The following is a 55,166-nucleotide window of genomic DNA, read 5'->3' as shown; positions in this document are numbered from 1 at the left end:
GTAATGCAGCGCGGCACCGTAGGACAGCGCCGGCACCAGCCGCAGATCGACCTGCAAGCCCGCGCGCAGCAGCACCGTGGCGCGGGTCTCGCCACGGGAGACCACCTCGCGCACCTCCTCATACGCGGTGAAGCGCTCCATTACCGGCGAGCCCGCCGCCGCCGTCACCAAGATGTCCAGATCGCCGACCGTCTCTTTGCGCCGCCGGAAGCTGCCCGCGATGGTGACCTGGTCCACCCCGTCGATCCGCTGGAGGTAATCCACCAGCGGGTGGGCGATCTCCTCCGCCGCGATGAGCGTCAAGCGTTGCTCGGCGCCCTGCCACTGTTCGAGCTTCTCGGCGATCGCCTGCTCGCGCTTGGCGCCGAAGCCCGGCACCTCGCGCACGCGGTGCTCCGCCACCGCCCGCTTCAGATCCGCCAGGTTGTCCACGTGCAGGTCCTGGTGCAGCGCCTTGACCCGCTTCGGTCCGAGACCGGAGAGCTTGAGCAGCTCGCTCAGCTCCGCCGGCAGCCGCTCTTCCACTGCTTCGAGCTGCGGCAGATAGCCCGTCTCGGAGATGGCGCGGATCTTCTCGGCGATGCGCTTGCCGATGTGCGGCAGCGCGCTCAGGTCCTCACCCTCGGCCGCGCGCTCGGCGAGACTCTCCGACAGCCCGCCAATCGTTTGCGCCGCCTGCCGGTAGGCGCGCACGCGGAAGGCGTCGGCGCCCTCGATCTCCAACAAGTCGGCGAGGCGGGAAAACTGCTCGGCGATTTCGCGGTTGTGGATCGTCATGGCTTGCGGCGCGGCCGGATGGCGTGACCCTGGGTTCGTGACAGCAGGCAGCATGCCAGGTGCCGGCCGACGTGGCGGCCCGAATGTCGATCATTGGTCGAGTCGACCAAACGCCGAGTTAGCCCACGACGCGCAGGGAAAAGCGGCATCGCCCTTGCTAAGCCAACACCGAGCAGGGGCAGTCCGCGCCAAACGCATGGGACCGCCCTACCCGACCACGAACCCCTCGGACGGAAGACGGCATGCGCAACTTCTCCCAGCAGACCCCCGATGGCCGTACCATCGCGGCCGACCCCGATCTGCGACGACATATCGCCCAGCCCCCGCCTCGCGCGCCGGAGGCAGCCGTGGCCGAGCGTGCCAACGGCTCGGCGCTGGTTGCGTTCGTCGCAGGCTCCATCGCCGCCTTGCCGGAACTGCCCGCGGCGAGCGGCTCGCGGCTCTGCCTGCAACTGTTTCTGATCGGCGCGGCGGATGCCTTCTGGCGCCTGCAAGGACTCCCGGTCACGAGCGCCACCCAGGTGCTCAGCCGACTCTTCGAGCGTTACGGCTTACCCGGCAATGAGACGGCGGGGCTCATCGAGGCCCTGCCCCAGCTTCGGTGCGACCCGAGCGCGCGGCAGATCCTGCAACAGGGCGAACAGGCGATGAACGATTTCCTCGGCAGCCACGACCCGAATCTGCTCTTGCTGATACTGGATCTGGTGGCCGATTGGCGCCGCCAGCGACTCTGTCGGGACGCGCAGCCGAGCGAAAGCGCGTTGGCACAGGCGGGCTGAAGCGCGTTGCCGGCGCACTGCTGGTGCCTTGACGTGTAGAGCGGGCCTGCCCGAGCCAGCACGCCCGCGACGATGCGGGCGAGCGCGTCTCGCCAGCGGTGGCTAACGAGCGCCCGCGGGTCAGCACGCGACCGCAACAACCCGCTTGGCGCAGGGGCATTTGCCCCACCAAGCACACGGCTGGCGGTGTATTGCAACCAAACGCTCGCACCACGCACACGGCGAGCAGCGTTTCTCCCAATTTTGCTTTCGTTGTCGTTGTCGAGTATCCGATCACGACCACGACCACGACCTGAGACGGTCTCGAACCTTGCTCACCTTGGCACTAGTCGTCGCCACCCCTCAGCGGGAGCCGAAAGAGGGCACTGCCCGCGCCCAGCGTCAGGCTGCCCCCGTGATCCTGCGCAACGCGCTCCGCGGCCTTGGCCATCAGGCGCAGGTCGGCCCGCTCCCGCGGCGTGTCCGCCGGCTCGGCGCCGACGACGGCGATAGCCAGCAAGAGCTCGCCGTTGCGCCGCTCGGCGTGCAGCGTGGGTCGCTGGGCGCAAACCCCATTGCAGTCGGTGCCGACGCCCACCAGCCGCAGCGCGTGTACGAGTGCCGCCTCCATGCTGGCCGGCTCCACCAGGGCGAGCGACGCTCCCTTTTCGGCGGGCGCCGGCGTCATGGTCACCTGACCGCCGAAGACGCGCACCACGTGGGCGGCGAGCGCGACGGGGTCGAGGCGCCGGCGCGGGCCTTCGCCGAAGCGGGTGGACCTGACCGCGTCGGCGAGCTCGGCGGCGAGCGTGCCGGCGGCGCTCTGGATACGCTCGAGGCGCTCGGCGCGGGCGGCGTCGTCCTCACCGTCCAGCAGCAGCGTCTCCGCAACGAGGTCGATGACGCTCAGCGGCGTACGCAGCCGATGCGCCTGCTGGCGCGCCTGTTCCGCCAGCAGTGACCGCCGCTCCAGGTCGATGAGGCGCTCCAATGCCGGATCGAGGTCCGATCCGGCCGGGCGCGCTTCTTCGCCCGCGGCGCGATCGATCTCGCGGTGGCGCTTCCTGTCGGTAACCATCTCGCTTCTTGTCGATGCTCTTTGCCGTTGTGCGTCTCGGAGATGCAATCCATGTTCCCATGGAGCGATGCATCTGCTGGGCAGCCCCTGTCATCGGGTGTCTCCGTTTCAGTCCCGGGCCGGCACCCGAGTGGGGCCGCATGAACGCCGGGCAATCACCTGCTTATTGCGTTTGCAGTCTCCTTGGTCTGAGCAATCGGCTGCTGGCAATGTAGGGGTATCCTGCTCCGCGGGAAAGGCCCCATGTCGGAGCATTTCGCTAGGTTTTCCCCGTCGGTTGCTTCGCCGCCTCGCCAAGGAGTGCCATCAGCGTCTTGCTGCTCACCGGTTTGGTCAGGTGTCGGTCGATGCCGGCCTGCCGTCCGCGCTCGCGCGTGCGGGCGTCACCATAACCAGAGACGGCCACCAGCAGCATGGGGGACAGCGCGGTCTCGGCGCCAGCCGCCGGCCGTTGCTCGCGCTCGAGCGCGCGCAGCCGCCGCGCGGTCTCGAAGCCGTCCATGTCCGCCATGCCCAGGTCCAGCAACACCACGCGCGGGCGTTCCCGGACGACGGCCGCCAGTGCCTCCGCGCCCGCGTTGCAGATCCTGACCTGGTGACCCAACGCGCGGAGCAGCATGGCGAGGCTCTCCGCCGCGTCGTCGTTGTCATCTACCACGAGGATGGGCAGGCCCGCTGGCGCCCTGTCCTGACAGGAGCGCGCCAACGCCGGGTTCGGCACCGACTTCGGCACGGGCTTCGGCTCCGACTTCGGCGCCACCACGCGCGGCAGGTGGACGCTGAAGGTGGCGCCCTGGCCGGGGCCAGGGCTCGCCACCGCGATGCGCCCGCCGTGCAGCTCGGTGATCTTGGCGGCGATGGCGAGCCCGAGACCAAGCCCGGACTTGCTGCCGCCCCCCGTGCGTTCCACGCGACGACGCCCCTGGGTGAAGGTGCGGAAGAGCTGGCGGCGCAGGTCGGCATCGATGCCGTCGCCGTCGTCGGCGACCTGCAGCTCCAGGGTGTCGGGGTGCGCCTCGACGCGCAGCGTCACGTGCCCGCCTTCGGGGGTGTACTTGGCGGCGTTGTTGAGCAGGTTGGTGAGCACTTGTGCGAGCCGCGCCGGGTCCGCGCGCAGGTGCAGCGGCTCATCCGGCAGTTCCAGCCGGAAGTGATGGCCGCGGGCTTCCAGTTGCTGGCGGCTCGCGTCCACGGCCTGATCGATGACCTCGGTGACCGCCACCGCGCGCGGGCTCAGGCGCAATTGGCCGCGGATGATCCGCGAGACGTCGAGCATGTCGTCGAGCAGCCGGGCCATCTGCCGTGTCTGACGATCCACCACGCCCACCGCCCAGGTCAGCTTGGGATCGGACAGTTGCATGGAGCGCATCAGGTCAACCGCGTTGCGCACCGGCGCCATCGGGTTGCGCAACTCGTGGCCGAGGATGGCGAGGAACTCGTCCTTCTGGCGGTCGGCCTGCTCCAGCGCCTGCTGCGTGCGCACCAGCTCATCCACGTCGGATGCCGCACCGAACCACAGCGCCGCGGCGCCCGGGGCAGCCGGGTCCGCGATGGGCCGCGCGCGTGTCTCCCACCAGCGGTAGGCGCCATCGGCGCAGCGCAGGCGGCAGCGGATGCGCATGTGCGTGCCCCGCGCGGCGGCCTTGCGCCAGGCATGGCGAGCGGCGCGGCGGTCCCGGGGGTGCAGTGCCTGCATCCAGCCATAGCCCAGCCCGCTGCCGGCCGTCATGCCGGTGATACGGTAGAAGAGCTCGTTCAGGTAGCTCACGCGGCCGGCACCGTCCGCGGTGTACAGAATATCCGGCACCGTCTCCGCCATGGTGCGGAAGCGTCGATCGAGGTCGGCGAGGCGGCGCTCAGTGCGGCGCTGCTCACGCACGTCAATGCCCACCGCCACCCGCAGCATGCCCGGCAGCGGGGCGCTGGCCCAGGCCACGTCCACCAGCTCGCCGTCGTGGCTCATCATCGGCAGGTCGATCCAGCCGGCGGCTTCGCCGGCCAGCACGTCGCGCGCCAAGGCACGGCGGCCGGGCTGCGGCCACCAGAGCGTAAGCGGATCTTGCTCCTCTAGGTCGAAGCGGCTCCAGCCGAGGATGCGGCTCATGCTGCGGTTCACCCGCAGGTCCACAAAGGCATCGTCGTAGACCATGACCATGGCCGGGAGCCGGTCCATGACGTCTACCAACAGGTCCAGGCGGCGGTTGTCGTCGACGCGGTTACGGAAGTCCGCGGTGACGTCGGCGCTGATGACGGTGACGGACGAGATCTGGCCCTGCTCATCGAAGCTGGCACGGCCGTGGTCCACGAGCACCCGCTCGGCGCCGGTCGTGGTGACGACGCGGTAGCGCGCACGGTAAGTGGGCGTGAGTGGGCTGGCACTGCCGATGGCGGCGCGCAACCGCGCCCGGTCCGCCCGGCGCACCCGGCGCAGGAAGGCGGCGCCCGTGTCGAGGCAGCCCGCCTCGCCGAGTTCCAGCATCGCCGCGCCCACCGGGTCGCGGCGAATGGTATCGGTGCGGAAATCCCATTCGAAGCCGAAGGTGCACGCCGCATCGTTGCCGGGGAAGCTGACGCTGCCGACCGCGATGGGAGGTGCCTGCGACGCCCCACTGGCGGGCGAGCCGGCCGTGTCGATCATGCAGTGCTCCGGTGCGCTGCCCGGTTGGACGAGAGTGCGGGGAAATGTTGGGGAGGATTGCCCGGAAGACGGCGGAGATACATCATGCTGCCGTGCCAGGACAAGCCCGTCGATGGTTGTCGCGCGCGTCACCGGCCCGGCCCCGCGTGTTGGACGATGTCCGGCGCTCGCACTCACCGTAGGAGAGGATTTGACGGGGGTCAAGCGCTGCGCGGCGACCGATGACCGCGCGTGGGTGCGCCAGACACCGGCTCGGCCGCCACGGAGCGTGGCCAAGCGAGTCCCCGGAGCGATCGCTTCGCTTTGCAAGCAATCAATTAGCGCGTTTTTCACTACACGACCGGACGCGAGGGCGTCCACGCGACGCAATACAAAACCTCATTCGGCACAATGCTTGTGGGCAAATCGCCGATGGGAATTTCAGCATCGCGCCGCGCGGACGCCCAAACGCTATCCGGCTGCCACCCGGTCAGCCGGTCCAGTCCTGCTTATCCACTTGCTTCTCTGCCTCCTCCTTGGAGATGCCGTAGAGCTCTTGCAGGCGACCGACGAGCTTGTCGCGCTCACCGTCGATACGCGCCACGTCGTCGTCGGTGAGCTTGCTCCATTGGATCTTGAGCTCGCCCTTCATTTGCTCCCAGTTACCGCGAATCTGTTCCCAGTTCATATGGCCTCCCGACCGGAATGCCGGTCATTTGGTGATGGTTGGTGCTGGGGATCTTGCATCAGCCATACCAGGTTCCCGCCGGAGCGCGTACCGATACCGTCGCGGACCGGACCGCTGCGGCGTCTGCCGACCATTCCCACCTGGTCCACCCCGGCAAGACCTGAACCAAATGACACCCTGCGCAATGTTGGTCGCGGGCGTTTTGGACCGTGGCGCGGGGCAGATCCCCCACCCCTGCCCGTGACGACCCGGGCAGGGCGCACGCGTTCCAGCACGCAGCGTCCACACCGCGATACCCCGCCGGGGGCGCAGCGGCAAGCCTTCAGCGTCCTCCGCTGGGCTGCTGGCCTGGCAATTGCTTAATCATTCTCCAACGAGCTTTCAAGGCGTTGCCATCCGCGTACCGTGTCCGGGCATTCAGCCGGGGCAGCCAGTCCGGGCAACCGGGGGACGTCCACGCAGCAGCGCAAACCCGCAGCGGCATTTCGGCTGGCCGCATCGAGCTCGCACTCTTTATTTGACTATCCGAAGGAGCAGAACGCCATGAAGACCAAGAACAAATTCACTATCGGCATCGCCATTGTCGCCGTCATCGTCGTCGGCTTCGTCTGGCTGCGCTGGGGCCCGGATACGTGGAATGTGCAAATCACCGGCGTCACCGGCGACGGCCGCAACGTGCAATATCGCATCGAAACGGTCCATGCCGGCAGCGCTGACACACTGATCTTCAGGAATGAGGACACGGGCTTCATGCCACCGTATCTCAAGTTCGACTCGGCCCGGGTGCAGTCCATTGCCAACCGCATCACCAGAGAGTGCCCGAAGACAGAGGTGGCCATCCACGGCTACGGTTTCCGCATCCCCTGGCTGAACATGTTCCCGAACGCCGTCAGCATCCACGCGCCGAAACACTGCCTCACGGCGCCCTCGGGCGAATCGACGGCCCAGGCCGCCAGGAAATGACGGCGCCCCAGAGCCAATCCATCATCGGTAAGTCAAGGCGCCCCAGCACTGATGCGCCGAGGACGGACGCCTCCGAATCCAACGCAGTCGGGATCGGGATCGCCGCCTATTCCGGTCCCGATTTCGATGCCCTCCCGGACGCACCCGACGACGCTGCGTCCACCACCTGATCGCCCGGCGCACCGGGGGACTGGATGACCACCGCCTTGCCGCCGCTGTTGTTGCCGTTGCTGCCGCTCCTGGGTGCCGTGCTGGCACCGGTGGCGGAGCGCTGGCACCCTCGCGGGCCGGGCATCGTCGCGGCCGTCGCCACCGGCAGCGCGCTGCTGGTGGCGCTGCTGGCGGCACCCGGCATCGCCGCCGGCAACGCACAGACCTTTGCCATACCCTGGGTGCCGGCGCTAGGGTTGGAACTGGCCCTGCGACTGGACGGGCTGTCGCTCACCTTCGCGCTGTTGGTCGTCGGCATCGGGCTGCTGGTGGGGCTCTACGCGCGCTACTACCTGCCGGAAGAGACACCGCGCGGTGGCTTCCACGGCCTGATGCTGGCGTTCGAGGCGTCCATGCTGGGCCTGGTGCTGTCGGACAACCTGCTGCTGCTGGTGCTCTGCTGGGAGCTCACCAGCCTGCTGTCGTTCCTGTTGGTCGCCTTCGAGCCCGAGGACCGCCGCGCCCGCCGCGGCGCCGGCGTCGCGCTAGTCGTCACCGCCGCCGGCGGCCTGGCGCTGCTGGCGGCGGCGCTGCTGCTCGGCCACGTCGCCAGCAGCTACCGCATCAGCGACGTGCTGGCGGCGGGCGCGGCGCTGCACCAGGACCCGCTGCGCACGCCGATCGTGCTGCTGATCCTGCTCGCCGTCTTCACCAAGTCCGCGCAGGTGCCCTTCCACGCCTGGCTGCCGGCGGCCATGGCGGCGCCGACGCCGGTGTCCGCCTACCTGCACTCGGCGACGCTGGTGAAGGCCGGCGTCTTCCTGCTGGCGCGGCTATGGCCGCTGTTGGGGTCCACCGACGCCTGGCTCATCCTAGTGAGCCTGGTGGGGCTCGCGAGCTTCGTCTTCGGCGCCTACGTGGCCCTGTTCAAGAACGACCTCAAAGGGCTGCTCGCCTACTCCACCATCAGTCATCTCGGACTCATCGTCTTCATGTTCGGCCTGGGCTCGCCGCTGGCCGCCATCGCCGGACTTTTCCACGTGCTGAACCACGCGGTGTTCAAGGCCTCGCTGTTCATGTCCGTGGGCATCGTCGACCACGAGACCGGCACCCGCGACATCCGCCGGCTGGGCGGACTCATGGCGTGCCTGCCCATCACCGGCACGCTGGCGCTGGTGGCCGCCGCCGCCATGGCCGGCGTGCCGCTGCTGAATGGCTTCCTGAGCAAGGAGATGTTCTTCGCCGAGGCGGCCGACCCGCCTATCGCCGCCGCCTGGCCGGCGGCGCTCAAGACCCTGATGCACATCCTGCTGCCGGCGGCGGCGCTGCTGGGCGGGGCCTTCTCGGCTGCGTATTCGCTGCGCTTCGGGCACGACGTCTTCTTCAACGGTCCGCCCAGGACGGGACGCTGCCCACCGCACGAGCCGAGCTGGTGGATGCGCCTGCCCGTAGCGGCGCTGGTGGCGCTCTGCGTGCTGGTGGGCCTGTTTCCGAATCAGACCGTCCAGCCGCTGCTGCTAATGGCCAGCCGTGCCATGCTGGGTCCGCTGCCGGAATTCCACCTGGCGGTCTGGCACGGGGTGTCGCCGGCGCTGCTGATGAGCGCCGGGGCGCTGTGCGTGGGCGTGCTCATCTACGTCCTGCGCGGGCCGATCTTCACGTGGCACGAGCGCCATTTGACACGGCCGCGTGCTGAGCGGGTGTACCTGCGCATCGCCGGATGGCTCGTCAGCGCTGCCCGCGAGCTGCCGGCACGGCTCGGTCCGGCCACCCTGCCCCGCTCCACCGCCTGGCTCTTCGCCACCGCGCTGGCGGCGGGCGTGCTGGGCTGGTGGGCGGCCGGCACCGGCGCCGGCCTGTTCGGCTCGCGCGCGCCGCTGCCCGTGAACGTGCCGGCCCTGGTGGCGGCGCTGATCCTCGCCGCCTCCGTACTGGCCATGGTCAGACACCCGGAGCGCCGTTTCGCCGCCGTGCTCTACGCCGGTGCGATCGGACTGACGGTGAGCCTGGCCTTCGCCCGCTTCTCGGCGCCGGATCTGGCGCTGACGCAAATCGCCGTGGAGGTGGTCACGGCCCTGCTACTGCTGGCAGTGCTGGCGCTCCTGCCAAGCGATGCTGCACGGACGGTCGCCCCGGGGACGGCCGGCAGCGTACCGCCGCGCGCGCTGCGGCTGGCCGTTGCGGTGGGCGTCGGGCTCGGCAGCGCGGTGCTGGCGGCGGTGCTGCTGCTGCACCCCGACAACGGCAGCATCGCGACCTGGTACCTGGCCCAGGCGCAGCCGGCGGCCCACGCGGGCAATGTCGTGAACGCCATTCTGGTGGACTTCCGCGCCCTCGACACCCTGGGAGAGATCACGGTGCTGGCCATGGCCGGCCTCGCCGTGCACCTGCTGCTGGACGACACCGGCGCGGCGCCGTCGCGCATCTCCCGAGCCAACGCGCCGCCGTCGGACCCCGACGGCGCGGGCCGGCTGCTGTTGCGGGTGCTGGCACTGCTGCTGCCGCCGGCGGCGCTGCTGGTGGCGGTGTTCCTGCTGCTGCGCGGACACGAAGCGGCCGGCGGCGGCTTCGTCGCCGGGCTGGTGCTCGCCACCGCGCTGGTGCTCGACTGGCTCGCCTGGGGAGTGCCGACGCCGCCGCGCGGACCGCGCCCGGTGGTCCTGATCGGCATCGGCCTGGCCCTGGCCTGGCTCACGGCCCTGGCGCCGCTGGTGCTCCGTCATGCACTGCTCACCAGCTTCCACTGGCAGGGCCGGCTCCCACTGGTGGGCGAGGTGAGCGTCGGCAGCACCCTCGTGTTCGACACCGGCGTACTGCTCGTGGTTGCCGGCACCATCCTCGCCGTGTTCCAACGCCTGGCCGGGCCGCCGGCCGCGGCGACGGGAGACGGCTGATGGAATGGCTCGTCGCCGGCGCAACCGGGCTGCTGATGGGCGCGGGGGTCTACCTGCTGCTCGCGCCCCGGGCCTTCACCGTCGTACTCGGCCTGCTGCTGTTGTCCTACGGGGCCAATCTGCTGGTGTTCGCCGCCGGCGGGCTGACGGTGGACCGCCCGCCGCTGGCCCCCACCCGCCCCGGCACGACCGACCCGCTGCCGCAGGCGCTGGTGCTCACCGCCATCGTCATCGGGCTCGCCATGACCGCCTTTGCGTTGGCGCTGGTGCTCTGGTCCGCGCGGCGCACCGGCGTCACCCCGAACGCGGACGCCGGCGCAGCGCAACCACCCGCCGACGGCCGAGCACCGGCGGCGGACACCGGGCAGCCCCGCCCATGACCCTGGCTCAGGCAGCGCTCCCGGTCCCGGCGCTGGCCCCGGCGCTGGCCACGGCGCTGGCGCTGCTGTTGCCGCTGGGACTGGGCGCCCTGCTCACCGCATGGCCGAGGCCGAGCCTGCGGCTGCGTCGCGGGCTCGGCATCGGGGGCACGCTGGGGCTGGCGGGGCTTGCGCTGTGGCTGCTGTGGCGGGCGCTCGCGGGCAGGCCCGCCGCGGTCGCCGCCGGCGGCTGGCCGATGCCCTACGGCATCGTGCTGGTGGCGGACGCGCTGGCCGCGCTCATGCTGCTGCTCGCGGCGCTCCTGGCGCTGGCGGCGCTGGCGCACGCGGCGGCGACCGACGGCGACCGGCCGGCCCGCGGCTTCCACGCCCTGTTCCAATTCCAGCTCTTCGGTGTCGCGGGTGCGCTGCTCGCCGGCGACCTGTTCAACCTGTTCGTGTTCTTCGAGGTGCTGCTGCTGGCCTCCTACGGCCTGCTTCTCCAGGGGCCCCGCCGCTGCCCGCCGCGCGTGGCACTGCATTACGTGCTGCTGAACCTCGTCGGCTCGACGGTGTTCCTGCTGGCGGTGGCGCTCGTCTACGCCGCCACCGGCACGCTCAACATGAGCCAACTGGCGGCGCGTCTGGGGGCGCTGGCCGGCCCCGACCTGGCCCTGGCCGGCGCCGGCCTGCTGCTGCTGGCGACGGTGCTGGGCCTGAAGGCGGCGCTGCTGCCACTGCTGGCCTGGCTGCCGCGCACCTATGCGGCAGCCCCGACGCCCGTGGCGGCGCTGTTCACCCTGCTGACCAAGGTCGGTATCTACGGGCTGGTGCGGCTCTGGACCATCGCCGACGGCACGCTCGCCGGGGACCTGCCGAAGCGCACCGCGCTCGCCCACGCCGGCCTGGCGGACAACCCGGCGCATCCGGTCGCACGGCTGCTGGGGCCGCTGCTGCTGGCCGCGGCGCTCGGCACCCTGGTGGCCGGCTGTATCGGCCTGCTCGCTGCGCGGGACCTACGCCGGCGGGTCGCGTGGCTGGTGCCGCTCTCGGTGGGCACGACCCTCGCAGGCATCGCCGCCGGCGGGGTGTTCGGGCTGGGTGCGGCGCTCTACTACCTCGTGCAATCGACGCTGATCATGGCGGGCCTCTTTCTGCTGCTGGACCTGCTGCCGGCGGTTGCCTCGTCATGCACCGGCACGTCGCCGGGCGCGCCGGCCGCGCGCCCGGCACCGGCGCTCGGGGTGCTGTTCCTGCTGGCGGCCGTCGGCGTCGCTGGCATGCCGCCGCTGAGCGGTTTCATCGGCAAGGCCCTGGTGCTGAAGGCGGTGCTGCCGGACGCACCGGGCGGCGTGGCTTCCGGCCTCTGGGGCTGGATCTGGACGGCCGTGCTTGGCTCCGGCCTGACCCTCACGCTGGTGCTGACGCGCACCGGTATCCAGCTCTTTTGGTGGCCCCGCGGCCGCCGGCTGCCGGTGCAGGCCGCGGTACCGGCACGCATGCTGTTGCCGGCACTGGCACTCATCGGCGCGGGACCGCTGCTGATGGTCTGCGCCGGGCCGGCGACACGGGTGACGGCCGCCGTGGCGGAGCAGGCCCGGGGCGGGGATGCCTACGCCGCCGCCGTGCAGGGCCTCGCGGCGGATCGGAGCTCCGCCCCGTGGCCCGGCCGCGGCCCGGAGGCGGGCGACGCGCCTCGCCAGGGGCAGACGCCGTGATCGCCGCCTTCGCCCTCCTCACCGCCCTACTGCTGGGTCTGTGGCTGCTGCTGGCAGGCGCGGCGACGCCGGGGAGCCTGCTGCTAGGCACGATGCTGGCCGCGGTGGGAGCGGCGCTCACGGTGCGGCGCGTGCGCCGGCGGCTTGGACCGCAGCTCCGCCGACCGCCCGGACCGGAAGACGGCACCCCGCCCGGGCGCCGCCGCACGCTCCGGCGGCTGCTGCGCATCCCGCGGCAACTCGCCGTGCTCGGCGTCTGGCTTGCACACCTGATGGTGGACATCGTGCAGGCCAACTTCCGCATCGCGGCGCTGGTGCTGGACCCGCACCGGGCGCTGCAGCCGGTGTACGTGGAACTGCCGCTCACGCTGGAGTCGCCGCTCGGCGTGTATCTGCTCGCGGCCGCCATCTCGCTGACACCGGGCACGCTGACGGCGGAGCTCCGCCCGCAGGCGCGAGGCCGGCCGCGCGTGCTGCTGGTGCACGCCATCGACCGCAGCGAGCTCGGCGTGGGCCACGCGCACGCACCGGACGCCGCACGCTGGGCCGCCGCGCTGAAGGCCCGCTACGAAGAACCCCTGCTGGAGGTATTCCGATGATCCTGGATCTGAGCCTGTTCCTCGCCACGGCGGCGCTCAGCGTGTCCCTGCTGCTGTGCCTGTGGCGGCTGCTGCGGGGCCCGTCGCTGCCGGACCGGGTGCTGGCGCTCGATACCCTCTATGTCAACGCCATCGCGCTGTTGGTGCTGCTCGGCATGGGTGCCGGTGGGCGCGATTACGTGGAGTCGGCGCTGCTGCTGGCGCTGTTCGGCTTCGCCACCACCACCGCCTACGCATTGCTGCTGCTGCGCGGGCGCGTGCTCGAGCGGGACTGAGGCCATGTTCATCGAGCTTGCGGTCTCGGCCCTGGTGCTGCTCGGCGCCGCCTTCGCGCTGCTCGGCTCGGTGGCGCTGGTGCGGCTGCCGGACTTCTTCACCCGGCTGCACGGCCCCACCAAGGCGACCACGCTCGGCGTCGGCGCGACGCTGGCGGGCTCGGCGCTCTACCTCGCCAGCAGCGGGGACGCCACGGCGCGGGAGCTGCTGATTTCGCTGTTTCTGTTCATGACAGCGCCGGTGAGCGCACAGTTGCTGGCCCAGGCGGCACGGCATCTCGGTGTGCCCAGCCTGGCACCGGCCCCCGGGGAAGAGCAGCCGCGCACGCGCGCCGAGACCGATGCGAACGACTAGTGGAGCGTTTCTCCCAACTCTGCTTTCGTTGTCGTGGTCGTGGTCGTGATCGGCTATTCGACAACGACAACGACCACGACAACGACCACGGGCAGAGACTTCGACCTGGTTCCTCGACTCCGGCCCCACCCGGGTTGGCGCCCTGCAAAATTGGCTGAAACGGGGCACTAGTGCACGCCACCAGCGCCACGCCGCAGTGATCGCAACGCGGCTCCTTTGTTGCGTCCGTTACCCGTTGCGCCCGTTGCGTGAACCCCTTCGACGTTCGTCTCGTGACGCTGCGGCAGCGAGAGCTTGCCGCAGGCGTACTAGAGTATTGGCATCCCCCGCCGGAGACGACCTCGCCGCGAGCGCACCCCATGGCCGAGCACGCCGTCCAAGCCCTGCTGCACGCGGCCCGCATCCGGGTAGTGGCGGCCACGCTGGCGCAGCTCCTGCTGACGCTGGGCGTGCTGACCCTGGTGCCGGCGCTGGTGGCGCTGGTGCTCGGCGATGAGACGCTATGGCAGCGGCTCGGCCTCATGGCCGTCGCGCAGTTGGCGCTCGGGCTGCTACTGGTGCGGCTGCCGGGGGTGGACATCGCGCGCACCGATCTGCAATGGAACGAGGCCCTGGCCGTCACCGGTCTCGCCTTCACGCTGGCGGCGGCCGCCATGGCCTGGCCCCTCGCGGCCGCCGGCATCGACTTGCTGGATGCGCTGCTGGAGGCCGTCTCCGCCGTCACCACCACCGGACTCACGGTGCTGCGCGGACTGGACGGGACCGACGGGGGCGTGCTCTTCCTGCGCGCCTGGATGCAGTGGTACGGCGGGCTCGGCATCGCCGTGCTGACGGCGGCGCTCATCATGCGCCATCACGCCAGCACCCGCCGGCTGCTGGAGACCACCGGCGAGCGGCTCACCGCCGCCGGCGCCCGGCACCACGCGCGCACCGTGTTCGTGGTCTACGCCGTGCTGACGGTGCTGGCGGTGGCGGCGGTCTGGGCGGCCGGCGCGGGCGCCTTCGAGGCACTGCTCTATGCCTTGTCGGCAGTGGCCACCGGCGGCTTCGCCCCCAACGACGGCAGCCTGGCGCCACTGCCCGTGGCCGCATCCGGCGTACTGACGGCGGTCTCGCTGCTCGCCGCGGTCAGCCTGCCGCTCTACGCCCGTATGGCGGCACACGGCATCGGCAAGCTCTGGCGCGACGAGGAAGTCCGCACCCTGGTCGCCGCGGCGCTCATGACCTCACTGGCGCTGACGCTGCTCGGCATCCTGCAACAGGGACTCGACTGGCAAGCGGCACTCGGCCACGGCTTGGCGCTCGGCATCTCGGCACAGACCGACACCGGCTTCAGCACCACCGACGTCGCCGCGCTGCCGCCGGCGGCACAGCTCGTGCTGATCGTTTCCATGAGCGTCGGCGGCTGTACCGGCTCCACGGCGGGCGGAATCAAGATCATCCGGCTGCTTGTGCTGCTGCGCCTGGTGCAGCTTGCGCTGCGGCGCACGGCCATTGCGGAACGGGCGGTACTGCAGGCGCGCGTAGACGGCGAGCTCGTGGATCAGGACATGATCACCGGCGCGCTGCAACTGCTGACCCTGTGGCTCGCGGTGCTGCTTCTGTCCTGGCTCGCGTTCCTGCTGTACGGCCAGCCACCGCTGGCGAGCCTGTTTGAGGTCGCCTCCGCCACCGCCAACGCCGGCCTCTCCATGGGGCTCACCGGCGCCGAACTGGCACCCGGCCTGGCCGTCGTGCTCATCGCGGACATGCTGTTCGGCCGCGTCGAGATTCTGGCACTGCTGGTGCTGCTCTACCCACCCACCTGGATCGGCAGGAGGCGCAAGCTCTGATGCGAACCGCATTCATCGGCAGCAACTCGCTCACCGTCGCCACCGCGGAGCTGCTGCTCGCGGACGGGCACGAGGTCATCATGGTGGAGCGCGATCGCTCCCGCATCGACACCCTTGCCGACCGCCTCGACGCCGGCTTTGTGCACGGCGACGGCACCTCGCCCGACGTGCTGCGGGACGCCGAGCCCGAGAACACCGACGTGCTGTTCTGCCTGCTGGAGTCGGACCAGACCAACATCCTGGCGGCGCTCATCGGGCGCTCGCTGGGCTTCGCGCGCGTGGTGCCGCGGGTCAACGAGCGGCAGTTCCAGTACATCGCCACCGAGCTCGGCCTCGAGGACGCGGTGCTGCCGAACCAGGCGGTGGCGAATCACCTGCGCAACCTGCTCGGTGGCGAGAAGTCGCTGGAGCTCTCGTCGGTGATCCGTGACGATGCGACCGTGTTCAGCTTCGTCGCCGGCGAGAGCGAGGCCATGACCATCGAGGAGTTGGACCTGCCAGGGCGCACCCGCATCGTCTGCCTGTACCGCCAGCAACGCTTCCGACTGCCCGACGAGACGCGGCGCATCAAAACCGGCGATGAGATCATCCTGATCTGCGCGCGGGATCAGCTCGACGAGCTACAGCGGCGCTGGGGCGATCCGACGGAGCAGGACTGACCGGCCGCGGCAACCGCCGTCGTCGCACGCGTAGCCGCAATGGTCCTGCTTGACGGGCGCGCTCAGCCCTCCAGGCGATATCTGGCCCCGCAATAAGGGCAGGTGGCCTCGTGATCGGGGTCGTCCTCGATGGGCAGGTAGACGCGCGGATGCATGTTCCACAGCGGCGCGTCCGGCATGGGGCAGGACAGCGGCAGGTCCTTGCGGGTGACGATGCGCACCCCTTCCACGGGCGGGGGCGGCTGGCGACCGGCCTCGGCTGGGGTCCGGTCCTGTTTGGCTTTGAGCATGGAATGGGCTCCTCAGAGGTTTACAACGATTATTGTCCCGCGCGGGGCACGTGGCAGCGCCACGCTCGTGGGAGCGGCACTCTCGGTGCCGCGACCTGCCGCGACGTGCTCGATGCCGTGGGAGCGGCACTCTTGGTGCCGCGACCTGCCGCGACCAACCCGCCACGAGTTGGAGCACCATCCGCACCGCGATCTGTAGAACACGCGCAGCTTGCATCGCGGCGGGAACGCCGCTCCCACAACGGCGCTCCCGCGGGCCGGACGCTACACCAGCGTCAGCCAGTGCAGGTGCTCGGGGCTGCGGCCTTGCACGACATCGAAATACCGGGTCTGCAGCTGCTCGGTGATGGGGCCGCGGCTGCCGCTGCCGATGGCGCGGCCGTCCACCTCGCGGATAGGTGTCACCTCGGCGGCGGTGCCGGTGAAGAAGGCCTCGTCAGCGATGTAGACCTCGTCGCGGGTGATGCGCTTCTCGACCACCTTCAGGTCCATCTCGGCGGCCAGGGTCATCACCGTCCTGCGGGTGATGCCGTCCAGCGCGGAGGTCAGATCGGGCGTGTAGATGACGCCGTCGCGCACGATGAAGATGTTCTCCCCGCTGCCCTCCATCACGTAGCCTTCCGTGTCCAGCAACAGCGCCTCGTCGTAGCCGTCGCGCAGCGCCTCCTGAAGCGCCAGCATGGAGTTCATGTAGTTGCCGGTGGCCTTGGCCCGGCACATGACGGCGTTGACATGGTGCCGGGTGAAGGACGACACCTTGATGCGGATGCCGTACTTGATGTTCTCCTCGCCCAGGTAGGCGCCCCAATCCCACGCGGCCACGATGCCGTGCACCCGCAGGTTGTCCGCGCGCAGGCCCATGCCCTGGGACCCGTAGTACAGCAGCGGCCGGATGTAGGCGGACTCGAGCCCGTTCTCGCGCACCACCGCGCACTGCGCGGCATTCAGCGTCTCCTGCTCGAAGGGCACGCGCATGCCCAGGATGTGGGCGGAATTGAACAGCCGCTTGGTGTGGTCCGCCAGCCGGAAGATGGCCGGCCCGCGGTCGGTGGCATAGGCACGCACACCCTCGAACACACCCATGCCGTAGTGCAGCGAGTGGGTCAGGACGTGGGTCTTGGCCTCACGCCAGTCCACGAGCTCGCCGTCATGCCAGATCACGCCTTCGCGGTCGGCCATGCTCATTGTCATTCTCCTGCGAAAGAAGGGCCGAGGCGCAAGGGCCAAGGGCCGTTTGTACTGTAGATGGATCTCCAGAAGTGCGGCATGAGCCAGCACCCTGGCGGCCACACGACGCGAGCCCAGCGCAATCCCGTGACATGGCCCGCGGCTGCGGCAGGGGCGATCTCTCGCGTCGCCGGCGCTGAGCCCTCGGCGCTAGACACTAGGGCGCTAGGCGCTGCCCGCTTCAATCAGCCGCCGCCAGAGCCCCGCCACGGCATCACGCTCGGCAACGAGCTCCGTATCCGGAACAACCCCCGGCGTGTCCTGCAACGCGTTGCGGTGATAGGCCGTGCGCAAGGCCTTGTAGGCTTCGGTGAGCTCACCCGCGGCGTGGCCGGGCAGCAGCGCGAGATGGTCCAGGGTCTGGAGCAGGCGCACGTTGTCGGTCCAGTCCGTCAGCTCCGGGTGCTCGGCGGCCCAGCGCAGCACCGAGTATTGAACAATGAACTCGATGTCGGCAATACCACCACGGCCCTGTTTGAGGTCGAAACGGTCGTCGCGGGTCTTATCCAGGCTCGCGCGCATCTTGTCGCGCATGTCGCGCACGTCGGCGCGGAGCTTCCCGGGCTCGCGCGGCAGGCGGAGGATCGCGGCGCGAATCTTACGAAAGCGCTCGGCGAGCCTCCTGTCTCCAGCCACCGGGCGCGCGCGCACCAGCGCCTGGTGCTCCCAGGTCCAGGCCTCCTCGCGCTGGTAGCTGTCGAAGGAGGCCAGTGTGCGGGCGATCATGCCCTTGTCGCCGTCCGGGCGCAGCCGTGCATCGATCTCGTAGAGCACGCCGGAATACGTCGGCGTGGTCATGATGTGGATCATGCGCTGCGCCAGGCGCACATAGAACTGGGCGCCGCTGATGGGGCGCTGTCCGTCCGCATCGGGCTCGGTGCCGACATTGGCCAGGGCCTCGTCGTAAAGAAACACCAGGTCCAGGTCCGAGTTGTAGCCCAGCTCGATGCCGCCGAGCTTGCCGTAGCCCAGCACCAGGAAGCCAGGCTCGGCGAGCGCCGCCCCCGGCGGCCGGCCGTGCCGCTCGCTGATGTCGCCGAAGGCGATGGCGAGGCTGCGGCTGGTGGCCACCTCGGCGATCTCCGTCAGGTAGTCGCTCACCACCATCAGCGGGATCACGCCGGTGATGTCTGCCGCCGCGGTGCGCAGCTTGTTGCCCTGCACGAATTGGCGCAGCCGCTCCATGCGCTGCTCCAGGTCGTCGTCGCCGACCGTGTCGAGCAGCACGTCCAGCTCGCGCTCCAGGTCGGCGCGGCGCAGCGGCTCAAACAGTCGGCGCGGGTCCAGCAGCTCGTCCAGCAGCAGCGGCTGGCGCGCCGTGCGCTCGGCGAACCACGGGCTCTTGGCGCTGAGCCGCACTAGTTGGCGCAGCGCGTCCGGGTGCTCGGAGAGCAGCGCCAGGTAGGCGGTGCGCCCGAGCACGGACTCCACCACCGTCAGCACCCGCGGCAGCGCCAGGTCCGGGTCGTCGCTGTCGGCGACGGCGGCGAGCAGCACCGGCACCACCAGGTCCAGGTGCTCGGCGGCGCGGGTGCTCAGGCCCCGGCGCTTGGCGGCGTCGCGGAAGCGGGCGATGGCCGCGGCGGCCTCCGCCGGGTCGGCGAAGCCGTGCGCGGCCAGCAGGGACTCGGCCTCCGCCGGGTCCGGGCGGCCGATCCACAGGCCAGCCAGCGGGTGCTGGCCGGCGCCGGGCTCGGCGAAGATGGCCTCGAAGCAGCGCTGCACGCGCTGGCGGTGCGCATCCAGCACCGCCGCGAAGCCCGCCCAGTCGTCGAAGCCCATGCTGCGGGCGAGCCTGAGCCTGGCCTCCGGCTTGTCCGGCAGGACGTGGGTCTGGCGGTCCTGCCACGCCTGGAGGCGGTTCTCGGTGAGCCGGAGGAAGCGATAGGCAGAGGTGAGCGCGGCCACGTCGATGGGGCTCAGCAGACCCTTGTCGCCGAGCAGCTTCAGCACCGGCTGGATGGCGCGGATACGCAGCTCCGGCTCGCGGCCGCCGCGGATGAGCTGGAACGACTGGCCGACGAACTCGATCTCGCGGATGCCGCCCGGGCCGAGCTTGATGTTGTGCTCCATGCCCTTGCGCTTGAGCTCGCGGGCGATCATCACCTTCAGCGAGCGCAGCGACTCGATGGCGCCGAAGTCCAGATAGCGGCGGTAAACAAAGGGCCTGAGCTCCGCCATCAGCTCCGCCGCCGGCCCCGGCGGCCCGGCGATGACCCGCGCCTTGGTCATGGCGTAGCGCTCCCACTCGCGCGCCTGCGCCTGGTAGTAGCCCTCCATGGCATCGAAGCTCATGGCCAAGGGGCCGGCGCTGCCGAAGGGCCGCAGCCGGGTGTCCACGCGGAACACGAAGCCGTCCACCGTGACCTCGTCCAGGGCCTTGACCAGCCGCTGGCCGAGCCGGGTGAAGAACTGCTCGTTGCTGAGCACGCGCGGCCCGCCGCTGGTCTCGCCGCCGCGCGGGAAGGCGAAGATCAGGTCGATGTCCGAGGACAGGTTCAGCTCGCGCGCGCCGAGCTTGCCCATGCCCAGCACCAGCAGGCGCTGGCGGTGCCCCTCGGCGTCCCGCGGCACGCCTAGCTCCGCCTCGGTCCAGGCCGTGACCAGGTCCAGCGCGCGCTGCACGCAGGCGTCCGCCAGCGCGCTCAGGCTCTCCAGGGTCTCGTCCAGGGTCGCCCAGCCGGACAGGTCGCGCCAGACGATGCGCAGCATCTGCGTGCGGCGGAAGCGGCGCAGGGTGCGGGCCAGGCCGGGCTCGTCGGGGCTGTCCGGGAACAACGGCGCCAGCGCCTCGGCCAGCAGCCGATCCAACTCGCCGGCCTCGGGCGCGCGCTCCAGCGCGCCGTCGGCGAGCAGCGCCGCGAGCGTGCCGGGGCTGCGCACGGCGGTGACGGCGGCGAAGTCGCTCGCCGCCCAGACACGCGCACGGGCGGCGTGAAACTCGGCATCCTCGGGGACGGAGACGCCCTGCTCGGCCGCCCAGCGCAGCCAATCGGCCCAGTGCCGGTCCGCCGCATGGCCGTCGTCCGGCCGCCCGCCGGCGATGGGGCCATCAGTCATGCACGATCCCGTAGCGGCTGGCCATGCGGTGGCTGTCGCCGGGAGCGATGGTCACGGCGTCGTCGGCGGCGTTGGTGGTCTCGACACAGACCATACCCAGGTACTCCTCATCGCCGAAGTCGCCCATGTGCCGGGACTGCTCCACCCAGGGGTTCCAGACCACGGCGGAGTTGCTGCCCTCGCGGTCGATGTGGATCTGGCGGCCCAGCGCCGGGTCGTCGATGACCAGCCGCTCGGCGGTGTCCAGGTAGATGCGGTTGACCGGGCCGTCGAAGTTGATGGGGCCGGATTGCTTGATGCGCACGTCCACGGCCTCGCCTGCCGCGGGTGGCGCCGGGGGCCGATCCAGGTTGGTGATGGACGCCACCTTGTCGATGTACTCATAGCCCGCCAGCCCCAGCACCTGCGCGCGGCGCACGTCGCCGACGCGGAAATAGCTGTGCAGCGCCTGGGTGATGGTCATGGGCTTGTCGCCGGTGTTGCGGGTAATGAGGGCCACCTCCAGCGTCGGCCCCACCGTGACGGCCAGCTCCAGCGCGAAGCTGTGCGGCCAGAGGATGCGGCTGGTGTCGTCGTCACGGCAGCCGAGCCGCACCCGGGTGCTGCCGTCCACCCGGGATTCGGTGCCCAACAGCGTCCAGTGCCGGGTGCGCACGAAGCCGTGGTCGGGCCGGCCGCGCGGCTCCGGGTCCGGGCCGAACCAGGGCCAGCACACCGGCATGCCGCCCTTGATGGCCCTGCCGGGCTGGAAATACGCGTGCTCGCTCAGAAACAACAGGTCCTGCGCTTCGCTTTCCGGCCGGTAGCAGAGCACCTGCCCACCGTAGCCGCAGATCTCGGCACGGGCATGGTCGTTGTCGATACAGATCAGCGGGAAACCGCCGCGGCCGTCGCAGATGCTGAGCACACCGGCGATGCCGAACTCCTCGTTCGCCTGCGCGATGTCCATGGGGGCTCCTAGCGGCCAACGGGACCGCTGGTTGTCGATGCATGGATTAAGGTCAGATTGGGTCGATCGCGGCCGTCCTGAACCGCACCCGCGAGGGCACGCGCAGTATACCCGCAACCTGCCAGGCACCCACCCCGGGGCCACCGCCCCCCGGACCGCCGGGTTGTAATCGGCACCTTGGGGCCGCCGAGTTGCACTCGGCGCGTGTGCGAGGGCTGGATAGCGCAAATGCCCGGCCGCTGCCGGCAGCACGCGCATCCCAGCAGGCCGCCTGGCGGCGGCCGGGCCGAGTACAACTCGGCGCCCCCAGGACTCGGTGCCCCCAGGGCGCGGGTCAGGCCTGCAGCTCGTCCGGGGACGTGCCGCTGTTGGACTGGAGCATGCGCTCCAGACGCCCGGGGTCGTGCTTGACGATGTCGACGTACTCGTCCAGCAGCTCGGCCCAGCGGCGGCCGCCGTGGGCGCGGAACTTGGCGAGTGCCACGAGCAGCAGCTTGGCGGCGGCGCGCAGCTCGCGGTCGTCGCCGCCGCCGTAGTGCGTGACCAGCTCCCGGTACAGGGCCTCGACGCGGTCGGTGGGGCTCGAGTGCTTGTCGGCCATTGGAGTGCTCCGGCGCAATGCTTGGCCGGAGTATAGCCCCATGGCGTCATGTCCTGAGCGCGAGCAGCAGGCCGTCGCGGATGGGAAGTATGCTGCCGCTCCAGGTGCGGCTGTCGGCGATCGACCGGGTAAAGCGGCGGATGGCTTCAGTGGCGGGATCGCTGGCCCGCGGGTCCAGCACGCGGTTGCCCCAGAGCATGTTGTCGACGATGAGCACGCCGCCGGGGCGCAACTGGCGCTCGATGACGGGCAGCGAATCCGGATAGCCCTCCTTGTCGATATCGCTGAACACGAGATCGAACCCACCCGGCTGGCCCGCCAGCGCCGCAACCGCCTCGCCCACGTGGAAGTGCACCCGCGCGTCGAGGCCGAGCGCTGCCAGGTGGCGCCGCGCCTGGTCGGACAGGGCGGGGTCCCAGACGGTGTGGTGCACCTCGCCGCCGTCCGCGTGCGTCTCCTGTAGCGCGCGGGCGAACCAGGCGGTTGAGTAGCCGAAGCCGGAGCCCAGCTCGAACACCCGGCGCGCGCGCACCATGCGCGCCACCAGATAGCACACCTGCCCGCAGGCGGGGCCGATGATGGGGAAGCCCTCGGCGGCAGCCCGCGCTTCCATGGCGCGCAGCTCCGGCGGCCGCTCGGGCACCAACGTGTCGAGATAGGACTGCAACAGCGCGGGCAGCACGGTGTCGGACATGGTGGGCTCCGGTGCAGACGGGCGCGCACGCCCTGGTTCTCTCGGAGATTGCGGAGCCGCCGCCGACATCAAGGCGATCGGGCCCGGCGTGGCGCCACGCGGTACAATGCTGCACTGCACCATAAGTACCGACGCTCAGCGATACCCCAAGATGCTTGTCTACCTGCACGGCTTGAACAGCTCCGGCAACTCCGCCAAGGCAGCCCACCTGCGCGAGGCACTGGCACCACTGCCGGTGCTGGCGCCGGATTACCCGGCACATCGCCCGGACGCCGCGGTGGCGCAGCTCGAGGCGATGTTGGCCGAAACCCTGGCGGAGAGCGGCCCGCCCGTGCTGGTGGGAAGCTCCATGGGCGGCTTCTACGGCCGCTGGCTCATCGGCCGCCTGCCTTGCGCGCACCTGTTCATGATCAATCCGGCGCTGCGGCCCTGGGCGCAGCTCCGCGCCCACGTGGGGCGCGAGCAGGTGACCGCCGGCGGCGAGCGCTACCTGCTGACCCGCGAGGTGCTGGAGCAGACCCGCGGCTATGCGCCGGTGCGACCCTGCACGAACCTGAACGCGCCGACGACCCTGCTGCTGGACCTGGACGACGAGGTCATCGACCAGCGCGCCACCGCGGCGCTGTACCGCGCCTGCGCGCGGGTGCTGGCCTTTCCGGGCGGCGACCATGCCTTCCAGCACCTGGACGCGGCGCTGAACCTGATTCGGGATGTAGCGCTGCCGGCGGGTGTGGTCTAGGACACAGCGGTCCGCAACGGCGGACCGCGCTTCGAAATGGGTCAAGTATTGCTCGCAACGCCGAAATCGAGCGGATCGTAGTCAGGTTAGCGCAGCGTAACCCGACACTCGGCTCACCGACGCACATCGTCGGGGTACGCTATCGCTAACCCGACCTCCCATAAGGGCTGCCCATACCGGCCGCTCTGGGCGCGCCGGCGTGGGAGCGCCACTGCTTTTTGTGGCGCGATTGCGGCCGCGCGACTGCCTGCCGCTCGGCGGTTGTTCGGGGCGTGATGGGCTGCCTTGCCGCCGGTCGCGGCACCGAGAGTGCCACTCCCACAAGAGTGCCACACCTGGGTGGGCTGTCGCGCTGCGCCGGGACGGGCGCGCTGTTCAGCCGACGCAGATACGCGCGAGCGCGGCGCCGATCGCGGCGGGGACGCCGCTCCCACGGCGGACACGGACGGCGGCTAGCCGCTCACCAGCCGCCCAATGATGCGGAAGCCGGCGACGTAGGTGCCGATGGCGGAGCCGAGGCTGGACAGGATGAAGACGGTGAGGATGTGGGAGACGCGGTTGCGCCACCAGCCGCGCAGCGTGGTGACGTCGTCGCGCAGGCTGCCGAAGTCGCCGACGCTGGGCCGGCGCAGCATCAGCTCGGCGGCGCCGGCCACCATGCCGGCACCGATGGTGGGGTTGAGCGAGGTCAGCGGCGCCGCGCAGAAGGACACCAGCACCGTCAGCGGGTGCGCCGCGGCAATGACGGCGCCGAGCGCCGACAGCCCGCCATTGATGACGACCCAGTCCCAGACCAGGTTCCAGCCGAGCGCCGGGCTGCGGGTGAAGCCGTAGACGAAGACGCCGAGTATCGACGTCACCAGGAGCCAGGGCAGCGTGCGCCAGAGCCGCGACCGCGCCGGCACGTGGCTGAGGGCGGCGATGGTCGCGGCGGGATCAGCGTGGGCGCCCGCGGCAGCGCCCAGCGCGTCGGCGACGCCCGCCAGGTGGCCGGCGCCTAGTACTGCCAACACCCGCCGATGGCCGCCGCCGGCGATCTCCTGGCGCAGCCGTGCGGCCATGTATTGGTCGCGCTCCTTGATGAGGGGAACGTAGAGGTCGCGGCGGTCCTCGGCGAACTCGGCGAAGGTGGTCTCTAGCACGTCGCCCTGTTTCAGGCGCTCGATCTCCTCCTCGCTCACCTCGTCGCGCGACAGCATGCCGGCGAGCAGGCCGGCGAACAGGTTGAGCCGCTTCCACCAGCCGAGGTTGGCGGCGGCGCGGCGCAGCGTGACGCCGATGTCGCGGTCCACCAAGAGCACTGGCAGCCCGCGCTCATGGGCGAGCTCGATCGCGGCACGCTGCTCGGCACCGGGCTCGATGCCGAACTGTTCCGCGAGCCGCTGCTGGTAGGCGGCCAGCGCCAGGCTGGCCGCCACCACGTAGACGCGCTGCTCGCGGATCACCGCGAACAGGTCCATGCGGTTCAGCCGGTCCGGGTCGGTCAGGGACTCGAAGCGGCCCGGGCAGAGCTCCACGGCCACGGCGTCGAAGCCCCGCGCACCGTCATCGGCGGGCGCGAGCAGCGCGCGTACCTGCGCCACGCTCGCGCGGGAGACGTGGGCGGTGCCGAGCAGGTACACCTCGGCGCCGTTCACCCGGACACTCAACGCGGGCTCTGGCGGCGATGCGGTCTGGTGGGGATCGTCCTGGGAGTCGGGCACGGCGGTAGCGTCGTCGTTGCGGGCAAGCTGGGGATGATAGCGCAGCCGCGGCGCGCCCCGTAGCGGTGTCCAAAGGGGGCATTTGGCCGGTATGGACCTGGGGTTTATCATGACTCGCCGCCGCCCGGCCCAGCGCCCCCGCGGGCGCGCCGCAGCACCCCATCCACCACGCCAGCCCAGTCTTTCGTCCGCCATGCCGCGTCTACTCCGCCCCACCCTCCTGCTGCTCGCCGCCGCGCTGGCACTGCCAATGGCCGATCTGCCCGGCTGCGCCACCCTGCGGCAGGACAAGCAGGCGAGCGCCCTGCTCGACACCACCGACAGCTATCGCGAGGCGCTGCGCTGGGGCTACTGGGACACGGCGGTCGAGTTTCTGGACCCGGATGCCCGCAACGGGTTGGACACGAGCGCACTCGGCAACGTGCGGGTGACCGGGATCGAGGTGGTCCGTCCGGCCACCCTCACGCCGGAGCATCGTGCCGTCAGGCTGGTGCGTGTCGACTATGTGCTGGAGGATGAGCAGCGGGTCAAGCAGGTGATCGACCGCCAGGACTGGCGCTGGGACGACAGGCGCAAGGTCTGGCTGCTGCACAGCGGTCTGCCCGCCTTCTGAGGCCGCAGCGATGCACGAGGGTCAACAGGTCGGATTCACGCCGGCGGCGCGGTTCCTCCTGGTGGCCGGTGCCTTCGTGGTGGTGGTGGCTGGACTGAAGGCGGCCTCCAATCTGGTCACGCCCTTTCTGCTGGCGGTCTTCATCGCCGTAGTGATGGGGCCGCTGGTGCAGTTCCTGCGCGCCCGGCGCCTGCCCACCTGGGCGGCGATGCTGCTGGTGGTGGCGCTCCTGGTCGGCGCCGGGAGCGTTGTCGTCGCCCTGTTCACCGGCTCGCTGAACGCATTCAACGCCAACCTGCCGGACTATCAGTTGCGCCTGAAGGCCCTGACCGGAGACCTCATCACCTGGCTCAACAGCCTGGGCGTGCACGTGTCCCGCGAGGCGATGAACTCCCTGGTGGACCCGGCGCGGGTGCTCGGCCTCGCGGGCGACCTGATCCGCAGCCTGAGCGGCCTGCTCACGAACGCCTTCCTGATCCTGGTGACGGTCATCTTCATCCTGTTCGAGGCCAACAGCCTGCCGAGCAAGCTGCGCGCGGCGATGCGCTCGCCGGAGGCGTCGCTGCACGAACTGCGCGAGGTGATGCACACCATCAACCGCTACATGTTCATCAAGACCTGCACCAGCATCTTCACCGGGCTGGTGCTCTGGGGCTGGCTCAAGTACCTGGGCGTGGACTTCGCGGCCATGTGGGGCATGCTCGCCTTCCTGCTCAACTTCGTCCCCACCATCGGCTCCATCATCGCGGCGGTGCCCGCGGTGATGCTGGCGCTGGTGCAGTTGGGCCTAGACCACGCGCTGCTGGCCACGATCGGCTTCATGATCGTCAACATCGGCGTCGGCAACTTCCTGGAGCCGCGCATCATGGGCCAGGGTCTCGGCCTGTCCACGCTGGTGGTATTCCTGTCGCTGATCTTCTGGGGCTGGGTGCTTGGGCCGGCGGGCATGTTCCTGTCGGTGCCGCTGACGATGTCGCTGAAGATTGTCCTCGGCACCCACCCGCAGACCTACCCCATCGCCGTGATGCTGGGGCCCGCGGTGGAGGCCCGCGCCTTAGTGGCCGCGGGCCGCGAGGACAGCCTCCCCCTCACCGTCCCCCCGCTGGAGCGCGCCCGCGCGACCCGCGACCACGCCTGGCGAAACGGTCTGTCCTCATCATCCACCGCGCCGACCCGCAGCGATCCGCATGAACCCGATCATGGATAACCTGACGGCCCTGCTTGTCGTGCTGATCGCGGGGTGGCTGTGGCTCAACACGCTGCGCGCCCGGGAGCTCGCGCTGGCGCACGCGCGCCGCGCCTGCGAGCGCGCCGGGGTGCAGTTGCTGGACCAGGCGGTGGCGCTGCGCAGCCTGTCGCTACGCTGGACGCCGCAGGGGCTCCGGGTGCGCCGCCATTATGGCTTCGAGTTCAGCATCGCCGGCGTCGAGCGCCGCAACGGCCGCGTGGTGCTGCTGGGCTTGGCGCTGGAGCGTCTGGAGCTGGATGCCGACACGGACAGCGACGCCCCCGGCGACACGGGCGAGGCGCGAGATGGCGACACCGGACAGTTCGTGCCCTGATGCGTAGAGACCGTGAAAGTATCGCTCGCAACGCCGAAATCGAGCTGCTCGTACGGACGGCTATTTGACGATGCGGAGGTTGGGCCGGGAGGGCTTCTTGTCGCCGTCGTCGGACGTGTTGTCGGTGCCGGCCGTGGCGTCTGCGTCTGCGTCCGCATCCGCTTCGGCTTCCGGCGCGGCTGGCTCCTCGTCCGGAAACAGCATGCCTTGGCCATTCTCGCGCGCGAAGAGTCCGAGCACGGCCTGGGGGGCCAGCTCGATGGCAAAGGGCTTGCCACCGAAGCGGGCCGAGAAGCGGATCATGTCGTTGCCGATGTGGAAGCCGTGCACCGCCTGTGGTGCGACGTTGAGCACGATGCGGCCATCGTCGGCAAACTCCATTGGCACGACGGCGGACGGATGCTCTGCATCCACCATCAGATGCGGCGTCATGCCGTTGTCGATGATCCAGTCGTAAATGGCGCGAATCAGGTACGGGCGATTGGAAGTCATGACATTCACCGAACGGACGGTGAGGGCGTCCCGGCGCGGTTCCGACAGGCGGTCAGGTCAACGGTCAGGCCGGCGGTCTGGGCAGCCATCAGGCGACAGCCCTCAGGCAAGGTCCGCGACCATCTCCCGCTCCGCCTCCGAGAGGCTGCGCCGGAAGGATGGCCATTCGAAGATGCGGGTGCTGTATTCGGTTACCGCGACGGCAGTGGATGGTAGTTCCACGCCGAGCATCGGCAAACGCCACAGCAAGGGCGCCACCACGCAGTCCACGAGCGAGAATTCGTCGCTCATGAAAAAGGGCTTGGCGGCGAAGATGGGCGCCGATTCAGCGAGGCTCGCGCGCAGCGCCTTCCGCGCCGTGGCGGCGGTGTCCTCGTCGCCACGAGCGATCTGGCCCATCAGCGAGTACCAGTCGCGGTCCACGCGATACATGAAGAGCCGCGCATTGGCGCGCGCGACCGGGTCCACCGGCAGCAACGGCGGATGCGGGAAACGCTCGTCGAGGTACTCCATGATGATCTGGGACTCGTAGAGCACCAAATCCCGGTCCACTAGGGTCGGGACGGCCTCGTAGGAATTCGCATCTAGCACCTCGGGCGGCAGATTCTCCGCATCGACGTCCACGACCTCGATGTTGATCTTCTTCTCTGCCAGCACCATGCGCACGCGATGGCAATACGGGCATTGCGGATCGGAAAAGAGCGTCATCACACCTCGGCTCTCGGTAACCACCGGCATGGCATTGACTCGGCCCGTCTGGGTGCCGGCGGCCCAGGGGCATGCATTTACACAAGCGTCGCGTCGCTGCGCCGCACTAGGGCTGCGCTTCTCCAAAGGGTTTAAGGATACACCGATTCCACCCGCGCCATTCCGCGGGCGCAACACTCCCGTCACCGCAACGGCATCGGCGCCATGGGGCGCCTCCGCAGCGGCAGACATGCCGGCCGCCATCACACAAACCAAGAAAGCCCGCGCCACCCGGTTCAGAAACCGAGGCGACGCGGGCTCTTGGATCAGGCTCCGCTCAGGAACCGATCAGTGGACGTCCTTCCAGAACTCCTTCTTGAGGTAGTACGCGGCGATGAACATCAGGCCCAGGAACAGCAGCACATACAGCCCCAGGCTGCGGCGCTGAAGCTTCATGGGCTCACCGGCGTAGGTGAGGAAGTTGGTGATGTCCCGCACCATGTCGTCGTACTCATCGGGCGACAGCAGGCCGGGCTCCACCGGTTCCACGCCCACGACGTGCCCCTCGCTGCCATCGGTGGGCGCCTCACCGCCGGCATAGACCGGCTTCTGGACACCCTGGAGGTCCACCAGGGCGTGTGGCATGGCGACCTTCGGGAAGACCAGATTGTTGACGCCCCACGGACGCGTGTCGTCGTAGTAGAACGACTTCAGATAGGTGTACACGTAGTCCGGGCTGCGCCAGCGGGTCACCAGCGTCAGGTCCGGGACCGCGGTGCCGAACCAGTTCTGGCCGTCGTTGGGCTGCATGGCGTTCGTCATCAGGTCGCCGGGCTTGGCGTCGCCGAAGATCAGGTTCTGCTGCAGTTCCGCGGTGGGGATGTCGAGGTCCGCCGCCATGCGCTCGTAGCGCATGTATTGCAGCGAATGGCAGCCCATGCAGTAGTTGGCGAAATACTTCGCACCACGCTGCAGCGAAGCCTTGTCCTTGAGGTCGATGTTGGCTTGCTGCAACGGCGGCGCTTGTTCGGCGGCGTGTACGACGAAGGGCAGCAGCAACAGGGCGCCCGCGATAATCAGCTTTCTCATGTGGTCACCCTCTCCGGCACGGGCTTGGTCTTCTCGAGCTTGGTGTAGATTGGCATCAGCAGGAAGAACGAGAAGTACACGACGGTGAAGATCTGCGAGAGCAGCGTGTGCAGTTCCGATGCCGGCTGCAGGCCGAGGTAGGCCAGCACGACGAAAGACACGGCGAAGGCGGCCAGGAAGATCTTCGACAGGATGCCCTTGTAGCGCATCGAGCGCACCGGGCTGCGGTCCAGCCACGGCAGGAAGAACAGGATCAGGATGGCGGCGAACATGACCACGACACCCGGGAACTGCGACGCGGCAATGGGCGGCACCGCCCGCAGCATCGCGTAGTAGGGCGTGAAGTACCACACCGGCGCGATGTGCGGCGGCGTCTTCAGCGGATCTGCCGGCTGGAAGTTGGGCGCCTCGAGGAACAGATGGTGGAAATCGGGCGTGAAGAAGACCACCGCCGAGAAGATGGCGGCGAAGGCCACCAGCCCCATGATGTCCTTGACCGTGTAGTACGGATGGAACGGAATGCCGTCGGCCGGCGCCGTGTCGCTCCACTTGTTGCCCTTGGGGCCCTTCTTGATCTCGATGCCGTCCGGGTTGGTGGACCCCACCCGATGCAGCGCGACGATGTGCACGAACACGAGGCCGACCAGGATGAACGGCAGCAGGAAGTGGAACGCGTAGAAGCGGTTCAGGGTCGCGTCGGAAATGACGTAGTCGCCGCGCACCCAGGTGGACAGGCTCTCACCGATGCCTGGCACCGCGGAGAACAGGTTCACGATGACCTGCGCGCCCCAGTAGGACATCTGCCCCCAGGGCAGCAGATAGCCGAAGAAGGCCGTGGCCATCATGGCCAGGTAGATGACGACGCCGATCATCCACAGCAGTTCGCGCGGCTTCTTGTAGGAGCCCCACATGAGCCCGCGGAACATGTGCAGGTACACCAGGATGAAGAAGAACGACGCCCCGGTGGAGTGCATGTAGCGGATCAGCCAGCCCCAGTCGACGTCGCGCATGATGTATTCCACCGATGCGAACGCCTCCGTGGCGGAAGGCTTGTAGGACATGGCGAGGAACAGACCGGTAACGATCTGCAGCACCAGCACCACGAGGGCGAGCGAGCCGAAGAAGGCCCAAAAGCCCATGTTCTTCGGTGCATAGTATTGGGCGAGGTGCTCGTTCCAGGTGTCTATGACTGGAAAGCGCTTATCGAGCCAGCCCAGGAAGCCTCCCGGGGCTGGCTGAGCGTTAGCGGAATCTGAGCTCATTAGGCCGCTCCTTTATCCTCGCCGATGAGGATGGTGGTGTCGTTGATGTACTGGTACTTCGGCACCCACAGGTTGGTCGGCGCCGGCACGTTCTTGAGGACCCGCCCCGCGAGGTCGAACTTGGAGCCGTGGCAGGGGCAGTGCCACCCGCCCTTCCAGTCCGGCCCCAGATCGTCTGGCGCGAACTCCGGCCGGTACGTCGGCGAGCAGCCCAGGTGGGTGCAGATGCCGATGGCCACGAAGTACTTGGGCTTGATGGATCGGGTCGGATTCTGGCAGTACTCGGGCTGGTGCGGCACCGTGGAGTTCGGGTCCACCAGCTTCGGATCGTTGGTGGGCAGCGCGGCGAGCATCTTGTCCGTGCGGTTGACGATCCACACCGGCTGACCGCGATACTTGACACGCAGCAACGCGCCGTCTTCGAGCTTGCTCACGTCGGCCTGCACCGGCGCGCCAGCGGCACGGGCCTTGGCGCTCGGGTTCATGGAAGCGATGAATGGCACAGCCACGAAGCCAACGCCGACGGCGCCGAGGGCGCTCGTTGCGGCGATGAGCGTACGCCTGCGCTTGGGATCAGCTGGTTGATCCACGGCATGTGAATCCACTGTATCCACACCTTGTGCGTTCATAGTCGGTTAGACCCCCGCTGGGCCCGATGCAAAACACTCCGGCGCAAAGGTACGCCGGCGTCGTGGAAGCGTCGGGCGGCAAAAGAAAATCAGAATATCGGAAAGCTCTTCTCGACGAATCGCGCATTTTCCGCGATCCATCGCCGTCGGGTCAAGGAAAACCCTTTTCTGGCGCGGAAATGGCCGCCTTTTCAAGGGTCCCGGCAACCCGGCAGAAGAGACAACCATTGAACGAAAAAGTGCGCCCCGGGACGACGACAAAGCGCAAAAACCGCATGCTTGCCCAGTCTCGCGGCGCCGTCACGCCGGATTGTCGATGTCGATGAAGCGGTGCGTCAGCCCGAAGCGCTCTGCCAGATGGGCGCCCAACGCCTGCACGCCGTAGCGCTCCGTTGCATGATGCCCAGCGGCCACGTAGTCGAGCCCCAGCTCGCGGGCCTGGTGCACCGTCTGCTCGGAGATCTCACCGCTCAGGTACAGGTCCACGTCGAGCATGGCGGCTTGCTCGATGAAGCGCTGCGCGGCACCGGTACACCAGGCGAGGCGGCGCACCGGCCGGTCGATGACCGGCACGTGCAGCGGCCGCCGCCCGAGCCGTGCGGCGACCAGCGCCGCGAAGTCCGACCCCGGCAGCGCGGCCGGCAGCTCGCCGGTCCAGATAAGCTCGTCCTCGCCCGCCGCCTCGGCGCCGCCGATGCCGAGGACCTCGCCGAGCCGGCGATTGTTGCCGTACTCGGGGTGCCTGTCCAGCGGCAGGTGATACGCCAGCAGCGCCATGCCGGCGTCCAGCACGGCCGCCACGCGGCGCCCGTGCATGCCCACCAGGCGCGGATCTTCGCCTTTCCAGAACCAGCCATGGTGCACCAGCAGCGCGTCGGCGCCCTGCTCCGCCGCGGCCTCGATGAGCGCCAGGCTCGCCGTGACGCCGCTCACCAGCCGGTGCAGCGGGCGGCTGCCCGCGACCTGCAGGCCGTTGGGGCAATAGTCGCTCACTGCCGCTGCCCCAAGCAGGCTGTCACAGTAGCGGGCGATGTCGGTGCTGTCGGTCATCGGCTCATGCTCGCCTGGTGGTCTGTTGCGGGATGACGGCCGGCTCGCGGCGCGGGTGAGCGGCATGGACCGCACGGTCACCCGCCGCGGCATCCATGCGGGTGCCGCGGCAGCGTGCTAGCTTAACGGCCATGACCGATCGGCTCAAAATGCTCGTGGCCGGCGCGCTTGGCTTCGGCCTCGGCGCCACCGCCGTGCTCATGGCCACGGCCGTCAGCGGCCGGCTGGACGGCGCGGCACGGGCACCGGCCCCGCCCGGCCCGGCCGCGACCGCTTCATACGCGGAGGCCGTGGCCCGTGCGGCGCCGTCGGTGCTGCGCGTGTTCGCCCAGCACCGCGTGCCGGCGCCGAGCGCGGCCGAGGAGGACGCACCCCCGTCCGCAAAGCCGGCAACACCTCAGGCACCACCGGGCCTGAGCCGCGGCTCGGCGGTGGTGGTGTCGGATGACGGCCTCCTGGTCACCAGCGCCCACCTGGTGGCCGGCGCCGACGCCATCGGCACCCAGGTGCCGGACACCGGCATCGTGACGGCCGAGCTGCTCGGCATCGACATGGCCACGGACATCGCCGTGCTGCGGCTCGCCAAGCCCGCCGGTCCCGCCATCGGTCTCGGCGATCCGGCGCGGCTGCGCCCCGGCGACGTGGTGCTCGCCATCGGCAACCCTTTCGGTCTGGACCAGACCGTCAGCCTCGGCATCGTCAGCGCCACCGGGCGCACCCACCTGGGCCTCACCGAGATCGAGGACTTCATCCAGACCGACGCCGCCATCAACCCGGGCAACTCGGGTGGCGCGCTCATCGACACCAGCGGGCGGCTGGTGGGCATCAATACCGCCATCATGTCCGACAGCGGCTACTCCGAGGGCGTCGCGTTCGCGGTCCCGGCGGATCGCGTCATGCACGTGGTGTCCGAGATCGCCGCCACCGGCACCGTGGTGCGCGGCTGGATCGGCATCGGCGCCCGCACCCTGGACGCGACCCTCGCGCAACGCTTCGGTGTCCGCGCCCCCGGCGGCGTCTTCGTGACCCGGGTGCTGGAAGGTAGCCCGGCCGCGGCGGCGGGGCTGCGCGTGGGCGATGTCATCGTCAAGGCCGGGGGCCAGCCCGTCGCTTCCTCGCCGGCGCTACGCGAGGCGGTGACGGCAGCCGGCGCCGGCGGGGAGATCCTGTTGGACGTCTGGCGTGGCAGCGAGCGGCTCAGCGCACGCGTGCATACCCGCTTGCGGCCCGGCACCCACAGCACGCAGAGCGCGACGCCGGCCAGCGCGGTGGTCGAAGGCTGCGACGCCGCGGCCGCCGCCGGCTGCTGACCGCGCGGCGCCGGACGCGCTGGCGACGACGTCAGCCCCGGTGCGGATAGAGCGGCGCCAACGGCTCCGCGGCGTCGCCGTTCCCCGGCGATTGCGTGCGCGCGGCCACGAGGACGGCGGACACCGCCTCGGCCAGTTCCCCGCCGTTCCACTCGCCGGGGCTCGGGCCGTACAGGCTCGCCTCCAGACCCCGCACCGCCGCGCCCGCCCGGCGCCCGGCCGGTGTGCCCATGTCCGCGAAGCGCGCGGCAACGCCGCCGAGGCTGCTGGGCGCCGCCGGGCCATGGACATCCCGCACCAGCGCCAGCAGCGCCGCGGCCGCGGCACGGGCGTCGTTCACGCTGCAAGCGGCCTGCAGTTGCTTGCGGACGTTGCCGCGGCGCTCCCCGGTGCCGCCCGGCGCCACGGCGGCGGCGCGCGCGAGACTGCTGTCGTCGACGGTCCGCCCGGCGCCGGCACCACCTGCCCTGCCGAGCGGACCGCGGGCCCACGCCCTGCCGAGCAGGCCGGCCGCGCCGCGCCACCAGCCGGCGGCGCGCTGCCGCCGGCGCCATAAAAACAGACCGGCGCCGGCCACGAGCAGCACCGGCAGCAGCCACAGCATCGGTCGCCGTGTCGCGTGGAGCCGATCGGCCGGCGCCGGCACGGCGCCGCCGCCGGCAGCGGGCGCATCGGGGGCGGCCGCCGCGTCGGGCGCGGGCATGTTGCCGGTGGCGGAGCGCGCCTGATCCGGCGCCGCCGGCACGTCGGCGGCGTCCACCGTACCGGCCGCCGCGAGTTCCCGCGCCGGCACCACGGCAACCCGCTCCTTGCCGGCGTTGATGTCCCACCAGCGCAAGCGGATCTCCGGGAACTCGAGCGTGCCGCCGGAGGTGGGTATGACGCTGACGCGCTGGCGACTGACGCCGAAGAGCCGCTTGCCGTCGGTGCGGGTTTCGGTTTCGGGATCGTCGGGATAGACGCGCACGGAGGCCGGCGCCGACATCTCGATCTCGGGGATCTGCGAGCCGGCCAGCCCGGTGGCGGTGACGGTGAGCACCCGCTCCGCCGGCTCGCCGCGGGTCAGATGCGGCGGGTCGTGCGCCCAGGAATCGTCGATGGCGAGCGCCGTGGCCGGCAGCCAATTGGAGCCGGCAAGGCCCTTCGGTCGCGGCAGCACATCCAGGGTCAGCGCCCGCGAACGGGTCCGCACGGGCTCGCCGCGGTCGAACAGCCCGTTGCCGAAGCGGTCGAACACCGGGTCGCGGAAGAGCTGCGCCAGGCGGTCGCCACCGAAGGGACTGGCGGCGCCGGTGCCGGTGCCGCGCAGCTCGCCGGTGAAGGTCACGGGTGGGATGCGCAACTCGCCACTGCGCTCCGGGCTCAGGCTGAAGTGCCGCTCGATTACCTGGTATTGACGCCCATTGCGGTTGGCCTGGTACTGGACGTCGTCACCCAGGCGCTCCAGCACGGCACCGTCCGGCCGCGGGTCGCTGAGATCGCCACCCCGCAGCGGCAGCGCCGAGTACAGCCGCACCGTCACCGGCACCTGCTGCTGCACGTACACGGATTTGTCGCCAGCGGCGCCGACGCTGACTTCCACGAAGACGTCGTCCCCGGGGCCGCCGGAGGCACCTTGCGGCATCTCGCTGACGCTCAGCACCAATGACTTGGTCCGCTCGCCGCCCACCTCGACGGGCGGCACCTGGATGGTGCCGAGGCGCTTCGGCGACAGACTCACCTGCCAAGTCCGCGTGGCGCTCTGGCGGCCGTTGACGATTTCGATTCGGCTGCCGCTGCTGGTGCCGAGGACGTCGAAGTCCCGCTCCAGGGCGCTGAGGTCCGGCGTGCCGCCGCCAAGATCGTCCGACTCGATGGTGAGCGTGACGCTCTCACCCTCGTACACCTGGTCTCGGTCGAAGCGCGCGCTGACCGCGGCCGCCGTGACGCCCGACCAGAGCAGGAGCAGGGCAAGTGGCAGCGCCGCGAGGACGCGCGGCACGCGCTCGGCGGGGCCGAGGCGGCGCAGCAGACTGCAGTTCATGGTGTCACCTCCGTCATCGGCAGCGGCCGGCGGTGCGGCGCTGCAGGGCCGGCCGAGCACGCCTTCGCGGGGCCGGGCTCACCACGGGTTCTCCGGCGGACCGCCGCGCCCGTCCTCGGCGCGCATCCGGTATTGATACAGGAACTTGCGCCGCAGCAGGCCGGCCGGGTCGTCGGGGATGCGGCGCAGCCACTGGTCCGCCGCCTGGCGGCTCTCCAGGGCCGCGGTGTCCGGCGCCTCGGCGCTGCTACCCGCGGCCGCGGCCTGCTCCGGGGACTCCTTGGCCTGACCGCCGTGGGCACCGGCGGCGCCGGCCTCGGCACGATAGTCCTCGGCCGCCTGCGCCTCGCTGGCACGGCGTTGCTCGGCCTGTGCCGCGGCTTCGTCGTCGGGCTGCGCGTCTTGCCCGTTGTCGTCGCCGCTGGCGCTGCCAGCGCGCTGTTGTTGCTGCGCGGCATCCGGCTGGGCTTGCTTGCCCTGGGCCGACGGCGACGCGTCGTCGCCGGCCTTCTGCGTGTCATCCTGCGTGGCCGACTGTCCGCCCTGCGCGCCGGGGGAATCATGCTGGGCGCCTGCCTGCTGCTGGCCCTGCTGCTCCTGCTGCCGATCTTGCTCCTGGTTGGCCCCACTATCGGCCTGGCCGCCATCCGCGCCTGGACTGGGCTGCTGCCCGGATTGCCCCTGCGAGGACTGCTGCTCGGATTGCTGGCGGTCTGACTGCTGCGACTGCTGCCCTTGGGATTGCTGTTGGGGCTGCTGTTGACGCCGGCGCAGCGCTTCCTCGACGCGCTTACGGTTGTACAGGGCATCGGGCATGTCCGGCTGGCGCGCGAGCGCCGCGTCGTAGGCGGCGAGCGCGTCCTCGAGCCGGCCGGCGCGAGCCAGGGCGTTGCCGAGGTTGTAGGCGTCGTCGGCGGTGCCGCCGCCGGCGAAGGCGTCGGCGGCGGCCTCGTAGTCACCGAGGCGGTAGCGGGCGGCACCGGCGCGGGCCGGATCATCCGCCACATCGCGGGCGCGATCGAAGGCGCCCCGCTCGAGGGCGCTCGCGGCCTGTTGGTCGCGGCGCTGCCAGAGGTCGTGCCAACGCTGCGCGAGACCACCCGTGGCGGCAGGTGACGGCGCGGGCGCCGGCGCGTCCACCTGCTGCGCCAGCGCCGGCGCCGGTGCGGTGGCGCTGAGATTGAGCGCCACCAGCACGGGCAGCATCAGCCAGCCGCGGCGGAAGCCGAGCGCCGCCAGCGGCACCAGCGCCAGGGCGATCCAGGGCCCGAGCTCCTTCCAGATCTCCGCCTGCTGCGGGTGGTCGTCTCGGCGCACCTGCCCCATCGCGTCGCCGCGCAAGACCTGGCGCAGGTCGCCGTCGTCCGCGGTGATGGGCGCGTACTCGCCGCCACCGGCGCGGGCGAGCGAGCGCAGGGCACTGGTGTCGAGCCGGGCGATGACGGCACCGCGCGAGGTGCGCACGCCAGGCACCGCCGCGCCCTTCTGCGTGCCCACACCGATGACGGACAGCCGATGTCCGGCGCGCCGGAGGCCGGCCGCGGCCGCGCGCGCGCGCGCCCCGCCGGCATCATCGGTGATCAGCACGACCTCGCCGCCGCGCACGCCCGCCTGGTGCAAGAGCTCCTGAGCCCGACCGATGGCGAGGTCCGGCCGGCTGCCCGGTACCGGCATGACCTCCGGCGACAGCGCCGAGAGCATGCCGCGGATGGTATCGGCATCGTCGGTGAGCGGCGCCACGGTGAACGCATCCCCGGCGAAGGCCACCAGCCCCACCTGCCCGCGGTCGGCACGGCGCAGGATGTCTTCGACCTTGAAGCGGGCACGCTCCAGACGCGACGGCGCCAGGTCGTCGGCCAGCATGGATTGCGACAGGTCCAGGACCACCACGCGCGCCGCCGCGTCGTGGAAGGCCGGCACCTGTACGCGCTCGAAGGTCGGATCGGCCAGCGCCAGCACGGCCACCAGCCAGCCGAGGCCGAGCAGCGCCGGCAGCCAGCGCCGCCGTCGGCCGTCGGCGCCGACGGTGAGGGCCGCGAGCAACTGCGGCTCGATGACCCGCTGCCAGGCGCCGGCGCCGGACCGGACGCGCACCAGTGCGACCAGCAACAGCGCGAGCGGCAGCAACGCCAGGAACCAGCCGGGATGCAAAAAATGGAAATCAGCCGGCATCTTCACCTCCCGCCAAGGCCCGGCCGGCGCCGCGCGCCGGGCGGCGCATCGCCGCAAGCATCATCAGATCCACCGCCGCGTGAGCCCCGCCCGACCCGCAACGGCCACCGCACTCAACGCCAGCGCCGCCGCCAGCGGCCACGCGTAAAGCTCGTCCACGGGCCGCAAGATGGCCTGGTCGGACTCCACCGGCTCGAGCTCGTCCAGCATGGCGTAGATGGACTGCAGCTCCTCCACGTCCCGCGCCCGGAAGTAGCGCCCGCCGGTGGTCTGGGCGATGGCCTTCAGCGTCGCCTCGTCCAGCGGGTTGCGCCCCAGCGTGAGGCCGAAGGCGCTGCGTGGATCGCCGCCGACGCCGATGGTGTAGATGCGCACGCCCGCCTGCGCGGCCAGCTCCGCGGCCTTCAGCGGGGCGATGGTGCCGGCGGTGTTGGTGCCGTCGGTGAGCAGGATCAGCACCCGCTCGTCCGTCTTGGCGTCCCGCAGGCGCTTGACCGCGAGGCCGATGGCGTCGCCGATGGCCGTCTCGCGGCCGGCGAGACCGACGGCGGACTCGAACAGCAAGGTGCGGGCCGTGTCTCGATCGAACGTGAGCGGGGTTTGCGGATACGCCTGCTGGCCGAACAGGATGAGCCCCAGGCGGTCGCCCTGGCGGCGCTCGATGAAGTCGCCGGCCACCGCCTTCACCGCGGTCAGGCGGTCCACGACGCGCCCGCCGATGACCATGTCCTGCTCGCGCATGGAACCCGAAATATCCACCGCTAGCATCAGGTCGCGGCCGGACAGCGGCAGGGTCATCGGCTCACCCACCCATTGCGGGCGCGCCGCCGCCAGCACCAGCAGCCCCCAGGCCGCGATCCCGGCCCAGGCGGGCCAGCGGGCACCACGTGCGCCGGGTCGGCGCTCCTCGATCAGCGCGGCAAAGAAGGGCACGCGCAGCGCACCGCCGCCGCCCGTTTGCGCCGGCGGCAGGGCGCGGCGCACCAGCAGCGGCAGCGGCAGCAGGGCCAACGCCCACGGCAACGCCAGGGTCCAGTTCATAGGTTCTGCCTCAGCCAGCGGCGCGCGAGCGCGATGAGGGCGGCGGCGTCGCAGTCCTTCTCCCGCGCATAGGCGCCGTCGTCCAACACGCGTCCGGGGCCGTGCGCGAAATCGCCCGCGCCGCCGGTGCGGTCCAAGAACGCGAGCCAGCCGGAGCCGGTGAGCGCCGCCACATCGACCCGGGGAAAGCGGTTGAGTGCCGCCCGCTTGAGGAGCGCCGACACGGCGCCCAGCAACTCGGGGCCGCAACCCGCCGCCGGCAGCGCGTTCAGCTCGGCAATGATCCGCTCGCGCCGGCGCCGCGCCCGCCAGGCGGCACGCAGCCGCAACGCGGCTGCGCCCAGCGCCACCGGCACCAGCACCGCGAGCAGCCACCAGCCCGGGGCCGGCGGCCACAGTGGCGGGGAGCCCGGCAGATGGATGTCGTGGAGGTCGAGCTGCGCCACCTGCCCCGGCGCCGCCGGCGCGTGCCCCGGAACGGATGTGGATGCCGCCGGTTGCCGGCCGCCGGTGGCAGTGGGCGCGGAGCCGGCGGTGACAGACGGGTCAGGGGCGCTCACGCCGCCGACTCCCGCTGCCCGGTAGCGGCCGTGGCGCGCATGCGTCGCTGTGCCCGCGACAGCTCGGTGAGGATCGCGGCCGGATCGGCGTCGGTCATACACCGCACCAGCGGCACGCCATGCCCCTCCGTGAGCGCCTCGACGGCCGCCTGATGGGCCGTGAAGTGGGACTGGTAGCGGGCGCGCTCGCGCCGATCGACGGCATCGAACAGGCCGCGGCGGTGCCCGTCGCTGATCGCGTAGCGCCCGGGGGGTGGCGGCGCGAGCTCCAGCGCGTCCAGAATCTGCACGGCCAACAGATCGCTATGGCGGGCGAGGCCCGCCAGGTGCCGCTCGCTGTCCGCATCCAGCCGGTAGAAGTCCGATAGCACGAATACCAGGCTGCCGGGTCTGCTGACCCGGCGCAGCCGCACCAGCGCGTCGCTGAGGCCACCCGGCGCGTGCGGTCGCTCGCTGCCGACGGCGTGGAGCAGCCGGCGCGGGTCGCCGGCATCTACCAGCGCCCGGATCAGCCGCATCTGCCCGCGGCGTCCGCCGCGGGGCGAGAGCTCGGTGTGGCCGCCATTGAACAGCAGCGCACCAATGCGGTCGCCGCGGCCCACCGCCGACCAGCCGATGAGCGCCGCGAGCCGGGCGGCCTGAACCGACTTGAACACGCCGCGGCTGGCAAAGAACATGCTCGGACCGAAGTCCACCAGCACCACCACCGGCCGCTCGCGCTCCTCGTCGAAGACCTTGACGTGTGCATCGCCGGCGCGGGCGGTGATGCGCCAGTCCATGTTGCGGATGTCGTCACCGTGCACGTAGTGCCGGGACTCGCGGTAGTCCATGCCGCGACCGCGGTAGCGCGAGCGATGCGCGCCGGCCAACGCCGAGCGCGCCGTACCGGCGCGCTGGAGCCTGATGCGCTCGGCGCGCGCGCGCAGCCCGATCAGGTCGTCGGCGTCGACGCGGATGGCGGGGTTGTCGATTGGCGGCGTCATTGCGTCTTGCGTTCAAACGGCGGGCACCTGCCGGATCAGTTCGGCCACGAAGCCGTCCGGGTCCATCCCCTCCGCTTCGGCGGCGTAGCTCAGCAGCACGCGGTGGCGCAGCACATCGAAGGCGACCGCATGCACGTCCTCGGGGGTCACGTACTCGGCACCGCGCAGCCAGGCGTGGGCGCGGGCGCAACGGTCCAGTGCTATGGTGGCACGGGGGCTGGCGCCATAGTCCACCAGGCGGGCCAGGTTCAGGTCGTAGGGGGCCGGATCGCGGGTGGCTAGAACGAGTTGGATCAGGTACTCCTCCAACCGCTCGGCCATGTGCAGGTCCATGACCTCGTTGCGGGCGGCGTGGATCTGCGTGTGGCCGATGAGCGGCTCGGCATCATCGCCGGGACCACGCAGCCGGCCGCGCGCCTCGGCGCGGGCGATGTCGAGGATGCTGCGCTCCGCGGCCGGGTCCGGATAGTCCACGCGCACGTGCATCAGGAAGCGGTCCAGTTGCGCCTCCGGCAGCGGATAGGTGCCCTCCTGCTCGATGGGATTCTGCGTCGCCATCACCAGAAAGGGCTCCGGTAGCGGATAGGTGTGCCCGCCGACGGTGATCTGCCGCTCGGCCATGGCCTCCAGCAGCGCCGACTGCACCTTGGCCGGCGCGCGATTCACCTCGTCGGCGAGCACGAGGTTGTGGAACAGCGGCCCCCGCTGGAACTGGAAGCTGCCAGTCTCGGCGCGGTACACGTCGGTGCCGGTGAGGTCGCCGGGCAGCAGGTCCGGCGTGAACTGCACGCGCTGGAAATTGCCCTCGATGCGTGCCGCGAGCTCCTTCACGGCCGTGGTCTTGGCAAGCCCGGGCGCACCTTCGACCAGGAGATGGCCGTCGGCGAGCAAGGCGATCAGCAGACGCTCGATCAGCGCATCCTGACCGACGATGCGCCCGCGCAGGTCCGCCCGCAGGCGTGCGAAGGCGGCCTGGTTGGGGGTCGTTGCGGTGCCACCCGCGGGCGTCGCAGCGGGGGCGGCTTGGGGTTCGGGAAGGCTCATGCTGACTGGACCTCGTTGGGGTCTCGCTGGGGGCCGGCACCATCGTTGGCACCATCGTGCTGTCGGCAGTGCCCCGTCTCCTGATGCCGGCGCTTCGAGTGTACGATTTTGCGGTGGGATGCCTTACTCGGAAACGTCCGCGGCGTTACCGCTTGTTCATGCGGGCGCCCCGTGCTTCCCGCACCGCTATACTGGGAAGTAATGCACACGCGGTGGACGCCTCCCATGTCTACTGACCAGCGCTTCCGCCCGCGATGCCCGAGCCGCTGTCAACCGGGCGCCGCACGCTGTCATGGGGCCGTCGCGCGACACTTTCACCTGGTGCACGGAGCATCGACCGGCCACGGTTCCCGCGGACGCGCCAGCGTGCACCCCGGCGAGCATCGAGCCAGCACGCATGCTGGACCCCATGTAGGATCCCAGGCAAGACCCCACGTCATACCCAGCGCACTGGCACGGCCGACCGGCGCAGCTCGGCTACCGGTGCAACCCCCGACACAAGCCCACCCCCGGGCACCCACCGCGACCCGGGGCGGAGCACGCTGATGCACATGAGTCAGACACATCAACCACCTGCGGCGGGCACTGACACCGCCGCCACACTGTCCTCCACACCGCCGCTGATGCGCAGGTTGCGGGAGCACACCGCGCCCACCCACAGGGCCACCGAGGCGCTGCCGCTGATGCGCCACGTGCTCACCGATCACCCCACCGCGGCAGGCTACGCCGAGTACCTGGCCGCGCTGCAGGGCGTCTATCTGGCCGTGGAGCCCGCCCTGTACGCGGCCACGCCCGCGTCCGTGATCACCACGCTCGGCATCGAGCCCAAGCTGCCCGCGCTGCAGCAGGACCTGCAGGCGCTCCTGGGTGCAGCACCCGCCGCCCCGCCACCGCGGCCGGCCCCGGACACCCGCGCCGCCGTGCACCGGCTCCTGAACGGCCCCGCCGAGTCTCGCGTCGCCGCGGCACTCGGCGGTCTCTACGTGCTGGAAGGCGCGACGCTGGGCGGGCAGGTAATCGCCCGGCACCTGCGGGCGCAATGGCCCCCGGGAGTCAACTTGCCGACTGCTTTCCTGGAGTTTCGGCTCGAGCACCCGGGTCTTGGCTGGCGCGGCTTCGGCGCGGCGCTCGACCGCTGGGCGGGGCGGCATCCGGGCAGCGACCGTGCGATACTCGATGGCGCCATGGGCGTCTTCAGGCTCATGCACAAGGCATTTGCCGACGTCGACCCATCGACGAACTGCAATCGCTGATTCCAGGGCTCATTCCGGCGCTCAATTCCGGCACGGGTCCCGGCGCGTGTCCCAGCCGGCGCGCCGTCAGTGCTTGCGGCGCGCGACTTGAACTCGCACCCTCCCCCAACAGGCCCAACGACGACGAGGCCCGATGACCACACTGGACCCAGGTTTCATCGACGCGTGCGAGCGCGAGGCACTGCATCACATCGGCGCCATCCAACCCTATGGTGGCCTGCTGGGCGGACGTAGCGGCGATGCCACTATCCGCTGCGCCAGTGCCGACCTGGACACCTGGCTCGGCGTCGGCACCGACCGGGCGCTGGGTCAGACCCTGCGGGGCCTGCTCGGCCAGATCGGCAGCCGCACCGGCGCCGAGGCTGGCGCGCCGCCACGCCCGGAGCAGCTCGACGACTTGGACCAGGCCCTCGCCGAGCCGCCCGAGGCGCGCCGCGGACACGCCGAAAAGCTGGTGCTGGTGGACCTGGTTGCAGGCGCACGCGGGCCGCTGGACGCAATCCTTTCCCAGACCGCCGAGGCCTGGCTGCTGGAGCTGGAGCCAGCGCTGCCCACCGACCAGCAGCAACACGCCCTGCGGCCGGTGGCGCACGCCCTCTACCGCATGCCTCGTACGCAGCGGGAGTGGGAGGCCCACTGCCGGCTGCTGGCGGAGCAGATGCAATTTCTGAGTGGCTTCGAGCGGGTGATGGTGTACCGCTTCCTGCCGGATGGCTGCGGCGAGGTCATCGCCGAGGTGGCCGCACCCGGTCTGGCCCCTTACCTGGGTCTGCGCTACCCCGCCTCGGACATCCCGCAGATCGCGCGCGGGCTCTACCTGGCCAACCGCCACCGACAGATCCCGGACGTAGGAGCCCTGCCCGTGCCCATCGTCGCCGAGCCGGGCTTCGAGCCGGACCTGAGTCTCTCGGACCTGCGCGCGGTGTCGCCGGTGCACATCGAGTACCTGCAAAACATGGAGGTCACGGCGTCGCTGTCCTTCTCGGTGGTGCTGAACAACGACCTCTGGGGACTCATCGCCTGCCACCACCACGAGCCGCGGCCCGTGCCGCTGCAGTTGCGCGAGCGTTGCGCCGACCTGGTGCAGGTGTTCACGCTGGGGGTGTCCGGCCACCAGACCAACCTGCGCCTGGCGGCGGTCAGCGACAGCGACCGCGACATCGCCCGGCTCGCGGCGGGCATCGCCGAGCTGGAGGCCGGCGGCGACCAGGATTTCCACATCGGGGACGCCCTGCTGGCGTTGGTCCAGGCGGACGGCGCAGTACTCGCCGACACCCACGCGGGCCTGGTCGCCACCTTCGGCCGCACGCCGGACCCGGCGGAGCTGGACGGACTGCTGCAATGGCTTGCGGACGAGCATCCGGAGCCGCTCTATGTCACCGACGCGCTGGCCGCGGAGTACGCACCCGCCGCCAGCTACCAGCGCGACGCCAGCGGGCTGCTGGCGGTTCGCATCGGCACCTACCGCGGTGCCGAGCGCGTGGAGCGCAGCTTCGTCTGGTTGCGCCCGGAGCAGCCGCAGACGGTGTACTGGGCCGGCGACCCGCGCAAGAGCACACTGTTCGACGCTCAGAGCCAGACGCTCTCGCCGCGCAGCTCCTTCGCTGCCTGGTTGGAGACCAAGACCGGCTGCGCCGAGCCCTGGAGCGACACGGTGCTGTTGAGTGCAAAGAAGTTCCGCAGTCTGCTGCTGCGGCAAATGAACGCCGATCTGCTGCGCGACTGAGCTCCTTGGCGTGACCGAGCGTGCCGAACCGACGACCGGGCGCGCCGGTGCCCCAGAGACCGCCAACAGCCCCGTTGGCGGTCCCGCCGGCGGCGAGCCCGCGGCCCACCACCGGGAGCAACAGCCCTTGCCGACCCAAAAGCGCGGCCGAGGCCGCGGGCTCAGGACCTTCGCCAAGGCGCTCGCCGCGGTCATCGTCGTGCTGGCGCTGCTGTCGGTGCTGGTGGTGGGCCTGCTGCGCTGGCTGGACCCGCCCACGTCGGCCTTCATGCTGGAACACTGGGCCGCCGCCACCTGGGCCGGCGAGCCCAGGCCCCGCGTCCACCACGAGTGGGTGGACGCCGACGCCATCCCGCCGGCCGTGGCGCTCGCCGCCGTCGCCGCCGAGGACCAGCGCTTTCCGCAGCACGGCGGCTTCGATCTGGTGCAGGTGAAGAAGGCCTTGGCCGATTTCGAGGCCGGCGGGCGCCTGCGCGGGGCCAGCACCATCAGCCAGCAGACCGCCAAGAATCTCTTCCTGTGGCCGGGCCGGGACCCGGTGCGCAAGGTGCTGGAGGTCTGGCTCACCTGGGTCATCGAGACCCTTTGGCCGAAGCAGCGCATCCTCGAGGTTTATCTCAACATCGCCCAGTTCGGGCCGCACACCTTCGGCGTGGGCGCCGCGAGCTGGCGCTTCTTCGACCGGCCCGCCGTCGCCCTCACCGCGACCGAGGCAGCGCAGCTCGCGGCCGTGCTGCCGAATCCGGAGCGCTACCGGGTCGAGGCGCCGTCCGCCACGGTGCAGCGTCGCACCCGCTGGATCTTGCGGCAGATGCGCCAGCTCGGCGGCACCCGCTACCTGGATGGCGTGTGGCCGGCGGCTCACGGTACAGGGTGAGACCTCGCAAGCGCTTCGGCATGCATCATCCCACGCGACCGGCGGGACGCCGGCGCTCCCAGGCGCGCCCCCACAGGCGGCCAACGGGAGGCAACGCCATGGGCCCTCGGCCCTCGGCCCTTCTTCAAAGGCATCCAGGCCGCCACCGCAGATCCAGCGTATAGGGATGCTCGCCGGCGGGCTCTTCCGGTGGCGGATCGATGTCACCGGGGGTGTGGCCCATGACGCGGAAGCGGGCGATGCGCCGGCTCTCGGCCTCATAGCTGTTCACGGGGAAGCGCTCCTCGGCACGGCCGCCAGGGTGGTCCACGTAGTAGGTGCAGCCGCCGAGACTGGCACGGTTCCACAGGTCCACGAGGTCGAACACCAGCGGGTTGTGCCGCGGTACGGTGGGATGCAGGCCGGATGGCGGGTTCCAGGCCTTAAAGCGGATGCCGGCGACGTACTCGCCGCGCCGCCCGGTGGGCCGCAGCGGCACGCGGCGGCCGTTGCAGGTGAGCGCATGGCGCTCGCCGAGCATGCCGTCGAGCTTCACTTGCATGCGCTCCACGGCGCTGTCGACGAAGCGCGCGGTGCCCTGGGCGGTGACCTCCTCGCCCAGCACGTGCCAGGGCTCGATGGCGCCGCGCAGTTCCATGCGCACGCCATTGGCGGCAATCATGTCGCCATAGTGCGGGAAGCGGAACTCGAAGAAGGGGTCGAACCAGGCCGGGTCGAAGGTATAGCCGGCGCGTTGCAGGTCGCACATCACGTCGTTGAAGTCCTGCCGGACGAAGTGCGGCAACAGGAACCGATCATGCAGCTCGGTGCCCCAGCGCACCGGCGAGCGGGTGTAGGGCTGCTTCCAGAAGCGGGCGACGAGGGTGCGCAGCAGGAGCATCTGCGCCAGGCTCATGCGCGCATGCGGCGGCATCTCGAAGGCGCGGAACTCAACCAGACCCTGCCGGCCGCTCGCGGAGTCCGGCGAGTAGAGCTTGTCGATGCAGAACTCGGTGCGGTGGGTGTTGCCGGTGACGTCCACCAGCAGGTTCCGCAGCACGCGGTCCACGATCCAGGGCTGCTGCTCGCCGACGCGGCCCTTGGGCATTTGCTGGAAGGCGATGGCCAGCTCATAGAGGCTGTCGTCGCGGGCCTCGTCCACCCGCGGCGCCTGGCTGGTGGGGCCGATGAAGGTGCCGGAGAACAGGTACGACAGGCTCGGATGGTGCTGCCAGTAGGTGATGAGGCTCTGCACCAGGTCCGGGCGGCGCAGCAGCGGGCTGTCTGCCGGCGTCGGGCCGCCGAGCGTGACATGGTTGCCGCCGCCGGTGCCGGTGTGGCGTCCGTCGAGCATAAACTTCTCGGTGCCGAGCCTGCTGAGCCTCGCCTCCTCGTAGAGGATTTCGGTGTCGCGCACCAGTTCGTCCCAACCGTAGGCGGGGTGCACGTTCACCTCGATGACGCCCGGGTCCGGCGTGACGGCCAGCTTGTTGAGGCGGTGGTCCCGCGGCGGCTCGTAGCCCTCGACGATAATCTTCAAGCCCGTCTCCGCAGCGGTTTCCTCGATGCGCTCCACCAGGTCCAGCCAGTGCTCCAGGTGGGTCAGCGGCGGCATGAAGCAATAGAGCCGGCCGTCGCGCACCTCGATGCACAGCGCCGTGCGCACCAGTTCGGCGGGGTACTCGTCTGGCAGCGTCTGTTGCTCAGCGACCGGCTGGCGGTGGTCCTCGGCGAGCGTCGCGCGGCCGTAACGGCGGGCGGTCTGCTCCGGGCGCGAGCCCTGCTCCTGGAAGGGCTCGCGGGGCTGGTCCGGCTCGACGATGCGCCCGTAGCGACGGGCGATCTCGTCACTTTTCGCGTCGTAGCGCGGCGCCAGCGGCGCGACGGGCTCGAACGGGTCGCGCTCCGGATGGGTGTCCAGCTCCACGTCCGGCACATAGGGCAGCGCGTCCAGCGGCAGCCGGAAGCCCATGGGCGAGTCGCCCGGCATCAGGAACAGATTGCCGTCGCGCAGCGTCCACTTGCCGCTCACCCAGCCGCCGCCCTGCTCGCGGTCCGGAAGCCCCGCCCAGCGCAGTGGCAGCGCGTAGCCGACGGTGCGCTCCAGCCCCTGGCTGAAGATGCGCGCGACCCTGGCGCGCTCGACGGGATCCTTCAGCTTGTTGTCGAAGGGGTCCACGTTGACCGGCAGCCGCGCCTCCTTCCACAGGTAATAGAAGACGTCTTCAAAGGCGGGCTGGGCGTGCTCGGGCTCGACGCCAAGCTTGTCCGCGAGCGTGCGGATGAAGCGCTCGGCATCCGGTGGCTCGTTGCCGTAAGTCTCCTTCTCGTTGCCGAACCGGGTCTCGTCCTGCCACACGGGCTCGCCGTCCTTGCGCCAGTAGCAGGCCAGCGCCCAGCGCGGCAACTGCTCGCCCGGATACCACTTGCCCTGGCCGATGTGCAGCATGCCGCCCGGCGCGAAGCGTCTCCTCAGCCGCAGCAGCAGGTCTTCGGCCAGGAGCTTCTTGGTCGGTCCGAGCGCGGCGATGTTCCACTCGGCGCCCTCCATGTCGTCGATAGAGACGAAGGTGGGCTCGCCGCCCATGGTGAGGCGCACGTCGTTCTCGCGCAGTTCCGCGTCGACCTGGTGGCCGAGGCTCTCGATGGCCGCCCACTGCTCGTCGGTGTAGGGCTTGGTGACGCGTGGGTCCTCATGGATGCGCTTGACCCGATTGTGGAAGTAGAAGCTGACGTCGCACTTGTCCGTGGCACCGGTGATGGGCGCGGCGGAGATGGGGTCGGGCGTGCAGGCGAGCGGGATGTGGCCCTCGCCGGCGAAGAGCCCGGAGGTGGGGTCCAGCCCGAGCCAGCCGGCGCCGGGCACATAAACCTCCGCCCAGGCGTGCAGGTCCGTGAAGTCGCGCTCCGGGCCACTCGGGCCGTCCAGCGCCTTCACGTCCGGCGTCAACTGCACCAGGTAGCCGGAGACGAAGCGCGCCGCTAGCCCTAAGTGCCGCAGGATCTGCACCAGCAGCCAGCCCGTGTCCCGACAGCTGCCGCGGCCGAGCGTGAGCGTCTCCTCGCAGCTCTGAATGCCCGGCTCCATGCGGATCACGTAGCCCATGTCCTCGTTCAACTTGCGGTTGAGGTCGACGAGGAAATACACGGTCTCACGTGGCGTGCGGTCGATCCCGGCCAGGTAGCGCTTCAGCAGCGGCCCCTGCTCCTTGATCTCCAGGTAGGGCGCCAGCTCCCTGGTGAGTTGGTGATCGTAGCCGAAGGGATAGTTATAGGCATGCTCGTCGACGAAGAAGTCAAACGGGTTGATGGTCACCATCTCGGCGACGACGTCCACCTCCACCCCGAGCTTGCGCGCCTTCTCCGGAAACACGAGCCGCGCCATGTAGTTGCCGAAGGGGTCCTGCTGCCAGTTGATGAAGTGCTGCTCCGGCTCGATGCGCAGCGAGTAGGAGCGGATGGGCGTGCGGCAGTGCGGCGCCGGGCGCAGCCGGATGCTGTGCGGGGCCATGCCCACCGGGCGGTCGAATCGGTATTCGGTCTTGTGGTTGATCGCGACGAGGATGGACATGCGGCGCTGGCTCCGGGACAGCGGGAGTGGAAGAAGGCATTGGCGCTTACTCTAGCGCCCTGGCGTTGTGCTGAGCAGCAAAAATTGTTCCGGGTGCTCGAAGCAAGCCCGATCGTCGGCGGCGTAGGGAATCAGGAAAGCGTTGCCTGTGCAGCGCTGCGACAAATGCCGAATCCCAGAATATTCTTGTCGACCCGGTTCAGTCGTGCTGTACTCGCAAGATTACATCGCAACACGTGAGGTTCACGATGCCGAAAGGTACCATTTCCGTGCGCCTGGACGACAAGACCCTGGAGCGTCTGAGCGCCATCGCAAAGGCGACGGGGCGCTCACGCGGCGCCCTGATGTCGCATGCGATCGAGCGGTATGCCGAATCCGAGGCCTGGCAGGTGGCGGCGATTCAGGAAGCGATGAGCGTACTCTCCCGCGCAGACGCCGACCTGGTCGATCATGCGACAGTGGCCAAAGAGCTGGACGCCTGGGGCACCGACGGCGAGCCCACAATGGCTGAATGAAGATCAAATGGCACCGGCTCGCCCGGCAGGACTTGCGGCATGTTCGTGCCTACATCGCGAGGGACAACCCAAAGGCTGCCGCCAACATCGCTCGATGCATTCGCACGGCCATCGAGCGCCTGCCTGACAATCCTGCCCTGGGCCGACCGGGACGCGTCATCGACACCCGCGAGCTAATCGTGACCGGAACGCCGTATCTCGTGCCCTACACCGTCGCCAATGACGAGATCGTCATTCTGCGTATCCTGCACGGTGCGCAACAGTGGCCACCGGACAGCAGCCGTTGAGGATGCAACGCGCGGTTCCTGCTTGGCCGCGCCGAAGACGGACAGCTGAAGGGCCTCGATGTCGCGGCGCGCGCGCCGGCCAAGGCTGGCGTTAGGCGCCCAAGAGATGGGCACGCTGCGCTTTGCCCATCCTACGGCCTACAGCCTGCGGATATTCCGCGACCGGGCTCCGTCGTTGTCGTTGTCGTCATTCGGAGTCGTAGTCGAAGATCCACACGGTTTCGACCACGATCACGACAACGACAACGACAACGACAACGACAACGACAACGACCTGAGATGGTCTCGGGACTTGCGCGCCGAGACACTAGCGATCGGATTCGCTCCCCGCCGGTTGCGCATCCACCGCCCGCCGATGCCCAATCAGCCCCCCGATCCGATCCCCGATCCACTGGAACATCACGTAGAGCCCCGGAATCAGCAGAATGCCGACGAAGGTTGCCGCCAACATGCCGCCGAGCACCGTAAAGCCGAGATGGATGCGGGCGTTGGCGCCGGCGCCGGTGGCGAGCACCAGCGGCAGCAGGCCGATGATGAAGGCGAGCGCGGTCATGAGCACGGCACGGAAGCGCATGCGGGCGCCGGTGCGGGCGGCCTCGTAGAGGCTCAAGCCCGCCTCGTGCTGCTCCTTGGCGAACTCCACGATGAGGATGGCGTTCTTGGCGGCGAGGCCGATCAGCAGCACGAAGCCGATCTGGGTGTAGAGGTCGTTGTCGAGCCCAACGAACCAGAGCGTGGCGGCGGCACCGAGCAGCGCGACGGTGACGGACGCCAGCACCGAGAACGGGATCGCCCAGCTCTCGTACAGGCCCACCAGGAACAGGTATCCGAACAGCACCGCGAGCCCGAAGATGGCCACCTCGCCACCCGCCGTCTGCTGCGCCTCCTGATAGGACATGCCGGTCCACTCCGTGTCATAGCCCGCCGGCAAGGCTTTGTTTGCCGCCTGTTCCATGGCCTGCATGGCCTCGCCGGTGGAGGCATCCGCCGCCCCGCTGCCATTGATCTGAGCCGTCAGGAACTGGTTGTAACGGAAAATGAGGTCAGCGCCCAGCTGCTGGCGCATGTTCGCGAGCACCGACACCGGTACCATGGAGCCGTTCTCGCTGCGCACGTAGGTGCCACCGATGTCGTCCAACGTGCGCCGCGCACCTTCTTCCGCCTGCACGTTCACCTGGAAGGTGCGCCCCAGGTAGGTGAAGTTGTTGATGTAGCTGGTGCCGAAGATGGACTGGAGTGTCTGGAAGAAGGTCGCTACCGGCACGTCCAGGTACTCCGCCTTGGTGCGGTCCAGATCCAGGAACACCTGCGGCACGTCGGCGCTGAAGGTGGATCGCGCCTGCGCAATGCTCGGCGCCTGGTTGGCTTGGGCCAGTAGACCCTGCAGCACCTCGGTGAGCTCCGCTGGAGATTGGCCGCCCATGGCCTCCAACTGCATCGTGAAGCCACCGGCCGTGCCGAGCCCCGGGATCGGCGGCGGCGGAAAGATCAGGATATTGGCGCCCGGAATCTGATTGACCTGCCCCATGAGATTGCCCAACAGCCCGCGCAGCCGCGTCTGCGGCGTGTTGCGCTCGTCCCAGGGCTTCAGCACGATGACCGCCAGCGCCTCGTTGGACGACGACGAGCTGGTGAGCAAGCTGTAACCGGCCACTGTCAGCACGCTGGCGACGCCGTCGGTGTTTGCTGCAATCTCGCGCAGCTTGTCCACCACCTCGGCAGTGCGGGGCAGCGAGGCGCCGCTCGGCAGGCTCACGTCGGCGAAGAGCACACCCTGGTCCTCGTTGGGCAGGAAGCCGGTGGGCAGCCGGTCCAACACGAACACGGCCAGGGCACCCACCACGATCACCAGCACCCCGGCCAGCACCGCGCGCCGGGCGAGCATTCCCGCCACCGACACATAGCCGCCGCGAGCCTTCTCCAGGCCCTTGTTGAACCATGCGAACGGCCCACGTCTAGGCTCCTTCGGCTGGCCGAGGAACAGCGAGGTCAGCACCGGCGAGAGCGTCAGCGCATTCAATGCCGAAATGGCAACGGCCGCGGAGATGGTCACCGCGAACTGCCGGAACAGCTCCCCGGAGATGCCGGGCAGGAAGGCCACCGGCGCAAAGATGGCGAACAGCACCAGTGTGGTGGAGATGATGGGGCCGGTTACCTGCTGCATGGCCTTGAGCGTCGCGGCGCGGCGGTCCAGCCCCTCCTCCAGCATGATGCGCTGGACGTTCTCCACCACCACGATGGCGTCGTCCACGACCAGGCCGATCGCCAGGACCACCGCGAACAGGCTGATGGTGTTGGCCGAGAAGCCCACCGCCAGCAGCACGACGAAGACGCCGATCAGCGACACCGGGATAGTCACCGCGGGCACGATCGTGGCGCGCAGGTCTTGCAAGAAGATGTACACCACCAGCAGCACGATCACCGCGGTGACGGCGAGCGTAAAGATGATCTCCTGGATGGACGCCTGGACGAACAGCGTCGAGTCGTACATCACGTCAGCCGCAACGCCGTCCGGGAAGCGCTGCTTCAGACGCTCGAGCTCCGCCTTCACCTGCTTTGCCACCGCCAGCGCGTTGGCGCCGGGCGCCTGGTAGATGGCGATGGCCGCGGTGGGCTCGCCGTTGAAGCGGCTGTCGCTGCTGTAAGACTGGGAGCCCAGCTCCACGCGGGCGATGTCGTTGATGCGCACGATGCCGCCGTCGGGGCTGGTGCGCACCACGATCTGGCCGAATTCAGACGGCTCCTTGAGCTGTCCCTTGGCGAGAATGGTGTACTGGAAGGCCTGGTCGTCCGGAATCGGCGGGCCGCCCACCTGTCCAAGCGCCGCTTCGATGTTCTGCTGCTTCACCGCGCTGATGACGTCCTGCGGGGCGATGCCCAGCGCCGCCATCTTTGCCGGGTCCAGCCAGATGCGCATGGAGTAGTTCTCGGCGCCGAACTGGCTGGCCTCGCCGACGCCCTCCACGCGTGCCAGCTCGTCCTGCACGTTGATGGTGGCGAAGTTGGACAGGAACAGCGCGTCCTTGGACTTGTCCGGTGAATAGACCGTGATGACCAGGAGCAGATTCGTCGACTCCGCCTGCACCGTCACGCCCAAGTTCTGCACTTCGGTGGGCAACTGCGCGAGCGCCTGGGAGACGCGGTTCTGGGTGTTGACCTGCGCGATGTCGGGGTCCGTGCCGATGGCGAAGGTGACGGTGAGGGTGTAGGTGCCGGAGCTCGACGCCGTCGAGGACATGTAGAGCATGTCCTCGACGCCGTTGACCTGCTCCTCGATGGGACCGCCGACGGTGTCGGCGATGGTCTGGGCATCGGCACCTGGGTAGGTGGCCGACACAACCACCACCGGCGGCGTGATGGGCGGGTATTGGGCGACGGGGATGGCCTTGAGCGCGAGAATGCCCGCCACCACCAGGACGATGGACACCACCGCGGCAAGCCGCGGGCGGTCGACGAAGACCTTGGAGATCATGTCAGCCCCCGTTGCCGGTGGACTTGGTGTCGGTGCCGCCGGCGTCGCCGCTGGCGCTGCGCCCAGTCGAGCTGCCCCCGCTGGCGCCGTCTTCGGCGTCGCCGGTCGTGCCCGGAGCGTTGTCGCCGCCACTATCGCCAGCGGCATCGCTGCCAGTATCGCCAGCGGTTTCGCTGGCGCTATCGCCGATCGGCGCCGCGCCGACCCCACCCGCCGTGGACTTGGCACCGGCACCCGCATTGGAGCCGGTTGTCGAGCCGCCCGACGAGCTGCCCGAAGACTTGCCCGCCCCGCTGGGCTTGACGGTCATGCCCGGCTGGACCTTCTGCAGGCCCGAGACGATCACCAGCTCACCGTCGGTGAGTCCGGAATTCACCGCATAGCCCGTGTCCACCCGCGGCCCCAGGTCGACCTTGCGCGCCTGTACCCGGTTGTTGCCGTTCACCACGAAGACCTGCACGCCCTCGCGGGTGCGCATGACCGCCGCCGCCGGCACCACCGGCAGGCGTTCCTCCTTGGCCTGGTGCACCACGACACTGACGAACTGACCCGGCAGCAGCAGGTGCTGCGGATTCGCGAAGTCCGCGTAGATGGCCACGGTGCCGGTGGAGGTGTCCACCTGGTTATTGGCGAAGCTGATCTTGCCCGGGTGGTCGTAATTGGTACCGTCCGGCAGGATCAGATCCGGCACATAGGCCGTGCGGGCCTTTTCGCTGGTGGCGGCGCCCACCCGCTTCTGGAGACGCACCAGATCGGCGCTCGGCACCGAGAACACGGCACGGATGGGATTCAGTTGCACCACGGTGGCCAGCGTGCCGGAACTGCTGCTCACCAGGTTGCCCTGTGTGACGGCCGTCGCACCGATGCGGCCCGCAATGGGGCTCTTGATGATCGTGTAGCCCAGGTTGATCTTGGCGTTGTCCACCTGTGCCTGGCCCTGCTGCTCGCTCGCCTTCGCCTTGTCGACATTGGCGAGGGCCTCGTCGCGGGCGGCCTTGGCCTGGTCGAAGGCGGTCTGGGACGTGTCGCCCTTCTTGATCAGCGCCGACTGCCGCTGGTAATCCGACTCCTTGTCCTCGAGGGCCGCGGCGGCAGCGGCGGCATCCGCCTTGGCGGCGGCGAGTTGACCCTCGGCCTGCTCGAGGGCCGCCTTGTACTGGTCCTGCTCGATGCGGTAGAGCAGTTGGCCCTTGTCCACCATCGAGCCCTCGGCAAAGGCGACGTCCTCGAGGTACCCCTCCACCCGCGCCTTTAGATCTACCGACTGGATGGCCTGAATGTTGCCGATGAAGCGCGCGCTGCGGCTGACATTTTGGGTCTCGACCGCGGCGACCACCACCGCCGGCGGCGGCTGGCTGCCCTGCTGCTGGGCCGACACCGCGAGTGGCAGCAGTGCAGCGAGCACCAGCAGCAAGGGTGGGCGTGTCACGGACCGCAGCTGCCCCAAGTGCAGAACGGGGCGGCGCTGTGCGCAATGGGCCATCGGTTCGAGCTCCATGTTGGTGTTGGCGTCGGTGTCGGTGTCGGTGTCGGTGTCAGTCTCGTTGGCTCACGCGGCCTGCCAAGCCCTGTGAGACTGTGAAAATATTCGGTGTAGGTCGGGTTACGCTATCGCTAACCCGACCTACGAGCCGCTCGATTTCGGGACAGCTCCTCGATCAGGTGCTCCACGTCCAGCTCCGAGAAGCGGCCGTCGCGCAACAACTCCGCCGTTCGCTCCGCCCACGCGGCGTAGTCATGCTCGTAGAGTCGGGTGAGATCCTGCATCACTCGAGTGACCTCCCAAAGCTTTGCGCCAGAGCCATCTCCGCTTGCTGCGCGGGCGCTGTTGATGGCGCGAGCCGGCATCCTAGCGCGACCAACGGTGAACGACTATCGCGGCAATTGCCTGTCCTGTTGACGGAAGCCCACCAGAGGCTTCCGTCAGGAGCACGGCCGGACTGCTCCGGCTCCTGATTCGCCGACGTGCGGGCACTAACCCCGC

Annotated in this window: 47 protein-coding genes; 20 read left to right on the top strand and 27 right to left on the bottom strand. The window is 70.0% G+C overall.

Annotated features, from left to right (window positions below):
* Positions 1 to 777 (bottom strand): nucleotidyltransferase domain-containing protein (locus LJE69_RS19435; RefSeq protein WP_296927716.1); only part of this gene is annotated, 777 nt, incomplete at its 3' end.
* Positions 778 to 1,019: 242 nt separating this feature from the next.
* Here LJE69_RS19435 and LJE69_RS19430 point away from each other — a divergent pair.
* Positions 1,020 to 1,556 (top strand): hypothetical protein, encoded by a 537-nt coding sequence (locus LJE69_RS19430; protein ID WP_296927715.1) that lies wholly within the window; start codon positions 1,020 to 1,022, stop codon positions 1,554 to 1,556.
* Positions 1,557 to 1,881: 325 nt separating this feature from the next.
* Here LJE69_RS19430 and LJE69_RS19425 read toward each other — a convergent pair whose 3' ends face one another.
* The 3 genes from LJE69_RS19425 to LJE69_RS19415 all read right to left on the bottom strand — a co-directional run bounded on the left by LJE69_RS19425 (position 1,882) and on the right by LJE69_RS19415 (position 5,918).
* Positions 1,882 to 2,613 (bottom strand): hypothetical protein, encoded by a 732-nt coding sequence (locus LJE69_RS19425; RefSeq protein ID WP_296927714.1) that lies wholly within the window; start codon positions 2,611 to 2,613, stop codon positions 1,882 to 1,884.
* 259 nt (positions 2,614 to 2,872) lie between these two features.
* Positions 2,873 to 5,251, bottom strand: a complete 2,379-nt coding sequence (locus LJE69_RS19420; protein WP_296927713.1) for a hybrid sensor histidine kinase/response regulator — start codon at positions 5,249 to 5,251, stop codon at positions 2,873 to 2,875.
* Between the two features lie 469 nt (positions 5,252 to 5,720).
* The gene (locus tag LJE69_RS19415) at positions 5,721 to 5,918 is read right to left on the bottom strand and encodes a CsbD family protein (protein WP_296927712.1); all 198 of its coding nucleotides are present in this window, start codon (positions 5,916 to 5,918) and stop codon (positions 5,721 to 5,723) included.
* A gap of 543 nt (positions 5,919 to 6,461) precedes the next feature.
* On the opposite strand from LJE69_RS19415, the gene LJE69_RS19410 reads away from it, so the two are divergent.
* The 9 genes from LJE69_RS19410 (at position 6,462) to LJE69_RS19370 (ending at position 15,722) form a co-directional block, all read left to right on the top strand.
* Positions 6,462 to 6,881: a DUF1523 family protein gene (locus LJE69_RS19410; protein WP_296927711.1), complete on the top strand. Its 420-nt coding sequence runs from the start codon at positions 6,462 to 6,464 to the stop codon at positions 6,879 to 6,881.
* Positions 6,882 to 7,075: 194 nt separating this feature from the next.
* The gene (mbhE, locus tag LJE69_RS19405) at positions 7,076 to 9,925 is read left to right on the top strand and encodes a hydrogen gas-evolving membrane-bound hydrogenase subunit E (RefSeq protein ID WP_296927710.1); all 2,850 of its coding nucleotides are present in this window, start codon (positions 7,076 to 7,078) and stop codon (positions 9,923 to 9,925) included.
* Positions 9,925 to 10,305 carry a Na+/H+ antiporter subunit C gene (locus tag LJE69_RS19400; protein ID WP_296927709.1) on the top strand — a complete coding sequence of 127 codons (381 nt, stop codon included), beginning with the start codon at positions 9,925 to 9,927 and terminating at the stop codon, positions 10,303 to 10,305. Before mbhE ends, LJE69_RS19400 begins: the two co-directional genes overlap by 1 nt.
* Entirely contained in the window at positions 10,302 to 12,002 is a 1,701-nt protein-coding gene (locus LJE69_RS19395) for a proton-conducting transporter membrane subunit (protein ID WP_296927708.1), read from the top strand. The genes LJE69_RS19400 and LJE69_RS19395 overlap by 4 nt, the downstream gene beginning before the upstream one ends.
* Positions 11,999 to 12,601, top strand: a complete 603-nt coding sequence (locus LJE69_RS19390; RefSeq protein WP_296927707.1) for a Na+/H+ antiporter subunit E — start codon at positions 11,999 to 12,001, stop codon at positions 12,599 to 12,601. Before LJE69_RS19395 ends, LJE69_RS19390 begins: the two co-directional genes overlap by 4 nt.
* Positions 12,598 to 12,876 carry a K+/H+ antiporter subunit F gene (locus LJE69_RS19385; RefSeq protein WP_296927706.1) on the top strand — a complete coding sequence of 93 codons (279 nt, stop codon included), beginning with the start codon at positions 12,598 to 12,600 and terminating at the stop codon, positions 12,874 to 12,876. The genes LJE69_RS19390 and LJE69_RS19385 overlap by 4 nt, the downstream gene beginning before the upstream one ends.
* Positions 12,877 to 12,880: 4 nt before the next feature.
* Positions 12,881 to 13,231 carry a Na+/H+ antiporter subunit G gene (locus tag LJE69_RS19380; RefSeq protein ID WP_296927705.1) on the top strand — a complete coding sequence of 117 codons (351 nt, stop codon included), beginning with the start codon at positions 12,881 to 12,883 and terminating at the stop codon, positions 13,229 to 13,231.
* A gap of 359 nt (positions 13,232 to 13,590) precedes the next feature.
* Complete coding sequence (locus LJE69_RS19375) at positions 13,591 to 15,063, top strand: TrkH family potassium uptake protein (RefSeq protein WP_296927704.1); 1,473 nt, start codon at positions 13,591 to 13,593, stop codon at positions 15,061 to 15,063.
* Positions 15,063 to 15,722: a TrkA family potassium uptake protein gene (locus LJE69_RS19370; RefSeq protein WP_296927703.1), complete on the top strand. Its 660-nt coding sequence runs from the start codon at positions 15,063 to 15,065 to the stop codon at positions 15,720 to 15,722. The genes LJE69_RS19375 and LJE69_RS19370 overlap by 1 nt, the downstream gene beginning before the upstream one ends.
* A 62-nt stretch (positions 15,723 to 15,784) precedes the next feature.
* On the opposite strand, the gene LJE69_RS19365 is transcribed toward LJE69_RS19370, so the two are convergent.
* The 6 genes from LJE69_RS19365 to LJE69_RS19340 form a co-directional block, all read right to left on the bottom strand.
* Positions 15,785 to 16,012 carry a zinc-finger domain-containing protein gene (locus tag LJE69_RS19365; protein ID WP_296927702.1) on the bottom strand — a complete coding sequence of 76 codons (228 nt, stop codon included), beginning with the start codon at positions 16,010 to 16,012 and terminating at the stop codon, positions 15,785 to 15,787.
* Between the two features lie 264 nt (positions 16,013 to 16,276).
* Positions 16,277 to 17,197 carry a branched-chain amino acid transaminase gene (locus LJE69_RS19360; RefSeq protein WP_296927701.1) on the bottom strand — a complete coding sequence of 307 codons (921 nt, stop codon included), beginning with the start codon at positions 17,195 to 17,197 and terminating at the stop codon, positions 16,277 to 16,279.
* 207 nt (positions 17,198 to 17,404) lie between these two features.
* A complete protein-coding gene (gene glnE, locus LJE69_RS19355) occupies positions 17,405 to 20,299 on the bottom strand; it encodes a bifunctional [glutamate--ammonia ligase]-adenylyl-L-tyrosine phosphorylase/[glutamate--ammonia-ligase] adenylyltransferase (RefSeq protein ID WP_296927700.1) in 2,895 nt (964 codons plus the stop codon).
* Positions 20,292 to 21,248 carry a D-hexose-6-phosphate mutarotase gene (locus tag LJE69_RS19350; protein ID WP_296927699.1) on the bottom strand — a complete coding sequence of 319 codons (957 nt, stop codon included), beginning with the start codon at positions 21,246 to 21,248 and terminating at the stop codon, positions 20,292 to 20,294. The genes glnE and LJE69_RS19350 overlap by 8 nt, the downstream gene beginning before the upstream one ends.
* A 334-nt stretch (positions 21,249 to 21,582) precedes the next feature.
* Positions 21,583 to 21,849, bottom strand: coding sequence for a hypothetical protein (locus tag LJE69_RS19345; protein ID WP_296927698.1), 267 nt, complete (start codon positions 21,847 to 21,849; stop codon positions 21,583 to 21,585).
* Between the two features lie 46 nt (positions 21,850 to 21,895).
* Positions 21,896 to 22,543 (bottom strand): O-methyltransferase, encoded by a 648-nt coding sequence (locus LJE69_RS19340; protein ID WP_296927697.1) that lies wholly within the window; start codon positions 22,541 to 22,543, stop codon positions 21,896 to 21,898.
* 151 nt (positions 22,544 to 22,694) lie between these two features.
* Between LJE69_RS19340 and LJE69_RS19335 the strand changes: the two genes are divergently transcribed.
* Positions 22,695 to 23,282 carry a YqiA/YcfP family alpha/beta fold hydrolase gene (locus LJE69_RS19335; RefSeq protein ID WP_296927696.1) on the top strand — a complete coding sequence of 196 codons (588 nt, stop codon included), beginning with the start codon at positions 22,695 to 22,697 and terminating at the stop codon, positions 23,280 to 23,282.
* A 452-nt stretch (positions 23,283 to 23,734) separates the two neighbouring features.
* Here LJE69_RS19335 and LJE69_RS19330 read toward each other — a convergent pair whose 3' ends face one another.
* Positions 23,735 to 24,931, bottom strand: a complete 1,197-nt coding sequence (locus LJE69_RS19330) for a TraB/GumN family protein (protein ID WP_296927718.1) — start codon at positions 24,929 to 24,931, stop codon at positions 23,735 to 23,737.
* Between the two features lie 247 nt (positions 24,932 to 25,178).
* On the opposite strand from LJE69_RS19330, the gene LJE69_RS19325 reads away from it, so the two are divergent.
* Genes LJE69_RS19325 through LJE69_RS19315 form a run of 3 tightly spaced genes read left to right on the top strand, consistent with a single transcriptional unit; the run spans position 25,179 to position 27,160 of the window.
* Positions 25,179 to 25,598 (top strand): hypothetical protein, encoded by a 420-nt coding sequence (locus LJE69_RS19325; RefSeq protein WP_296927695.1) that lies wholly within the window; start codon positions 25,179 to 25,181, stop codon positions 25,596 to 25,598.
* Between the two features lie 10 nt (positions 25,599 to 25,608).
* Positions 25,609 to 26,805, top strand: coding sequence for an AI-2E family transporter (locus LJE69_RS19320; RefSeq protein WP_296927694.1), 1,197 nt, complete (start codon positions 25,609 to 25,611; stop codon positions 26,803 to 26,805).
* The gene (locus LJE69_RS19315) at positions 26,786 to 27,160 is read left to right on the top strand and encodes a DUF3301 domain-containing protein (protein WP_296927693.1); all 375 of its coding nucleotides are present in this window, start codon (positions 26,786 to 26,788) and stop codon (positions 27,158 to 27,160) included. The genes LJE69_RS19320 and LJE69_RS19315 overlap by 20 nt, the downstream gene beginning before the upstream one ends.
* A gap of 60 nt (positions 27,161 to 27,220) precedes the next feature.
* Here LJE69_RS19315 and LJE69_RS19310 read toward each other — a convergent pair whose 3' ends face one another.
* The 6 genes from LJE69_RS19310 to LJE69_RS19285 all read right to left on the bottom strand — a co-directional run bounded on the left by LJE69_RS19310 (position 27,221) and on the right by LJE69_RS19285 (position 32,369).
* Positions 27,221 to 27,652 carry a ClpXP protease specificity-enhancing factor gene (locus LJE69_RS19310; protein WP_296927692.1) on the bottom strand — a complete coding sequence of 144 codons (432 nt, stop codon included), beginning with the start codon at positions 27,650 to 27,652 and terminating at the stop codon, positions 27,221 to 27,223.
* A 102-nt stretch (positions 27,653 to 27,754) separates the two neighbouring features.
* A complete protein-coding gene (locus LJE69_RS19305) occupies positions 27,755 to 28,390 on the bottom strand; it encodes a glutathione S-transferase N-terminal domain-containing protein (RefSeq protein ID WP_296927691.1) in 636 nt (211 codons plus the stop codon).
* A gap of 297 nt (positions 28,391 to 28,687) precedes the next feature.
* Entirely contained in the window at positions 28,688 to 29,428 is a 741-nt protein-coding gene (locus LJE69_RS19300; RefSeq protein ID WP_296927690.1) for a cytochrome c1, read from the bottom strand.
* Positions 29,425 to 30,690 carry a cytochrome b N-terminal domain-containing protein gene (locus LJE69_RS19295; protein WP_296927689.1) on the bottom strand — a complete coding sequence of 422 codons (1,266 nt, stop codon included), beginning with the start codon at positions 30,688 to 30,690 and terminating at the stop codon, positions 29,425 to 29,427. Before LJE69_RS19295 ends, LJE69_RS19300 begins: the two co-directional genes overlap by 4 nt.
* The gene (gene petA, locus LJE69_RS19290) at positions 30,690 to 31,280 is read right to left on the bottom strand and encodes a ubiquinol-cytochrome c reductase iron-sulfur subunit (protein WP_296927688.1); all 591 of its coding nucleotides are present in this window, start codon (positions 31,278 to 31,280) and stop codon (positions 30,690 to 30,692) included. The genes LJE69_RS19295 and petA overlap by 1 nt, the downstream gene beginning before the upstream one ends.
* Before the next feature lie 339 nt (positions 31,281 to 31,619).
* Positions 31,620 to 32,369, bottom strand: coding sequence for a Nif3-like dinuclear metal center hexameric protein (locus LJE69_RS19285; RefSeq protein ID WP_296927687.1), 750 nt, complete (start codon positions 32,367 to 32,369; stop codon positions 31,620 to 31,622).
* A gap of 131 nt (positions 32,370 to 32,500) precedes the next feature.
* Between LJE69_RS19285 and LJE69_RS19280 the strand changes: the two genes are divergently transcribed.
* Positions 32,501 to 33,679 carry a trypsin-like peptidase domain-containing protein gene (locus tag LJE69_RS19280; RefSeq protein ID WP_296927686.1) on the top strand — a complete coding sequence of 393 codons (1,179 nt, stop codon included), beginning with the start codon at positions 32,501 to 32,503 and terminating at the stop codon, positions 33,677 to 33,679.
* Between the two features lie 31 nt (positions 33,680 to 33,710).
* On the opposite strand, the gene LJE69_RS19275 is transcribed toward LJE69_RS19280, so the two are convergent.
* From LJE69_RS19275 to LJE69_RS19250, 6 genes are all read right to left on the bottom strand, one after another.
* On the bottom strand, positions 33,711 to 35,702 hold the full coding sequence (locus LJE69_RS19275; RefSeq protein WP_296927685.1) for a BatD family protein: 1,992 nt from the start codon (positions 35,700 to 35,702) through the stop codon (positions 33,711 to 33,713).
* 78 nt (positions 35,703 to 35,780) lie between these two features.
* Positions 35,781 to 37,874 (bottom strand): VWA domain-containing protein, encoded by a 2,094-nt coding sequence (locus tag LJE69_RS19270; RefSeq protein WP_296927684.1) that lies wholly within the window; start codon positions 37,872 to 37,874, stop codon positions 35,781 to 35,783.
* Positions 37,875 to 37,937: 63 nt separating this feature from the next.
* Positions 37,938 to 38,915 (bottom strand): VWA domain-containing protein, encoded by a 978-nt coding sequence (locus LJE69_RS19265; protein ID WP_296927683.1) that lies wholly within the window; start codon positions 38,913 to 38,915, stop codon positions 37,938 to 37,940.
* Positions 38,912 to 39,475 (bottom strand): DUF4381 domain-containing protein, encoded by a 564-nt coding sequence (locus tag LJE69_RS19260; RefSeq protein ID WP_296927682.1) that lies wholly within the window; start codon positions 39,473 to 39,475, stop codon positions 38,912 to 38,914. Before LJE69_RS19260 ends, LJE69_RS19265 begins: the two co-directional genes overlap by 4 nt.
* The gene (locus LJE69_RS19255; RefSeq protein WP_296927681.1) at positions 39,472 to 40,458 is read right to left on the bottom strand and encodes a DUF58 domain-containing protein; all 987 of its coding nucleotides are present in this window, start codon (positions 40,456 to 40,458) and stop codon (positions 39,472 to 39,474) included. The genes LJE69_RS19260 and LJE69_RS19255 overlap by 4 nt, the downstream gene beginning before the upstream one ends.
* Before the next feature lie 12 nt (positions 40,459 to 40,470).
* On the bottom strand, positions 40,471 to 41,502 hold the full coding sequence (locus LJE69_RS19250; RefSeq protein ID WP_296927680.1) for an AAA family ATPase: 1,032 nt from the start codon (positions 41,500 to 41,502) through the stop codon (positions 40,471 to 40,473).
* 551 nt (positions 41,503 to 42,053) lie between these two features.
* Between LJE69_RS19250 and LJE69_RS19245 the strand changes: the two genes are divergently transcribed.
* The 3 genes from LJE69_RS19245 to mtgA all read left to right on the top strand — a co-directional run bounded on the left by LJE69_RS19245 (position 42,054) and on the right by mtgA (position 45,358).
* A complete protein-coding gene (locus tag LJE69_RS19245) occupies positions 42,054 to 42,755 on the top strand; it encodes a biliverdin-producing heme oxygenase (RefSeq protein ID WP_296927679.1) in 702 nt (233 codons plus the stop codon).
* A gap of 133 nt (positions 42,756 to 42,888) precedes the next feature.
* A complete protein-coding gene (locus LJE69_RS19240; protein WP_296927678.1) occupies positions 42,889 to 44,481 on the top strand; it encodes a GAF domain-containing protein in 1,593 nt (530 codons plus the stop codon).
* Positions 44,482 to 44,491: 10 nt separating this feature from the next.
* Positions 44,492 to 45,358, top strand: coding sequence for a monofunctional biosynthetic peptidoglycan transglycosylase (gene mtgA / locus LJE69_RS19235; protein WP_367114717.1), 867 nt, complete (start codon positions 44,492 to 44,494; stop codon positions 45,356 to 45,358).
* A 124-nt stretch (positions 45,359 to 45,482) separates the two neighbouring features.
* Here the strand turns inward: mtgA and LJE69_RS19230 are convergent, their stop codons facing one another.
* Positions 45,483 to 48,908: a DUF2126 domain-containing protein gene (locus LJE69_RS19230; RefSeq protein WP_296927677.1), complete on the bottom strand. Its 3,426-nt coding sequence runs from the start codon at positions 48,906 to 48,908 to the stop codon at positions 45,483 to 45,485.
* Positions 48,909 to 49,177: 269 nt separating this feature from the next.
* Here LJE69_RS19230 and LJE69_RS19225 point away from each other — a divergent pair, with 269 nt between their 5' ends.
* Positions 49,178 to 49,423, top strand: a complete 246-nt coding sequence (locus LJE69_RS19225; protein WP_296927676.1) for a CopG family ribbon-helix-helix protein — start codon at positions 49,178 to 49,180, stop codon at positions 49,421 to 49,423.
* Positions 49,420 to 49,710, top strand: coding sequence for a type II toxin-antitoxin system RelE/ParE family toxin (locus tag LJE69_RS19220; protein WP_296927675.1), 291 nt, complete (start codon positions 49,420 to 49,422; stop codon positions 49,708 to 49,710). Before LJE69_RS19225 ends, LJE69_RS19220 begins: the two co-directional genes overlap by 4 nt.
* Positions 49,711 to 50,017: 307 nt before the next feature.
* Here LJE69_RS19220 and LJE69_RS19215 read toward each other — a convergent pair whose 3' ends face one another.
* From LJE69_RS19215 to LJE69_RS19205, 3 genes are all read right to left on the bottom strand, one after another.
* Positions 50,018 to 53,182, bottom strand: a complete 3,165-nt coding sequence (locus LJE69_RS19215) for an efflux RND transporter permease subunit (RefSeq protein ID WP_296927674.1) — start codon at positions 53,180 to 53,182, stop codon at positions 50,018 to 50,020.
* Position 53,183: 1 nt separating this feature from the next.
* Positions 53,184 to 54,611 carry an efflux RND transporter periplasmic adaptor subunit gene (locus LJE69_RS19210; protein ID WP_296927673.1) on the bottom strand — a complete coding sequence of 476 codons (1,428 nt, stop codon included), beginning with the start codon at positions 54,609 to 54,611 and terminating at the stop codon, positions 53,184 to 53,186.
* 185 nt (positions 54,612 to 54,796) lie between these two features.
* Positions 54,797 to 54,949: a DUF29 family protein gene (locus LJE69_RS19205; RefSeq protein ID WP_367114716.1), complete on the bottom strand. Its 153-nt coding sequence runs from the start codon at positions 54,947 to 54,949 to the stop codon at positions 54,797 to 54,799.
* Positions 54,950 to 55,166: the final 217 nt, after the last annotated feature.

Source organism: Thiohalocapsa sp. (assembly GCF_022340605.1).
Taxonomy (GTDB): Bacteria; Pseudomonadota; Gammaproteobacteria; order Chromatiales; family Chromatiaceae; genus Thiohalocapsa.
This window is presented reverse-complemented; position numbering and strand designations above follow the sequence as displayed.

Coding starts and splice junctions, on each gene's coding strand:
- LJE69_RS19430 (WP_296927715.1), top strand. CDS start 1,020: ATGCGCAACTTCTCCCAGCAGACCCCCGATGGCCGTACCATCGCGGCC.
- LJE69_RS19425 (WP_296927714.1), bottom strand. CDS start 2,613: ATGGTTACCGACAGGAAGCGCCACCGCGAGATCGATCGCGCCGCGGGC.
- LJE69_RS19420 (WP_296927713.1), bottom strand. CDS start 5,251: ATGATCGACACGGCCGGCTCGCCCGCCAGTGGGGCGTCGCAGGCACCT.
- LJE69_RS19415 (WP_296927712.1), bottom strand. CDS start 5,918: ATGAACTGGGAACAGATTCGCGGTAACTGGGAGCAAATGAAGGGCGAG.
- LJE69_RS19410 (WP_296927711.1), top strand. CDS start 6,462: ATGAAGACCAAGAACAAATTCACTATCGGCATCGCCATTGTCGCCGTC.
- mbhE (WP_296927710.1), top strand. CDS start 7,076: ATGACCACCGCCTTGCCGCCGCTGTTGTTGCCGTTGCTGCCGCTCCTG.
- LJE69_RS19400 (WP_296927709.1), top strand. CDS start 9,925: ATGGAATGGCTCGTCGCCGGCGCAACCGGGCTGCTGATGGGCGCGGGG.
- LJE69_RS19395 (WP_296927708.1), top strand. CDS start 10,302: ATGACCCTGGCTCAGGCAGCGCTCCCGGTCCCGGCGCTGGCCCCGGCG.
- LJE69_RS19385 (WP_296927706.1), top strand. CDS start 12,598: ATGATCCTGGATCTGAGCCTGTTCCTCGCCACGGCGGCGCTCAGCGTG.
- LJE69_RS19380 (WP_296927705.1), top strand. CDS start 12,881: ATGTTCATCGAGCTTGCGGTCTCGGCCCTGGTGCTGCTCGGCGCCGCC.
- LJE69_RS19375 (WP_296927704.1), top strand. CDS start 13,591: ATGGCCGAGCACGCCGTCCAAGCCCTGCTGCACGCGGCCCGCATCCGG.
- LJE69_RS19370 (WP_296927703.1), top strand. CDS start 15,063: ATGCGAACCGCATTCATCGGCAGCAACTCGCTCACCGTCGCCACCGCG.
- LJE69_RS19365 (WP_296927702.1), bottom strand. CDS start 16,012: ATGCTCAAAGCCAAACAGGACCGGACCCCAGCCGAGGCCGGTCGCCAG.
- LJE69_RS19360 (WP_296927701.1), bottom strand. CDS start 17,197: ATGAGCATGGCCGACCGCGAAGGCGTGATCTGGCATGACGGCGAGCTC.
- glnE (WP_296927700.1), bottom strand. CDS start 20,299: ATGACTGATGGCCCCATCGCCGGCGGGCGGCCGGACGACGGCCATGCG.
- LJE69_RS19350 (WP_296927699.1), bottom strand. CDS start 21,248: ATGGACATCGCGCAGGCGAACGAGGAGTTCGGCATCGCCGGTGTGCTC.
- LJE69_RS19345 (WP_296927698.1), bottom strand. CDS start 21,849: ATGGCCGACAAGCACTCGAGCCCCACCGACCGCGTCGAGGCCCTGTAC.
- LJE69_RS19340 (WP_296927697.1), bottom strand. CDS start 22,543: ATGTCCGACACCGTGCTGCCCGCGCTGTTGCAGTCCTATCTCGACACG.
- LJE69_RS19335 (WP_296927696.1), top strand. CDS start 22,695: ATGCTTGTCTACCTGCACGGCTTGAACAGCTCCGGCAACTCCGCCAAG.
- LJE69_RS19325 (WP_296927695.1), top strand. CDS start 25,179: ATGCCGCGTCTACTCCGCCCCACCCTCCTGCTGCTCGCCGCCGCGCTG.
- LJE69_RS19320 (WP_296927694.1), top strand. CDS start 25,609: ATGCACGAGGGTCAACAGGTCGGATTCACGCCGGCGGCGCGGTTCCTC.
- LJE69_RS19315 (WP_296927693.1), top strand. CDS start 26,786: ATGAACCCGATCATGGATAACCTGACGGCCCTGCTTGTCGTGCTGATC.
- LJE69_RS19310 (WP_296927692.1), bottom strand. CDS start 27,652: ATGACTTCCAATCGCCCGTACCTGATTCGCGCCATTTACGACTGGATC.
- LJE69_RS19305 (WP_296927691.1), bottom strand. CDS start 28,390: ATGCCGGTGGTTACCGAGAGCCGAGGTGTGATGACGCTCTTTTCCGAT.
- LJE69_RS19300 (WP_296927690.1), bottom strand. CDS start 29,428: ATGAGAAAGCTGATTATCGCGGGCGCCCTGTTGCTGCTGCCCTTCGTC.
- LJE69_RS19295 (WP_296927689.1), bottom strand. CDS start 30,690: ATGAGCTCAGATTCCGCTAACGCTCAGCCAGCCCCGGGAGGCTTCCTG.
- LJE69_RS19285 (WP_296927687.1), bottom strand. CDS start 32,369: ATGACCGACAGCACCGACATCGCCCGCTACTGTGACAGCCTGCTTGGG.
- LJE69_RS19280 (WP_296927686.1), top strand. CDS start 32,501: ATGACCGATCGGCTCAAAATGCTCGTGGCCGGCGCGCTTGGCTTCGGC.
- LJE69_RS19275 (WP_296927685.1), bottom strand. CDS start 35,702: ATGAACTGCAGTCTGCTGCGCCGCCTCGGCCCCGCCGAGCGCGTGCCG.
- LJE69_RS19270 (WP_296927684.1), bottom strand. CDS start 37,874: ATGCCGGCTGATTTCCATTTTTTGCATCCCGGCTGGTTCCTGGCGTTG.
- LJE69_RS19265 (WP_296927683.1), bottom strand. CDS start 38,915: ATGAACTGGACCCTGGCGTTGCCGTGGGCGTTGGCCCTGCTGCCGCTG.
- LJE69_RS19255 (WP_296927681.1), bottom strand. CDS start 40,458: ATGACGCCGCCAATCGACAACCCCGCCATCCGCGTCGACGCCGACGAC.
- LJE69_RS19250 (WP_296927680.1), bottom strand. CDS start 41,502: ATGAGCCTTCCCGAACCCCAAGCCGCCCCCGCTGCGACGCCCGCGGGT.
- LJE69_RS19245 (WP_296927679.1), top strand. CDS start 42,054: ATGAGTCAGACACATCAACCACCTGCGGCGGGCACTGACACCGCCGCC.
- LJE69_RS19240 (WP_296927678.1), top strand. CDS start 42,889: ATGACCACACTGGACCCAGGTTTCATCGACGCGTGCGAGCGCGAGGCA.
- LJE69_RS19230 (WP_296927677.1), bottom strand. CDS start 48,908: ATGTCCATCCTCGTCGCGATCAACCACAAGACCGAATACCGATTCGAC.
- LJE69_RS19220 (WP_296927675.1), top strand. CDS start 49,420: ATGAAGATCAAATGGCACCGGCTCGCCCGGCAGGACTTGCGGCATGTT.
- LJE69_RS19215 (WP_296927674.1), bottom strand. CDS start 53,182: ATGATCTCCAAGGTCTTCGTCGACCGCCCGCGGCTTGCCGCGGTGGTG.
- LJE69_RS19205 (WP_367114716.1), bottom strand. CDS start 54,949: ATGCAGGATCTCACCCGACTCTACGAGCATGACTACGCCGCGTGGGCG.